Source organism: Paraburkholderia sp. LEh10 (assembly GCF_017814945.1).
GTDB lineage: Bacteria > Pseudomonadota > Gammaproteobacteria > Burkholderiales > Burkholderiaceae > Paraburkholderia.
In genome coordinates, this window is record NZ_JAGIPX010000007.1 from 1 (window position 1) to 55,571 (window position 55,571).

General features: G+C 63.8%; 57 protein-coding genes, 1 tRNA gene and 2 pseudogenes (1 of these 60 running past the window's edge). 31 read left to right on the top strand and 29 right to left on the bottom strand.

What is annotated here, in order from left to right; genetic code table 11:
* The 3 genes from J8I87_RS07630 to J8I87_RS07640 all read right to left on the bottom strand — a co-directional run.
* Positions 1-294: MFS transporter (locus tag J8I87_RS07630; protein WP_209930845.1), on the bottom strand; the 294-nt coding region annotated here is incomplete at its 3' end.
* A 436-nt stretch (positions 295-730) separates the two neighbouring features.
* Positions 731-1,450: a GntR family transcriptional regulator gene (locus J8I87_RS07635; RefSeq protein WP_209930846.1), complete on the bottom strand. Its 720-nt coding sequence runs from the start codon at positions 1,448-1,450 to the stop codon at positions 731-733.
* A 210-nt stretch (positions 1,451-1,660) separates the two neighbouring features.
* Positions 1,661-1,957: a hypothetical protein gene (locus J8I87_RS07640; protein WP_209930847.1), complete on the bottom strand. Its 297-nt coding sequence runs from the start codon at positions 1,955-1,957 to the stop codon at positions 1,661-1,663.
* A gap of 319 nt (positions 1,958-2,276) precedes the next feature.
* On the opposite strand from J8I87_RS07640, the gene J8I87_RS07645 reads away from it, so the two are divergent.
* The gene (locus tag J8I87_RS07645) at positions 2,277-3,623 is read left to right on the top strand and encodes a metallophosphoesterase (RefSeq protein WP_209930848.1); all 1,347 of its coding nucleotides are present in this window, start codon (positions 2,277-2,279) and stop codon (positions 3,621-3,623) included.
* 12 nt (positions 3,624-3,635) lie between these two features.
* On the opposite strand, the gene J8I87_RS07650 is transcribed toward J8I87_RS07645, so the two are convergent.
* Positions 3,636-3,989, bottom strand: a complete 354-nt coding sequence (locus J8I87_RS07650) for a DUF1428 domain-containing protein (protein ID WP_209930849.1) — start codon at positions 3,987-3,989, stop codon at positions 3,636-3,638.
* Between the two features lie 202 nt (positions 3,990-4,191).
* Between J8I87_RS07650 and J8I87_RS07655 the strand changes: the two genes are divergently transcribed.
* From J8I87_RS07655 to J8I87_RS07665, 3 genes are all read left to right on the top strand, one after another.
* Positions 4,192-4,578, top strand: a complete 387-nt coding sequence (locus J8I87_RS07655) for a DUF2946 domain-containing protein (protein WP_209930850.1) — start codon at positions 4,192-4,194, stop codon at positions 4,576-4,578.
* A 114-nt stretch (positions 4,579-4,692) separates the two neighbouring features.
* A complete protein-coding gene (locus tag J8I87_RS07660; protein WP_209930851.1) occupies positions 4,693-5,583 on the top strand; it encodes a hypothetical protein in 891 nt (296 codons plus the stop codon).
* 13 nt (positions 5,584-5,596) lie between these two features.
* Positions 5,597-5,974: a copper resistance protein CopC gene (locus J8I87_RS07665; protein ID WP_209930852.1), complete on the top strand. Its 378-nt coding sequence runs from the start codon at positions 5,597-5,599 to the stop codon at positions 5,972-5,974.
* Between the two features lie 24 nt (positions 5,975-5,998).
* On the opposite strand, the pseudogene J8I87_RS07670 reads toward J8I87_RS07665, so the two are convergent.
* Positions 5,999-6,290, bottom strand: a pseudogene (locus J8I87_RS07670) (GNAT family N-acetyltransferase); the annotation flags it as partial.
* 168 nt (positions 6,291-6,458) lie between these two features.
* Between J8I87_RS07670 and J8I87_RS07675 the strand changes: the two are divergent.
* The 6 genes from J8I87_RS07675 to J8I87_RS07700 all read left to right on the top strand — a co-directional run bounded on the left by J8I87_RS07675 (position 6,459) and on the right by J8I87_RS07700 (position 13,394).
* Complete coding sequence (locus J8I87_RS07675) at positions 6,459-7,922, top strand: mechanosensitive ion channel family protein (protein ID WP_209930853.1); 1,464 nt, start codon at positions 6,459-6,461, stop codon at positions 7,920-7,922.
* Positions 7,923-7,948: 26 nt separating this feature from the next.
* On the top strand, positions 7,949-8,404 hold the full coding sequence (locus J8I87_RS07680) for a RidA family protein (protein ID WP_209930854.1): 456 nt from the start codon (positions 7,949-7,951) through the stop codon (positions 8,402-8,404).
* A 118-nt stretch (positions 8,405-8,522) separates the two neighbouring features.
* Positions 8,523-9,239 carry an ABC transporter ATP-binding protein gene (locus tag J8I87_RS07685; RefSeq protein ID WP_209930855.1) on the top strand — a complete coding sequence of 239 codons (717 nt, stop codon included), beginning with the start codon at positions 8,523-8,525 and terminating at the stop codon, positions 9,237-9,239.
* Positions 9,232-11,808 carry an FtsX-like permease family protein gene (locus tag J8I87_RS07690; RefSeq protein ID WP_209930856.1) on the top strand — a complete coding sequence of 859 codons (2,577 nt, stop codon included), beginning with the start codon at positions 9,232-9,234 and terminating at the stop codon, positions 11,806-11,808. Before J8I87_RS07685 ends, J8I87_RS07690 begins: the two co-directional genes overlap by 8 nt.
* Positions 11,808-12,926 (top strand): carotenoid 1,2-hydratase, encoded by a 1,119-nt coding sequence (locus tag J8I87_RS07695; protein ID WP_209930857.1) that lies wholly within the window; start codon positions 11,808-11,810, stop codon positions 12,924-12,926. Before J8I87_RS07690 ends, J8I87_RS07695 begins: the two co-directional genes overlap by 1 nt.
* 156 nt (positions 12,927-13,082) lie before the next feature.
* Positions 13,083-13,394, top strand: a complete 312-nt coding sequence (locus J8I87_RS07700) for a DUF4148 domain-containing protein (RefSeq protein WP_209930858.1) — start codon at positions 13,083-13,085, stop codon at positions 13,392-13,394.
* 168 nt (positions 13,395-13,562) lie between these two features.
* On the opposite strand, the gene J8I87_RS07705 is transcribed toward J8I87_RS07700, so the two are convergent.
* Together J8I87_RS07705 and J8I87_RS07710 are read right to left on the bottom strand one after the other, a co-directional pair.
* On the bottom strand, positions 13,563-14,891 hold the full coding sequence (locus J8I87_RS07705) for a sorbosone dehydrogenase family protein (RefSeq protein ID WP_209930859.1): 1,329 nt from the start codon (positions 14,889-14,891) through the stop codon (positions 13,563-13,565).
* 592 nt (positions 14,892-15,483) lie between these two features.
* Positions 15,484-16,839, bottom strand: a complete 1,356-nt coding sequence (locus J8I87_RS07710) for a TAXI family TRAP transporter solute-binding subunit (RefSeq protein ID WP_209930860.1) — start codon at positions 16,837-16,839, stop codon at positions 15,484-15,486.
* Positions 16,840-17,051: 212 nt separating this feature from the next.
* Between J8I87_RS07710 and J8I87_RS07715 the strand changes: the two genes are divergently transcribed.
* Positions 17,052-17,128: transfer RNA gene (locus J8I87_RS07715), tRNA-Val, on the top strand.
* Positions 17,129-17,336: 208 nt separating this feature from the next.
* Here J8I87_RS07715 and cyoD read toward each other — a convergent pair.
* The 6 genes from cyoD to J8I87_RS07745 all read right to left on the bottom strand — a co-directional run bounded on the left by cyoD (position 17,337) and on the right by J8I87_RS07745 (position 22,117).
* Entirely contained in the window at positions 17,337-17,678 is a 342-nt protein-coding gene (gene cyoD / locus J8I87_RS07720; RefSeq protein ID WP_209930861.1) for a cytochrome o ubiquinol oxidase subunit IV, read from the bottom strand.
* Positions 17,679-18,293 carry a cytochrome o ubiquinol oxidase subunit III gene (gene cyoC, locus J8I87_RS07725; RefSeq protein ID WP_245253778.1) on the bottom strand — a complete coding sequence of 205 codons (615 nt, stop codon included), beginning with the start codon at positions 18,291-18,293 and terminating at the stop codon, positions 17,679-17,681.
* On the bottom strand, positions 18,293-20,305 hold the full coding sequence (gene cyoB / locus J8I87_RS07730) for a cytochrome o ubiquinol oxidase subunit I (protein ID WP_209930862.1): 2,013 nt from the start codon (positions 20,303-20,305) through the stop codon (positions 18,293-18,295). Before cyoB ends, cyoC begins: the two co-directional genes overlap by 1 nt.
* Before the next feature lie 3 nt (positions 20,306-20,308).
* Entirely contained in the window at positions 20,309-21,214 is a 906-nt protein-coding gene (gene cyoA, locus J8I87_RS07735; RefSeq protein ID WP_209930863.1) for a ubiquinol oxidase subunit II, read from the bottom strand.
* 284 nt (positions 21,215-21,498) lie between these two features.
* A complete protein-coding gene (locus tag J8I87_RS07740) occupies positions 21,499-21,702 on the bottom strand; it encodes a hypothetical protein (RefSeq protein ID WP_209930864.1) in 204 nt (67 codons plus the stop codon).
* 10 nt (positions 21,703-21,712) lie between these two features.
* Positions 21,713-22,117 carry a DUF3597 domain-containing protein gene (locus tag J8I87_RS07745; RefSeq protein ID WP_209930865.1) on the bottom strand — a complete coding sequence of 135 codons (405 nt, stop codon included), beginning with the start codon at positions 22,115-22,117 and terminating at the stop codon, positions 21,713-21,715.
* 349 nt (positions 22,118-22,466) lie between these two features.
* Here J8I87_RS07745 and J8I87_RS07750 point away from each other — a divergent pair, with 349 nt between their 5' ends.
* The 3 genes from J8I87_RS07750 to J8I87_RS07760 all read left to right on the top strand — a co-directional run bounded on the left by J8I87_RS07750 (position 22,467) and on the right by J8I87_RS07760 (position 24,131).
* Complete coding sequence (locus J8I87_RS07750; protein ID WP_209930866.1) at positions 22,467-22,967, top strand: OmpA family protein; 501 nt, start codon at positions 22,467-22,469, stop codon at positions 22,965-22,967.
* 298 nt (positions 22,968-23,265) lie between these two features.
* On the top strand, positions 23,266-23,691 hold the full coding sequence (locus J8I87_RS07755; RefSeq protein WP_409518728.1) for a septal ring lytic transglycosylase RlpA family protein: 426 nt from the start codon (positions 23,266-23,268) through the stop codon (positions 23,689-23,691).
* Positions 23,688-24,131: a hypothetical protein gene (locus tag J8I87_RS07760; RefSeq protein WP_209930867.1), complete on the top strand. Its 444-nt coding sequence runs from the start codon at positions 23,688-23,690 to the stop codon at positions 24,129-24,131. The genes J8I87_RS07755 and J8I87_RS07760 overlap by 4 nt, the downstream gene beginning before the upstream one ends.
* A gap of 4 nt (positions 24,132-24,135) precedes the next feature.
* On the opposite strand, the gene J8I87_RS07765 is transcribed toward J8I87_RS07760, so the two are convergent.
* Together J8I87_RS07765 and J8I87_RS07770 are read right to left on the bottom strand one after the other, a co-directional pair.
* Complete coding sequence (locus tag J8I87_RS07765) at positions 24,136-25,335, bottom strand: branched-chain amino acid ABC transporter substrate-binding protein (protein ID WP_209930868.1); 1,200 nt, start codon at positions 25,333-25,335, stop codon at positions 24,136-24,138.
* Positions 25,336-25,597: 262 nt separating this feature from the next.
* Entirely contained in the window at positions 25,598-25,810 is a 213-nt protein-coding gene (locus J8I87_RS07770; RefSeq protein WP_209931027.1) for a DUF3079 domain-containing protein, read from the bottom strand.
* Positions 25,811-25,895: 85 nt separating this feature from the next.
* On the opposite strand from J8I87_RS07770, the gene J8I87_RS07775 reads away from it, so the two are divergent.
* The gene (locus tag J8I87_RS07775; protein WP_209930869.1) at positions 25,896-26,348 is read left to right on the top strand and encodes a hypothetical protein; all 453 of its coding nucleotides are present in this window, start codon (positions 25,896-25,898) and stop codon (positions 26,346-26,348) included.
* A gap of 66 nt (positions 26,349-26,414) precedes the next feature.
* Here J8I87_RS07775 and ahpF read toward each other — a convergent pair whose 3' ends face one another.
* Positions 26,415-28,007 carry an alkyl hydroperoxide reductase subunit F gene (ahpF, locus tag J8I87_RS07780; protein WP_209930870.1) on the bottom strand — a complete coding sequence of 531 codons (1,593 nt, stop codon included), beginning with the start codon at positions 28,005-28,007 and terminating at the stop codon, positions 26,415-26,417.
* Positions 28,008-28,201: 194 nt separating this feature from the next.
* Positions 28,202-28,765: an alkyl hydroperoxide reductase subunit C gene (gene ahpC / locus J8I87_RS07785; protein ID WP_209930871.1), complete on the bottom strand. Its 564-nt coding sequence runs from the start codon at positions 28,763-28,765 to the stop codon at positions 28,202-28,204.
* Positions 28,766-28,993: 228 nt separating this feature from the next.
* Between ahpC and J8I87_RS07790 the strand changes: the two genes are divergently transcribed.
* The gene (locus tag J8I87_RS07790) at positions 28,994-31,366 is read left to right on the top strand and encodes a DNA polymerase II (RefSeq protein ID WP_209930872.1); all 2,373 of its coding nucleotides are present in this window, start codon (positions 28,994-28,996) and stop codon (positions 31,364-31,366) included.
* Here the strand turns inward: J8I87_RS07790 and J8I87_RS07795 are convergent.
* From J8I87_RS07795 to J8I87_RS07805, 3 genes are all read right to left on the bottom strand, one after another.
* Positions 31,363-32,400: a S1C family serine protease gene (locus tag J8I87_RS07795; protein ID WP_209930873.1), complete on the bottom strand. Its 1,038-nt coding sequence runs from the start codon at positions 32,398-32,400 to the stop codon at positions 31,363-31,365. The two genes, J8I87_RS07790 and J8I87_RS07795, sit on opposite strands and share 4 nt — an antisense overlap.
* A 104-nt stretch (positions 32,401-32,504) precedes the next feature.
* Positions 32,505-32,696 (bottom strand): hypothetical protein, encoded by a 192-nt coding sequence (locus tag J8I87_RS07800; protein ID WP_209931028.1) that lies wholly within the window; start codon positions 32,694-32,696, stop codon positions 32,505-32,507.
* 224 nt (positions 32,697-32,920) lie between these two features.
* Complete coding sequence (locus tag J8I87_RS07805; protein ID WP_209930874.1) at positions 32,921-33,112, bottom strand: hypothetical protein; 192 nt, start codon at positions 33,110-33,112, stop codon at positions 32,921-32,923.
* 381 nt (positions 33,113-33,493) lie between these two features.
* Between J8I87_RS07805 and J8I87_RS07810 the strand changes: the two genes are divergently transcribed.
* Positions 33,494-33,778, top strand: a complete 285-nt coding sequence (locus J8I87_RS07810; protein WP_209930875.1) for a hypothetical protein — start codon at positions 33,494-33,496, stop codon at positions 33,776-33,778.
* Positions 33,779-34,099: 321 nt separating this feature from the next.
* On the opposite strand, the gene J8I87_RS07815 is transcribed toward J8I87_RS07810, so the two are convergent.
* From J8I87_RS07815 to J8I87_RS07825, 3 genes are all read right to left on the bottom strand, one after another.
* Positions 34,100-35,659 (bottom strand): SulP family inorganic anion transporter, encoded by a 1,560-nt coding sequence (locus J8I87_RS07815; protein ID WP_209930876.1) that lies wholly within the window; start codon positions 35,657-35,659, stop codon positions 34,100-34,102.
* A gap of 92 nt (positions 35,660-35,751) precedes the next feature.
* A complete protein-coding gene (locus J8I87_RS07820; RefSeq protein WP_209930877.1) occupies positions 35,752-36,393 on the bottom strand; it encodes a carbonic anhydrase in 642 nt (213 codons plus the stop codon).
* 345 nt (positions 36,394-36,738) lie between these two features.
* Positions 36,739-37,116 (bottom strand): DUF427 domain-containing protein, encoded by a 378-nt coding sequence (locus J8I87_RS07825; protein WP_209930878.1) that lies wholly within the window; start codon positions 37,114-37,116, stop codon positions 36,739-36,741.
* A gap of 513 nt (positions 37,117-37,629) precedes the next feature.
* Here J8I87_RS07825 and J8I87_RS07830 point away from each other — a divergent pair.
* Positions 37,630-38,205 (top strand): DUF3331 domain-containing protein, encoded by a 576-nt coding sequence (locus J8I87_RS07830; RefSeq protein ID WP_209930879.1) that lies wholly within the window; start codon positions 37,630-37,632, stop codon positions 38,203-38,205.
* A 176-nt stretch (positions 38,206-38,381) separates the two neighbouring features.
* Here the strand turns inward: J8I87_RS07830 and J8I87_RS07835 are convergent, their stop codons facing one another.
* Entirely contained in the window at positions 38,382-39,491 is a 1,110-nt protein-coding gene (locus J8I87_RS07835; RefSeq protein ID WP_209930880.1) for an alkene reductase, read from the bottom strand.
* A gap of 282 nt (positions 39,492-39,773) precedes the next feature.
* On the opposite strand from J8I87_RS07835, the gene J8I87_RS07840 reads away from it, so the two are divergent.
* Positions 39,774-40,328 carry a YbaK/EbsC family protein gene (locus J8I87_RS07840; RefSeq protein ID WP_209930881.1) on the top strand — a complete coding sequence of 185 codons (555 nt, stop codon included), beginning with the start codon at positions 39,774-39,776 and terminating at the stop codon, positions 40,326-40,328.
* Between the two features lie 87 nt (positions 40,329-40,415).
* Here J8I87_RS07840 and wrbA read toward each other — a convergent pair whose 3' ends face one another.
* Entirely contained in the window at positions 40,416-41,015 is a 600-nt protein-coding gene (wrbA, locus tag J8I87_RS07845; RefSeq protein ID WP_209930882.1) for an NAD(P)H:quinone oxidoreductase, read from the bottom strand.
* Between the two features lie 354 nt (positions 41,016-41,369).
* On the opposite strand from wrbA, the gene J8I87_RS07850 reads away from it, so the two are divergent.
* The gene (locus tag J8I87_RS07850) at positions 41,370-41,936 is read left to right on the top strand and encodes a DUF4142 domain-containing protein (RefSeq protein WP_209930883.1); all 567 of its coding nucleotides are present in this window, start codon (positions 41,370-41,372) and stop codon (positions 41,934-41,936) included.
* Between the two features lie 123 nt (positions 41,937-42,059).
* Here J8I87_RS07850 and J8I87_RS07855 read toward each other — a convergent pair.
* Positions 42,060-42,696: pseudogene (locus J8I87_RS07855) on the bottom strand (MgtC/SapB family protein); the annotation flags it as partial.
* A 408-nt stretch (positions 42,697-43,104) separates the two neighbouring features.
* Here J8I87_RS07855 and J8I87_RS07860 point away from each other — a divergent pair.
* The 3 genes from J8I87_RS07860 to J8I87_RS07870 all read left to right on the top strand — a co-directional run bounded on the left by J8I87_RS07860 (position 43,105) and on the right by J8I87_RS07870 (position 44,362).
* Positions 43,105-43,446 (top strand): hypothetical protein, encoded by a 342-nt coding sequence (locus J8I87_RS07860; RefSeq protein WP_209931029.1) that lies wholly within the window; start codon positions 43,105-43,107, stop codon positions 43,444-43,446.
* Between the two features lie 14 nt (positions 43,447-43,460).
* Positions 43,461-43,826, top strand: coding sequence for a hypothetical protein (locus J8I87_RS07865; protein WP_209930884.1), 366 nt, complete (start codon positions 43,461-43,463; stop codon positions 43,824-43,826).
* Positions 43,827-43,909: 83 nt separating this feature from the next.
* Positions 43,910-44,362, top strand: coding sequence for a lytic transglycosylase domain-containing protein (locus tag J8I87_RS07870; RefSeq protein WP_409518730.1), 453 nt, complete (start codon positions 43,910-43,912; stop codon positions 44,360-44,362).
* A gap of 63 nt (positions 44,363-44,425) precedes the next feature.
* Here the strand turns inward: J8I87_RS07870 and J8I87_RS07875 are convergent, their stop codons facing one another.
* Positions 44,426-44,830 carry a helix-turn-helix domain-containing protein gene (locus tag J8I87_RS07875; protein ID WP_209930886.1) on the bottom strand — a complete coding sequence of 135 codons (405 nt, stop codon included), beginning with the start codon at positions 44,828-44,830 and terminating at the stop codon, positions 44,426-44,428.
* Positions 44,831-45,471: 641 nt separating this feature from the next.
* Here J8I87_RS07875 and J8I87_RS07880 point away from each other — a divergent pair.
* The 3 genes from J8I87_RS07880 (at position 45,472) to J8I87_RS07890 (ending at position 46,864) form a co-directional block, all read left to right on the top strand.
* Positions 45,472-45,864, top strand: a complete 393-nt coding sequence (locus J8I87_RS07880; protein WP_209930887.1) for a hypothetical protein — start codon at positions 45,472-45,474, stop codon at positions 45,862-45,864.
* Positions 45,865-45,929: 65 nt separating this feature from the next.
* On the top strand, positions 45,930-46,538 hold the full coding sequence (locus J8I87_RS07885) for a hypothetical protein (RefSeq protein ID WP_209930888.1): 609 nt from the start codon (positions 45,930-45,932) through the stop codon (positions 46,536-46,538).
* A gap of 98 nt (positions 46,539-46,636) precedes the next feature.
* The gene (locus tag J8I87_RS07890; RefSeq protein WP_209930889.1) at positions 46,637-46,864 is read left to right on the top strand and encodes a DUF2964 family protein; all 228 of its coding nucleotides are present in this window, start codon (positions 46,637-46,639) and stop codon (positions 46,862-46,864) included.
* Positions 46,865-46,879: 15 nt separating this feature from the next.
* Here the strand turns inward: J8I87_RS07890 and J8I87_RS07895 are convergent, their stop codons facing one another.
* Positions 46,880-47,980, bottom strand: a complete 1,101-nt coding sequence (locus J8I87_RS07895) for a diguanylate cyclase (protein WP_209930890.1) — start codon at positions 47,978-47,980, stop codon at positions 46,880-46,882.
* 145 nt (positions 47,981-48,125) lie between these two features.
* Positions 48,126-48,461 carry a YbjQ family protein gene (locus J8I87_RS07900; protein ID WP_209930891.1) on the bottom strand — a complete coding sequence of 112 codons (336 nt, stop codon included), beginning with the start codon at positions 48,459-48,461 and terminating at the stop codon, positions 48,126-48,128.
* Between the two features lie 443 nt (positions 48,462-48,904).
* On the opposite strand from J8I87_RS07900, the gene J8I87_RS07910 reads away from it, so the two are divergent.
* From J8I87_RS07910 to J8I87_RS07930, 5 genes are all read left to right on the top strand, one after another.
* Positions 48,905-49,774, top strand: coding sequence for a DUF4148 domain-containing protein (locus J8I87_RS07910; protein ID WP_209930892.1), 870 nt, complete (start codon positions 48,905-48,907; stop codon positions 49,772-49,774).
* A 307-nt stretch (positions 49,775-50,081) separates the two neighbouring features.
* Positions 50,082-51,236, top strand: coding sequence for an acyl-CoA dehydrogenase family protein (locus J8I87_RS07915; protein ID WP_209930893.1), 1,155 nt, complete (start codon positions 50,082-50,084; stop codon positions 51,234-51,236).
* Between the two features lie 405 nt (positions 51,237-51,641).
* Entirely contained in the window at positions 51,642-53,927 is a 2,286-nt protein-coding gene (locus tag J8I87_RS07920; protein ID WP_209930894.1) for a DUF3141 domain-containing protein, read from the top strand.
* 87 nt (positions 53,928-54,014) lie between these two features.
* A complete protein-coding gene (locus tag J8I87_RS07925; protein WP_209930895.1) occupies positions 54,015-54,968 on the top strand; it encodes a phosphate acetyltransferase in 954 nt (317 codons plus the stop codon).
* Between the two features lie 9 nt (positions 54,969-54,977).
* A protein-coding gene (locus J8I87_RS07930; RefSeq protein ID WP_209930896.1) for an acetate/propionate family kinase crosses the window boundary here: on the top strand, positions 54,978-55,571 show its 5' portion. 588 nt of this gene lie beyond the right edge of the window; only the first 594 of its 1,182 coding nucleotides appear in the window; the start codon lies at positions 54,978-54,980; its stop codon lies off the right edge, out of view.

Below are 55,571 nucleotides of genomic sequence, written 5' to 3' on the forward strand. Positions count from 1 at the left end.
CCACGCAAGGCCCGCGCAGATCGCGCCGCCCGCCACGACGGGACGCGGACCGAAGCGGTCGACGAGCCATCCTTCGATGGGCACGAGCCATGTCTCCGTGAGAATGAAGATCGAGAACGCAAGCTGAATCGATGCTTCGCCCCAGTGGTGCCGCGCGTTCATCGGCGCGACGAAGAGCGTCCATGCGTATTGAAGATTAGCGACCAGCGCCATGCACAGCATGCCGATGACCAGCTGACACCAACGGTTCGCCAAAAAACCGCTTCCCGTCGCCTGTCGGGTGATTCCATTCATGAGCATCGTCTCCGCTTCGTATATTTTCGATGCCGACAGCGTCATCAGGAACGCGCCGCCTGGCATCCGCCTTACTGGTTTTCTTCTACCCGGCGTTGGGTGACTTTCGACAGACCTGTGTAGTTAACCATTCAAACAGGTTGCGGTCTTTACATTTTTATTCCAACGGCCTGCGGATTTTCCCGAATGCAATGCACATCCAAGTGCGAATACACGCGTTAACCCTTAATCAAACTGCCTTCCGGGCGAACCCATGCTAAGGGCGCGCGCCGGATCGCGAATAATTAAAGTAATTTATCGAATGTATTCGCCATCGTTTATGGATGCGACAGCTTGGGACGCGCAGGCGGGCTTGCCGGTTGGCAATGAGGGAAGATGCGGACATCCGCGCTAAGGATGTCCGCTGTAGGGAATCAGTTGAACGCGCGCGGCGCGCTCAATCGAGAAAATCGCAATTGGCCTCGATGAACGCGGCGAGATCGAGCGAGTGCTGGCGCACGAGGCGCTCGGCGAGTTCCGTATCACGCTTTTCGAGCGCCTCGATGATCCGCAAATGATCGACGATCGAGCGCGACGCGCGGTCGCTCTGCGAAATCGTCATGCGGCGAATGGCGCGCACGTGGATGAAGATGTTCTTGATCGTGTCGAGAATGATCTGCGACTTCGACAACTCCACGATTGCCTGGTGGAATGCGATGTTCGCATCCGAGTACTCGGCGATATGCTCGGCGGGCGTCGAGTCGCGGAACTGATCGAACATGTGGCGCAGGTTCGCGATCTCCTCGTCGGTCGCATGCAACGTGGCGAGACGCGCGGCCATGCTTTCGAGCGCGGCCCACATCTGCACCATCTCGACGATTTCGCGCTTGCTCTTGCGCACGATGTAGATGCCGCGCCGCGGTATCGTGCGCACGAAGCCTTCCTGTTCGAGCAGCGTCATCGCCTCGCGCACGGGCGTGCGGCTCACGCCCAGCGATTCGCTCAACGCGCGGTCGTCGAGGCGAATCTCTTCGCGCGACGCGTAGATGTCGGCGTCGGCGATCGCCTGGCGCAGCATCGCGTACGCACGGTCCCGCAGGCTCGCGCTGGTCCCGATAGGTTGCAATGACAGGGTGAACGGCGTGGCCGCTGGCTGGCTGTCAAGTTCTGACGACATGCATCGCCTCTGATCCGGTCGGTGTGCTGTGAACACCGTAGGTTGGTTCGAGCGGCCCAATGCACCCTATGCGCCGCGCCCCTGTCCGCGCTGGCGTTGTGCTGACTTCATCGTCACGCGGACCATATTCAGTATATCAGCGTGTGAGATATTGGCGACGACCGCCGCATCTGGACTTGCGCCAGCCGCCGCTTTCCGCTCAAGCGGCGCCTATGGATTGAGAACCGTCGATGCCGCGCTCGTGACAGCCGCCGTCAGCGCTTCGGGCACCGCCACCGCCCGCGGCGCCTCATGTACCACGGTACCGCATCGCAACTGGCCGTTATCGTTGGATTCGAGCTCGGCGGCATTCAGGTTCGCGCACGCGGCCACGACGATCGTGCCGATGTCGTGGCGGTTGCGCTCCCGCGCGGCATGCTTCATTTCGCCCTGGAGCCAGCCGCTGAAACTGAAGACAGCAAATACAGCAACGGCTAAAAGTACTGATTCGATCTTGGTCAAGCGCATCTTCGTTATTGCTTTGCATAGGGACGGCCAGTCTCGTTATCGGCAGTTGCACGGAAAGCTTGAATCCGCGTGGCGAGAACTTGCGAAACGCAGCCGAAGATTTTCCATTTAGAAGCCGCCCGGGCATCGTCACGAAATGCGCGCTGTCTTTTGTGCAAATTGCGTTTGGCCAATCGTCTTGGTGTTATTCGAAGCGATCCCTGATGTTCGTTGGCGGCTTGCCGGCTGCTCCAATCCCGCAAACAACAACCGCGGCTTGCGCTCGTGATCGAAAACGCCTGAACGCGCGAGCCGCTTTCGCAGTCCTTTGGAGGGCGTCATGACTATTGAGCCTGAAAGCTTCCGCGACCAGTTCGTCTCGCTGTTTCAGTCCGCTGTCGATCAGGTCGTGCGCAACACGACGCCCTCTTCCGGCCTCGCGTCGCGGCCGGGCATGGACAATGCGCTCGTCAGCGCGGCGGCGGAGATCGCCTCGCTGAAGGCGAAAGGCGCGGCGTCAGTGCCCGACGCGCCGCCGGGAGCCATCGCCCAGGACGCGTGGACCTGCGCGAAGATGGGCCTCGAACTGATGGAAGCGCGCGCTCGCGGCGACACGGCCACCGCCGACAGCATCCAGAACGACATCCGCTACAACGTGTGCGACCCCGCCTGGTTCAAGGTGATCGAAAGCTATATGCAGTACTTCGGCCCGGACGGCTCGCGGGCGAAGATCCCTTATCGGCACGCGGCCGACATCGGCCCCGTGACGGTTCCGCTCAAGGCCGGCGCGACCGTCGCGCTGATCGCCGACTGGGGCACGGGCACCGACGTCGCCGTGAGCCTGCTGAAAGAGGCCGCGCTGCAAAACCCGGACGTCGTGATTCATCTCGGCGACATCTACTACTCGGGCACGCCGCAGGAATGCGATGCGAACTTCCGGAACATCGTCGACACGGTGCTCTCGCGCAATACGAAGGACGTACCCGTCTACACGTTGTCCGGCAATCACGATATGTACTCGGGCGGCGCGGGCTATTACGGACTGATCGACACGCTCAACGATCATGCACGCCGCCAGCCCGCCAGCTTCTTCTGTCTGCGCAACGACGACTGGCAGTTCATCGCGATGGACACGGGCCTGCATGACTACAATCCGTTCACCGTCAACGACGTCGTGACCTTCGTCGAAAAGGACGAAGAAGACTGGATCACCGAACGCATCGCCGAGTTCAGCGGCAAGACGATTCTGCTCTCGCATCACCAGTTGTTTTCCGCGCTGTCGCAGATCGGCCCGCTACAGGCCAACGGCAAGCTCACTGCGTACAACCCGCGCCTGCTCGCGAGCTTTCAGCGTTTCTCGCAGGCAGCGAAGCAACCGATCGCCGCGTGGTTCTGGGGGCATGAGCACAACCTGAGCGTCTACCAGCCGTACCTCGAACTGAAATGCGGCCGCTGCATCGGACACGGCGCAGTGCCCGTGCTCATCAACGGGCCGGAGAATGCGCCGGACCCGCGCATCGTCAATCCGCCCGCGCTACAAAACGTGTTGCTGGGCGCGGCGAACAAGGTCTATACGCACGGCTTTACGATCGTGCGTCTCGGACAGGGCGCGCAAAAAGGCGTCGCGTCGGCGCAGTACTACCAGAACACCGACGGCACTCAACCCATGTACACGGAGCCGCTCTGACGCTTCGGTCGCTCACACGTCGACGATCACCTGAAAGCCGCCGTAAATCAGCCGCTTGCCGTCGAACGGCATCGGCAGCGTGTCGGGTTGAAGACGCGAATCGGCCATGACTTTCTTCATGCCGTCGTCGCGCGCCGCGCGCGACGGCCACACCACCCACGAAAACACCACCACTTCGCCGGGCTCGCGCTTGACGGCCATCGGAAACGATGTGAGCTTGCCTTCCGGCACGTCGTCGCCCCAGCACTCGACTACGTTCGATGCGCCGTATTCCTTGAAGACCTCGGCCGCTATTTGCGCATGTCGTTGGTAGATGTCGCGATCATCCGCTTTTACGGCAACGACGAATCCGTCCACATAATTCATTGCGATCTCCCATACCCAGTCAGTTCCATGCAACCCAATTCAGACCCGGGCATAAAACCCTCCTCTACCCGGTTCTACACAGACGACGAACGACGCGACAGCGAATCGACAGGGTTGGCAAAGTTTTTTATGTTCGAGCACGCACCCGCGGCGCGCGATGCGTCGTGACATAATCTGCGCACCCTTCATCACACGTTTAACCATGTCGAGCCGGTTCCATCGGAAGATTGGCAGCATCCTCGGATTGCTCGCGATCCTGATGGCGACGCTCGCGCCCACGGTCTCGCAAGCCATTGCAGCGAGCCGGGGCGCTTACGATCCCGCCGCCGCGCTGTGCTCGACGCACACGGCCAGTCCCGCCGACCTTCGCGAAGACGACGCCAGCGACGCCCATACGCTTGCGTCGCACTGGCATGCATGCGGCTATTGCAGCCTGCTCGCCCACACGCCCGTGCTGCCCGTCGCGCCGCCCGCCTTCGCGGTGACCGTCGCCGCGATCGCGCACCGTGTCGAGACGCGCTTCGAAAGCGTCGCGCTCATCGCGCCGTTCAAGGCCGCGCAGCCGCGCGCGCCGCCCGTTCATCTCTGAGTCGAACTGCGTTCCGGCGGCCCCGCGCGCGGCGTCGCCTGTTTCGCGCTTGCCGCTGCGCGATGCGCAAGCGGCCCACGCGCGCTCGCGCGCCCGCACGCTCAGGATGAACTTATGCAACCCACACCCGCAAGACGCGGCACGCGGCGGCTCGCCCGCTGCGCCGCCGCAGCCCTCGCAGCCTTCCTTTTTCCAGCGCTTTCTCACGCGCATTCGATTGCGGGCGACCGCGTCTTTCCCGCGACGATGGCCATCGACGACCCCGGCGTCGGTGACGAACTCAATCTGCAATACGGCCATCAACGCGTGCCCGGCGACGATGGCGACCAGAGCGTCAACACGTTCAGCTTTGAATACGACAAGCTGATTACGCCGCGGCTCGCGGTATCGATCGAAGGTGCGTACGTCGGGCAGAACAACCCGACCGCGCATGGCTTCGACAACTTCGGCGTCGGGCTCAAATATCTGTTGTACGTGAACGAGGCGCACGAGTTCATGACGTCGGTGGGCGTCAACGCGGACCTGGGCGGCACGGGCAGTCACGCGATCGGCGAGAGCTTTTCGACCATCTCGCCGTCGATCTTCGCGGGAAAGGGCTTCGGCGATCTGCCCGACTCGCTCGCGTATCTGCGCCCTGTCGCGATCACGGCGGAAGTCGGCCCCTCCTTCACGACGGGCTCGGGCCAGCCGAATGCGTTCAACTACGGCTTCACGGTGCAATACAGCCTGCCCTATCTGCAACAGCACGTCCACGATGCCGGGCTGCCGCAGCCGTTCGCGAACCTGATTCCGATCGTGGAAATTCCGCTGTCGCGCAGCCAGGGGCAAACTACGGGCACGGTGAATCCCGGCTTCATCTGGATCAACCGCTATGGGCAACTCGGCATCGAAGCGCAGATTCCCGTCAATCGCGCGAGCGGCTCACGCGTCGGCGTGCTCGTGCAGGCGCACATCTTCTTCGACGACATCGCGCCCACGACGATCGGCAAGCCGCTTTTCCCATAACGAGAGCATCGCGATGAACACAATACGACGCATCACGACGGGCGCATTGACATTGGCGCTGTCATTGGCATTGACGGCGGCGCCGCTCGCCGCCCTCGCCCATGTGTTTCCGCAGAAGCAGGAGCCCGGCGCGGGCACGACAGTGGAAGCGCCCGCGAAAGTGACGATCACTTTCGACGGTCCGCTGGAGCCGGCCTTCAGTTCGTTGACGGTCACCAACGCATCGGGCACGCAGGTGAATACTGCAAAGTCAGGCATCGATGCGCATCAGCCGAACGTCGAATCCGTTGCGCTGCCCGCTTTGCCCGCGGGCAAGTACATCGTTCATTGGGTAGCCGTGGCGCCGGACGGTCATCGCACGCACGGCGACTATGCGTTCAACGTGAAGTGACACGCAGCGGCGCGCGTCGATGGCTCACGCGGCGCGCGCCGCACGCGCCCCGGCCGCGCGCGGCAGTTCCAGCCGGCGCGGCCACGCCGCCATCATGCGGACGGCAACGGGCGGCTTGCTGAGAATCGCGCTGTCGTAGCGCTTGCCGTCGAAACGATGGGTTATCGACGATGCGAAAGCCTTGCACACGATAGAACGCGACCCGATGCGCAGCGGGCTCGGGCGTATCGAGCGCGAGCTCGGCAAAGCCGCGCGTCGCGGCCCAATGCTCGGCGAGCGTCAGCAGCGACTTGTCGATGCCGCGCCGCTGCCAGCTGGACCGCTCTGATGCGTCGCAAGAAAAAATGTCGTAAAAGACGGCTCGATCATGTAGCGACCCCGGCATCGAACGGCGAGCCGCCCCGCGTTGCCCGAGAGCCGTGATACTGTCGCTACAACAGGTCTTTGCGTTTGCCTCTACGTCTCAACCTGCTACGGAGTTTGCGTGAAGAATCCGCTGATTACCGGCTTCGTGCTCGTCGCGTTCGATGTGCTGATCTGGCGTTGCGCGATACCCAAAAACGAAGTCGCGCGGCTGCTGGTGCGCCTGTGCATCTATGCGGCCTTCAGCGCGCTGCTGTTCAGTGCGGGGCTGAGCCCGTTTTCGCAGGCGCCGTTCGCCGATTCGACGGTGCTGCATGTGCTCGGCCAGGTGCTCGAGATCATCTGGTGGCTGATGGGCGCGCGCCTGCTCAGCCTCGCGCTCGACACGCTGCTGTTGCCGAAGACCTGGCGCCGTCAACGGCTCTTTCAGGATGTCTTCGGCGCGCTCGTCTTTCTGGCCGCGATCGTCGCCGCGCTCGCGTTCGTGCTCGAGTTGCCCGTGCGCGGACTCGTCGCGACATCGGGCGCGCTCGCCATCGTCCTCGGCCTCGCGATCCAGAGCACGCTCAGCGACGTCTTCGCCGGCATCGTGATCAACACAACGGAGCCGTATCACATCGGCAACTGGGTTTCCATCGACGGCGTCGAAGGCAAGGTGCTGGAGATGAACTGGCGCGCGACGCATCTGCTCACCTCGCAGGGCAACATCGTGATCGTGCCGAACGCGGTCGCGGCCAAGGCGAAGATCACGAACAGCAGCCGTCCGCCGTTGCTGCACGGCGTCACGGTCACGCTCGAAATCACCCCCGAAGCGCGTCCGGGTGTCGTGCTCGGCGCGCTTGAACGGGCGCTCGCCGGCGTGCGCGCCGTGATCGCCGACCCGGCGCCGTTTGCGCTCGTGAAGAGAACCACCGTCACGTCGATCCAGTACGAAGCCACCGCATACGTCGACGACATGAGCAAGAAGCTCGCGGTCACCAACGAACTCTACGATCTGTGTTACCGGCACCTCGCGGCAGCGGGCGTCGAGCTCAAGCCGCTCGGCGTCGGCTACGCGCCTGGCGCGCCGGCGCCACAGGCCGATCCGAAAGTCGGCCTGCTGCGGCGCGTCGAGCTGTTCGCCGCGCTGTCGTCCGACGAACTGCAGCAACTGGCCCCGCTGCTCTCGCGCCGCGAGTTCGAACGCGGTGAAACTGTGATCACGCCGGACACGGTCCCCGACCATCTGACCATCGTCGATTCGGGCGTACTGTCGGTCGTGGCGCAAGACGCGTCGGGCCCCGTCGAAGTGACGCGTCTCGGCCCCGGCGATTCGTTGGGCGAGATCGGCCTGCTGGCGGGGATGCCCGCGCGCGTGACGATTTCGGCGCTCACGCACGCCGCCGTCTACCAGTTGCAGAAGGACGATTTGACGCCGCTGCTCAAGGACAAGCCCGAGGTGGCGAAGCTGATGTGCCGGATGATGTCGCGCCGCGAGGACACGCTCGGCAAGCTCGGCACGCCGACACCCGTCGCGCAATCGGAGCAATCGATCTTTCAATGGCTGCTGGACGGCATGCGCAAGCTCCACGATCTGACCTTTTGAACCTCACGACAGATACAGCCTCCCTTATGAAGATCACTGAACGTCTTGCGCAACTCGGCATCGAGTTGCCCATGCCCATCGCGCCGCTCGGCACGTACCGCACCGTTTCCGTTTCGGGCAATCAGGTGTATGTGTCGGGACTCGCCGCGTTCGAAAACGGCCAGCCCATCGTCGGCTTGGTCGGCGACGACATCACGCTCGAACGCGCGCAACGCGCCGCGCGGCTGACGATGCTGCTGATTCTCGCGAGCGTCGATAAAGAGTGCGGACTCGATACCATCGAACGCTGCACACGTCTGACCGTCTATGTGCGCGCCGTCGCTTCGTTCACGCAGCATCCGCTAATCGCGAACGGCGCGAGCGACCTGCTGCGCGATCTGTTCGGCGCGGACAAGCTGCCGGCGCGCAGCGCGCTCGGCGTGCATACGCTGCCCAGAGGCATCCCCGTGGAGATCGACAGCATCTTCGAGCTGAAACGCTGAAGCGCTCAAAGCAGCCGTGCGCGGCTCGAACCGGGCCGCGCGGAACCCGCCTATACTGCGTCGATCGACGGGCGTTCGCTCCGAATGCCCCGCCTTCCTGCCGTGCAACCGGAGATCCATGCAGCCCACCGACAGCCGCGTCCTGCCCGCGCTCGAATGCCGCGCGTTGAGCAAGGCGTACGACGTGAAGCGCGTCGTGCTCGACCGCCTCGACTTCGCGCTCGGCGCCGGCGAATTCGTTGCCGTCATGGGCGACTCGGGCGTCGGCAAATCGACGCTGCTGAATCTGATCGCTGGCCTCGACCGCGCGGATAGCGGCGACGTGCTGATCGACGGCACGCCCATCTCGACGCTCGACGACGACGCCGCCACGCGCCTGCGTCGGCAGAAACTCGGTTTTGTGTTTCAGGCGTTTCATGTGCTGCCGCATCTGACGCTCGCGCAAAACGTCGCGCTGCCGCTGCTGCTCAACAACCTCGCGACAGCTCGCGTCGAAACGCTGCTCGCGGCCGTCGGGCTCGAAGGGCGCGGCAACGACCTGCCGCGCCAGCTATCGGGCGGCGAACTGCAGCGCGTCGCCATCGCACGCGCGCTGGTGCACCGTCCGACGCTGATTCTCGCCGACGAGCCGACAGGCAACCTCGATCCCGACACCGCGCATGAAGTTCTGATGCTGCTGCGCGACGAAACGAAGGCAAACGGCGCGGCAACGATCATGGTCACGCACTCGGAGGCAGCCGCAGCCGTCGCCGACCGCGTGCTCGTGCTGAGTGGCGGCAAGCTGCACGCAAGCGGCTTTGGCCCGCCGCACGCGCTGCGCTCTTCGCATGAATGACGCCGCGCTCGACGCAAACCCGCGCGGCGCGCGCGGCGGTCTGCGCGCGCTGACGCGCTGGCTGCTCGCGGCCGAATGGCGCAGCCACAAGGGCCGAGCGCTGATCGCGATCGCGACCATCGCGCTGGGCGTCGCGCTCGGCTACGCGGTGCAGCTGATCAACAGCGCGGCGTTCAATGAGTTCTCGGCGGCGGCGCGCAGTCTGTCGGGCGAAGCGGACTTGCAGGTGCGCGGCGCGCAGCCGACGTTCGACGAACGCGCGTATGCGCAGCTCGCGACGCAATCCGGTGTCGCGCTCGCGAGCCCCGTGCTCGAACTCGACGTGACCGTGCCGAACCGCAGCGCGCCGCTGAAAGTGCTCGGCATCGACGTGTTCCGCGCAAGCCGGATCGCGCCGGACCTGACGGGCGTGACGGACAGCGACCGCCCCTTCGATGCCCTCGCCGACGACGCGATCTTTCTCTCGCCCGCCGCCCGCGCCTGGCTCGGCGCGCGCGTGGGCGACACGGTGACGCTGCGTAGCGGGACGTCGGATGTGCGCTTGCGCGTCGCGGGCGGCATCGTGCGCGCCCGGCCGGGGCAGCGCATCGCGGTGATGGATATCGCCGCCGCGCAGTGGCGCTTCGGGCGCGTCGGCAAGCTGTCCCGCGTCGATCTCTTGCTTGCGCGCGGCGTCGATCGCGAGCGCTTCAGGCGCGCTTTGCAGGCACAGCTCGGCGGCCGCTTCGCCGTCGGCGAGACGCATGACATCGAAGCACGCACCGACCGGCTCTCGCGCGCGTACCGGATCAACATGAACGTGCTCGCGCTCGTCGCGCTATTCACGGGCGCGTTTCTCGTGTTCTCGACGCAGGCGCTCGGCGTCGTGCGCCGGCGCGCGCAGTTCGCGATGCTGCGCGTGCTCGGCCTCACGCGCGCGCAACTGCTGCGGCAAATCCTGCTCGAAGGCGCATTGCTCGGCACGCTCGGCGCGATCGCGGGCATCGCGCTCGGCTTCGCGCTTGCGTCCCTCGTGCTGCGCTTTTTCGGCAGCGATCTCGGCGGCGGCTATTTTCCGGGCGTTCAACCGACCGTCGGTTTCGAGCCCGTCGCCAGCGCGATGTTTCTGGCGCTCGGCATCGGCGTGTCGCTGCTCGGCAGCCTCGTGCCCGCGCTCGAAGCCGCGCGCGCCCACCCCGCGCCCGCGCTGAAGGCGGGCGGCGAGGAAGCCGCGCTCGGCAAGCTGTCGACGCCCTGGCCCGCGCTCGCATGCGTCGCGGCGGGCGCGGCGTTGACGCAAGCACCGCCCGTCTTCGATGTGCCCGTCGCCGGCTATCTCGCCGTCGCGCTGCTGCTGATCGGCGGCATTGCGCTGATGCCGCGCGTGACGTCGATGCTGTTTCGCTTCCTGTCCCGCGCGCGCGACAAACGGCGCGGCTCGCCCGTGAGCGCGCTCGCGCTGGCGCGGCTCGCGAACGCGCCGGGGCAGGCGTCGATTGCGATGGGCGGCGTGCTGTCGAGCTTTACGCTGATCGTCGCGATGGCGATCATGGTGGCGAGCTTTCGCGTGTCGGTGGAGGACTGGCTTGCGCATCTGCTGTCGGCCGATGTCTATGTGCGCGTCGCGCCCAACGGCGACACGGGCGGGCTGAACCTGCAGCAACAGGCGCTGATCGCAGCGGCGCCCGGCATCCGGCGTGCGGCGTTCGCGCGCACGTCGCAGCTGACGCTCAATCCGTCGCGGCCCCCCGTCGCGCTGCTCGCGCGCGAAATCGATGCCGCCGACCCGGGCGCCAATCTGCAGATCACCGGCTCGATACTGCCGCCCGCCGCGTTGCACGACGGCGAAACGCCCGTCTGGGCTTCCGAGGCGATGGTCGATCTGTACGGCTATCGCGTCGGCCAACGGCTCACGCTGCCCATCGGCGAGCGTCGCGCAACGTTCGTCGTCGCAGGCATCTGGCGCGACTATGTGCGGCAGACGGGCGCGCTGGAAATCCGTCTTGCCGACTATCGGCGTCTCACGGGCGACACCAGTGCGACCGATGCCGCGCTCACGCTCGATCACGGCATGAGCGCCACGCAAGCAATCGACGCGTTGCGCACGCTGCCCTTCGCGAGCGCGCTCGACTTCTCGCAACCCGGCGATATCCGCGCGCGCACGCTGACGATCTTCGACCGCAGTTTCGCCGTGACCTATCTGCTGGAGGCCGTCGCCATCGTGATCGGGCTGTTCGGCGTCGCGGCGACGTTCTCCGCGCAGACACTGTCGCGTTCGCGTGAATTCGGCATGCTTCGCCATGTCGGCGTGACGCGCGGGCAGATTCTCGCGCTGCTCGCGATGGAAGGCGGACTGCTGACGGCGCTCGGCATCGCGATGGGCTGCGTGCTCGGTTTTGTGATCAGCCTGATACTCGTGTTCGTCGTCAATCCGCAGTCGTTTCACTGGAGCATGTCGCTGCACGTGCCGTGGACACTGCTCTCGGTGCTGGCGCTCGTGATGCTGGCATCGTCGTGCACGACGGCCGTGGCGGCGGGCCGCCGGGCGGTATCCGTCGATGCCGTGCGCGCCGTCCGGGAGGACTGGTGATGCCGCTGATAACGGTCGCGCGGATTGCCCGTCTGCTCCTGCTCGCGCCGCTCGTGTGTTTTTCGCACGCGTTCGCCGCCGGGCCGCAGTTCGCGGCCGTGTCGCCGGACAAGCCGATCGTGTGGCCGCGCGACAGCGGTGCGCATCCCACGTTTCGCACCGAATGGTGGTACGCGACAGGCTGGCTGGATACACCCGACCACCAGCCGCTCGGCTTCCAGATCACGTTCTTCCGCTCGGCGACAGGTCATCCCGCGAACGACCCCAGCGCGTTCGCGCCGACGCAACTGATCATCGCGCACGCCGCGCTCAGCGATCCGGCGTTCGGCCACCTCATCCACGATCAGAAGATCGCGCGGCAAGGCTTCGGCCTCGCCTATGCGAAACCGGACAACACCGACGTGCGGCTCGATACATGGCGCATGGTCCGCGCACCGGACGGCCATTACGACGTCACCGCCGATGCCGCCGGCTTCGCGCTGCATCTGATCTTCACGCCGACGCAAGCGCCGCTCATACAAGGCGCCGATGGCTATTCGCGCAAAGGACCGCTGCCGGAACAGGCGAGCTACTACTACAGCGAGCCGCAGTTGCGCGTGACAGGCAGCGTCACGCGTCCGTCAGCCGAAGGCAAGAGCAGCGCGCCCACGCCCGTCACGGGCAGCGCCTGGCTCGATCACGAATGGTCGAGCACGCTGCTCGCCGCCGATGCCGTCGGCTGGGACTGGCTCGGCGCGAACCTGGCGGACGGCGCCGCGCTGATGGCGTTCAAGGTGCGCGGTACCGACGGGCGCGCTGTCTGGGCGCATGCCGCGCTGCGCGAAGCCGATGGCCGCGTCACGCAATACGGCGCCGCTGACGTCGATTTCGAGCCGACCCGCCGATGGCGCTCGCCGCGCACGAACACGGAATACCCGATCGCGGCCGTCGTCAGGACGGGCGACATGCGCTGGCAACTGACACCATTGCTCGACGATCAGGAACTCGATTCGCGTGAATCGGCGGGCGCGCTGTATTGGGAAGGCGCTGTTACCGTCAGCCGCGACGGGCGCCCAGCGGGACGCGGCTACCTCGAACTGACGGGCTACGGCAAGAAATTGACGCTAGAAACGCGCTAAGCCCCGCCCCTACCCGGCTTTCAGGGTTAACCCTGATTCTGGAAAAGTGACTTCCAGCCGATGGTCTTAATCTTAAGAGACTACTTACCTACACTACCTCCTACCGAATGCGAACAGGGCTGTTCGCAAAGTCAAAAGTAAAGTTGGAGGTTAATCATGAAATCGCTGATCAAGGCCGTTGCCATCGCTGCTGTTCTCGCTGTGCCCGCTGTGTCGTTCGCTCAGGCAAACCAGCCTGTGACGCGCGCTCAGGTCCGCGCTGAACTGGTTCAACTGGAAAAGGCCGGCTATCGTCCGGGCGCAAGCACGGAAGCGCATTACCCCGATGAACTGCTCGCCGCACAGGCACGCGTGAACGCGCAAAACGGCGCGGCGAGCGGCTACGGCGGTGTCGCGAATGGTGCGTCGCAAGCGGGTAGCCCGCGCGTGTCGGCTGCAGACTGGAACGCGATGTACGGCCGTCCGTAAGCGACGGCATAAGATCAACGACTGGGACGGGCGGCCCGTGATGGCTGTCGCCCGCCGTTCCGTCAGTGGGTCGAGATTGCTTGATCCTGCCCGCGGACATTTCGTATAGCGTCGTGTTTTTTAAGCTGTCTCGGGCAACGCATCATGTGTAACGGCGACAACCGCCGATTACTTCGTGCCCGCCGTCCCCGTCGCCGGCGCGATTCGCCACACTGCGTTGCCGACGTCGTCGGCCACCAGCAGCGCGCCGCGCGCATCGAGCGCGACGCCTACGGGCCGCCCGAACGCGTGGCCATCCGGCGACAGAAACCCGGTCAGGAAATCTTCCGGCCCGCCCGACGGCTGGCCGTTCTGAAACGGCACGAAGATCACCTTGTAGCCCGCAAACGGCTTCCTGTTCCACGAGCCATGCTGTCCGACGAACGCGCCGCCCCGATAGCGGTTCGGGAACAGCTTGCCGTCGTAGAACACCAGTCCGAGCGACGCCGTATGATTGCCGAGCGCGTAATCGGGCGCAATCGCGCGTCCGACCAGGCTCGCGTCCTGCGGCTTCACGCGCGCATCGACATGCTGTCCGTAGTAGCTGAACGGAAAGCCGTAGAACCCGCCGTCCTTCACCGACGTCATGTAGTCCGGCACGAGGTTGTTGCCCAACTCGTCGCGCTCGTTCACCGCCGTCCACAGCACGCCCGTATCCGGTTGCCACGACATCCCGTTCGGATTGCGCAGCCCCGTCGCGTATGCACGCATCGTGCCGCTCGCAATATCGAATTCGAGGATGCGCGCGCGGTCCGCTTCCGCTTCGATACCGTTCTCGCCCGCGTTGCTGTTCGAACCGACGGTGATGTATAAACGCCTGCCGTCGCGGCTCGCGAGGATGTTCTTCGTCCAGTGATGGTTGATCGGACCAGCGGGCAGATCGGCGACCTTCGCGCCCTGCGATGCGATGCGGGTTTCGCCCGTCACGTAGTCGAAGCGCAACAGCGCGTCGGTATCCGCGACGTACAGTTGATTGCCGATCAGCGCCATGCCGAACGGCGAATGCAGCCGCTCGATAAACACGCTCTGCGTTTCGGCGATGCCGTCGTTATCCGCGTCACGCAGCAGCACGATGCGGTCGGGGCTCGGCACGCCCGCGCCCGCCCGCTTCTGGAACTGCTTCGTGATCCAGCCGACGAGTCCGCGTCCCTTGTCGTGCGACTCGGGCGTGTTGCTCTCGGCCACCAGCACGTCGCCGTTCGGCAGCGTATAGAGCCAGCGTGGATGCTGCAGACCCGCTGCGAACGGCGTCACCGAAAAACCCGGCGGCGCAATCGGATGCATGCCGGCCGGGCGCGGTTCGACGGACGCGACGTGGATGGTCGGCACAAGTGACTGGTCGGGCGCTGGCAGCGTCGGCGACGGGCCGAAGCTCGCCTCCTCCGGCGCCGTCGATGCCGCGGCGCAGGCGGCGAGCGGCACGACAAGCATCGCGATCAGCACGGTGTGAACGCGCATGGCGCCTCCGGCGGGGCAATGAGATGCAGACGATACTTGGGCAGCAAGCGTCTTGCCCGGTGCGCACTATCCACAGATTTTGTTGAGAGGCTTGTGGAAAAGCTTGGGGCAGAACAGCTAAGTCGTTGACGCGGCTAGCATTGCTCGCGGCGGCGCGGCGCGCGTCAACGAAGCCGGGGGTGCGTGGGTTTTCGCGTCGTTGCTGCACGTCGAACGTATGAGTTATTGTCCACAGATTTTGTTGGCAAGCCTGTGAGTATCCTGGGCACGGCATGCGCAAGTCGTTGATGCGATTGCAATTGATCTCCGTGCGTGAGGTGCGGCCGTGTCGCGGCGTGGCGACTCGCGAGCGGCAATCAGGCACGCTTGTCCACAGATTTTGTTCGAAAGCCTGTGAGTATCCTGCGCAAGACTTCGGCAAGTCATTGACGCGATTCAGTTTGCCGACGGTGCACCCGCAATCGGGTCACGCGTGTGCCCGCCGTTATCCACAGTTTTTGTTCGTAACCCTGTGGACAACGCCAGCACTCGTCACGCATCTCCCTGACGCGGCACGACTTTCCCCGCCGGTCCAACCGCGCGCCAATTCGCGCTACTCATGCGCGTGCACGCGCTCACGCACGCCTTCGAGCCGCTCCCGCACGAACCGCACGTGCTCGCGCAGCACGTAGAAACCGTCGGCATAGGCGAGCGGCATCCGCAACGTGTTCAGCGAGGCTTCGATCTTGTCGAGCTCCATCAGCAATTTGCCGCGCTCCTCGGCGGACGCGACGCGCATCGCCTCGCGCTCGATGCGGATCAGCAAGCCGTAATAGCGGTAGATCCGCGAGCGCACGCGCCAGCTGAACAACGCCGGAATCAGCCGCAACGTCGGAAACAGCAGCACGGCGAGCGGCAGTAGCAGCAGCAGCAAACGGTCGATGACGGTCGCGAGCCAGAACGGGAGCGTGCGGTACAGGAAGCTCTTGCCGGACTTGTAGTAGCGGGTCGCGTCTTCGCTGATCCGGTATTCGTGCACCGTCGGATTCGGGAACTGCCCCGCCGTTTGCAGAAGACCCGCCATGCCGTGCACTTCCTGCGCTGCCTCGATCAGGAGATCGGAAATGGCGGGATGCAGATTCGAACGCGCGACCAGCTCGACGGTCGGGCTGATCAGATGCACCGTCTCGGGCGGGAGCCGGCGGCGCAGGTCGAGCACGCCTGGCGGCAGATCGAGTTCGTCGAGGTAGGGAAATCTGCGCGTATAGGCGCTCGCTTCCGCGAAGTTCATCACGGAAATGCCGGGAATGCCGAGCATGCGCAACATCATCGCGCGCGTGGTCGAGTCGCCGCTCAGTAGCGCTGCGTCGACCTGGTTGGAGACGAGCGCCGTCGCGGCATCGAGTCCATCGAGCGGCAACAGCGTCGTGTCGCCGCCCGGCATGATGCCGTTCGCTTCGAGCAGCGAGAGCGCCAGCATCCGGGTGCCGCTGCCCTCGCGGCCGATGGCGATACGCTTGCCGTCGAGGTCCGATAGCTGCGTCATGCCCCGGCCCCGGTAGAACACGATCATCGGCACATAAGAGACGCTGCCGAGCGACATCAGCGACGACGTATCCCGTCCGTCCGCCACGCCGCCCTGCACCAGCGCGAGATCGACCTTCTGTTTCGGGTCGAGCAGCCGCGCGAGATTCTGAACCGAGCCGTCCGACTCCAGCACGTTGAGCTTCACGCCGTTGCGCGCGAGGATCTTTCGATATTCCTGCGCATACAGCATGAACGAGCTGTCACGCGTCCCGGCGCTGATCGTGATGGAGCGCGGCGGCGCGGGATCGACGAGCCACACCACGAGCACGACGAGCACGGAGAAAAACACCAGGAATGGCAGCGACGTCCACGCCAGATCGCGCCACACGGTATGCGCGTGGGCGCGAAGGAACCGCGGAGTATGCGGACGAAAACCTTTCATGATTCGGGCTCGCCTCCGTTGTGCGCCATCGTCCATCGTAGCCGTCTCAGGCCCTTCTGGGGAGCGTCCCGGAAACAGGCTGCCGCGCGAGAATGCGGCCTTGCGCGCCGCATTCGTCGCACCCGCCGGCCCCGTAAAACTGCCGCCCATCACGAAATCGCGCCAGGCACTTGCGCGATCGAAACTGTGTCTCTATAATTCGCGCCTTCGCTAGGCTCGTAGCTCAGCTGGTTAGAGCACCACCTTGACATGGTGGGGGTCGTTGGTTCGAGTCCAATCGAGCCTACCAACGAATACATGAAGTACAAAAAAGCGGCAAGCATCGGATGCTTGCCGCTTTTTTGCGTTCCGGGTCCGCGCGACTGGTGCGTGCTTTCCGGCGCGACCCACCTAATTCGCGTCCAAACAAAAGAGCCGAGGAACGATTCAGTCCTTCGGCTCTTTTTACGACGGCAGCGCGCTCGATCGCGCGATGCCTCGATGCGCGTTCGCGCTGTTCAGCGCGACATCATGTTCATGCTGACGTTATGCATGACCCACACCGTACCGAACACCAGGAACATCGCGGCGAGAACGGTATACGCGAGCGCGAGCGTGTTCCAGCGCTGCCCGGAGGTCGACACGCTCATGTGCAGGAAGAACACCAGATGCACGACGATCTGCACGACGGCAAGCGCAGCCAGCGCGAACGGCGCCGACGCGGCGGGCAGCCAGCCCTGCATCACGATGCCGAATGCCGCCGCCGTCAGCACCACGGCCAGCACGAAGCCGACCACATATCCGCCGATACCGCCGTGTCCCGCTTCGGCGGGCAGCGCATGGGATTCCGAGTGAGCCATTTAGAGCACGCTCCCGAGATAGACAAAAGTGAACACGCAAATCCACACGACGTCGAGGAAGTGCCAGAAGAGGCTCAGGCACGTCAGACGCGTGATCTCGCGCTGCGTCAGTTGGGGTGCGCGAGCCACCTGCACGGCGAGCACGGCCATCCATATCAGTCCCGTCGCCACATGCAGCCCGTGTGTGCCGACCAGCACGAAAAACGACGAAAGGAACGCGCTGCGCGACGGCCCCGCGCCTTCCGCGATCAGATGGGAAAACTCGCTCAGTTCCAGCTTCAGGAACACGATACCGAGCACGAACGTGACCGCGAGCCACATCAGCACGGCACGCGTGTTTTGCCGGCGCGCGGCGACCATCGCGAAGCCATATGTGATGCTGCTCAGAAGCAGCGCGGCCGTTTCGACGGCAACACCTGGAATGTCGAACAGATCCTTGCCCGTCGGCCCGGCGTTGAACTGATGCGCCATCACGGCGAACACAGCGAACAGCGACGCGAACAGCACGCAGTCGGTCATCAGGTACAACCAGAAGCCGAACACCGAATGCGATTCGCCATGATGGCCGTGGCCGTCGACCTCGTCCAAAGTTGCGGCGTGGACTCTTTGAAGCATCACTCGACCTCCGCGAGCGCCGGCGACGCTTCCAGATGCTTCGGAAGCGGTGCGCGGCCTTTGTTTTCAATTCCCCGCACCACGTCGGCGGGAATGTAGTAACCCTCGTCGCGGCCGAAGCTACGGCCGATCACCGTCGCCGCAATCGCCACCATCGAAACGATCGCGAGCCACCAGATGTGCCACACGGCTGCAAAACCGAGTGCGAGGCTGAACAGGCCGATGAAAAAGCCTGCGCCCGTATTCGACGGCATGTGAATCTCGCGGTAGTCCGCGTGTACGCCGAGACCGCGGCCCGTTTCCTTCATGTGCGAGAACGCATCGAGTTCCTCGACGACGGGAATGGTCGCGAAGTTATAGACGGGGGGTGGCGACGAAATCGACCATTCGAGCGTGCGCCCGCCCCACGGATCGCCCGTCGTGTCGCGATACTCGGGCTCGTTGCGCTTGATGATGCTGACCACCACCTGCACGACCTGGAACACGACGCCCACCGCGATCAGCGCGACGCCACATGCCGCGACGATCATGTACGGCTGCCATGCCGGATTGTCGTAATGGTTCAGACGGCGCGTCGCGCCCATGAAGCCGAGCACGTAGAGCGGCATGAACGCGACATAGAAGCCGACGAACCAGCACCAGAATGCGCTCTTGCCGAGCTTGTCGTTCAACTTGAAGCCGAACGCCTTCGGGAACCAGTAGCTAAAGCCGGCCAGATAGCCGAACACCACGCCGCCGATAATCGCGTTGTGGAAATGCGCGATCAGGAACAGGCTGTTGTGCAGCACGAAGTCCGCGCCGGGAATCGCCATCATCACGCCCGTCATGCCGCCGATCGTGAACGTGACCATGAAGCCGAGCGTCCACAGCACGGGTGCCGTGAATTCGAGGCGTCCGCGATAGATCGTGAACAGCCAGTTGAAGATCTTCACGCCCGTCGGAATTGCGATGATCATCGTCGCGATGCCGAAGAACGCATTGACGTCAGCACCCGAGCCCATCGTGAAGAAGTGGTGCGCCCACACGAGGAACGCCAGCACCATGATCGCGCACGACGCGTATACCATCGTCTTGTAGCCGAACAGCGGCTTCTTCGCGAACGTCGAGATCACTTCCGAATAGATGCCGAACGCTGGCAGAACCAGGATGTAGACCTCAGGGTGTCCCCATGCCCAGATCAGGTTCAGATACAGCATCGCGTTGCCGCCGGCTTCGTTCGTAAAGAAGTGCATGTCCATGTAACGGTCGAGGCCGAGCAGCGCGAGCGCCACCGTCAGGATCGGGAACGTCGCCATGATCAGTACGTTCGAGCACAACGCCGTCCACGTAAACACGGGCATCTTCATCAGCGTCATGCCGGGCGCGCGCATCTTCACGATCGTGACGAAGAAGTTGATCGCCGTAATCAGCGTGCCGACGCCCGACAACTCCAGCGCCCAGATGTAGTAATCGACGCCCACGCCCGGACTGAACTGCAACTCGGACAGCGGCGGATACGCGAGCCAGCCCACCTGCGCGAACTCGCCGATCACGAGCGAAATGTTCATCAGGATCGCGCTGATCGCCGTCATCCAGAACGACAACGAGTTCAGGAACGGGAACGCGACGTCGCGCGCGCCGATTTGCAACGGCACGACAATGTTGAACAGACCCACCATCAATGCCATCGCCATGAAGAAAATCATGATGACGCCGTGCGCGGTGAAGATCTGGTCGTAGTGATGCGGCGGCAGATAGCCTGCCGCGCCGCCGCTCGCAAGCGCGAGCTGCAGTCGCATCATCACGGCGTCGGCGAAGCCGCGCAGCAGCATCAGCACGGCCACGACGATATACATCACGCCGATTCGCTTGTGATCGACCGATGTGAGCCATTCGGTCCAAAGCCACCGCCACTTGTGCGCGCGCGTCAGGAATACGGCGACGGCCAGAACGATCAGCCCCATCACGGCGCCCGCGCCCATGATGATCGGCTGGTCGAACGGAATCGCCTCTAATGTCAGGTTGCCGAACATGCGTTACTCCTTCGAAGCGTTCGTGATGCAGTTGGCGTCACGGAAATCGACGACATGACCGCTGTTGTATTTCGCAATGACGTTGCCAAAGAGCTTCGGATCGACCGAAGAGAAATAGCGCACGGGCTCTTTCTCGCTCGGCTTCGCGACCGAGTAGTAGCGGTCCATGTCGAGCCGGTCCTGCGACGCCTTGACCTTCTGCACCCAGCCGTCGAAGTCGACCTGGCTAACGGCGAGGGTGCGGAACTTCATGTCCGAAAAGCCCTTGCCGCTGAAGTTCGCTGACACGCCCGCGTAATCGCCCGGCTCGTCCGCGATCAGATGCACGCGCGTCTGCATGCCCGCCATTGCGTAGACCTGCGTACCCAGTTGCGGGATGAAGAACGAGTTCATCACCGAGTCCGACGTGATGTGGAAATTGACGGGCGTGCCAACAGGCATCGCCAACTGGTTCACCGACGCGATGCCGAGATCCGGGTAGATGAAAAGCCATTTCCAGTCGAGCGCCACGACCTCGACATCGATCGGCTTGACGTTCGATTCGAGCGGCCGGTAGGGATCGAGCTCGTGCGTGGTTTTCCACGTCAGGACGGCGAGAAACAGGATGATCAGCGCGGGTATCGTCCACACGACCACTTCGATCGCGGTGGAGTGCGCCCACTTCGGCGCGTAGGCCGCGTTCCTGTTCGACGCGCGGTAGCGCCACGCAAAGAACAGCGTCAACAGAATGACGGGAATGACGACGATCAGCATCGCCCAGGTCGCCGTTGCGATCAGCGACTTCTCGGCGACCCCGACGCTGCCTTTCGGGTCGAGCACCTCGAGTTGACATCCCGTAAGACACGCGGCGAGACCCAGGCCGACAGCGCCGAGGCAACCTCTCGATAGTAAAGTTCTTTTGACTGACATGTTTGCCCAATAATCGTTGAACCACGCTTTGCACGTGTGGGGTTTGCAAGGCAAAGTGCACAAGTCCTATGTGCTCCGCGATTCTAGGGACGCGCTGTGATCGCAGTCCTGATCTCCGTCAAGGACACGGCAGGAAGGATGGTGATAGGTGTGCGGCGGGATGTCACATGCCCGACTGCGGGGTCGACTGCTGGCGAGTTGTCGGCGGGTTACGGGCCAGTTGTCGGCCCGGTTCTGGGCCGCCCGAGTTCCGCAAACCCGGGCGGCAACGACGACTGCAACGACTATGCTTGCTGCCCTTCCTGCGTGTCGCCCGCGTCGTTCTGCTTCTTGCGGTCGATCAGTTCTTCGAGTGCTTCCGCGCCCTTGAACCCCGCCACGGCGGCCACGCCCTTCGCCAGCAGCGACGCGTTCGGGTCCGCCTTCTCCAGTGCCTCGACGGCAGCCGCCGCGCCCGCGATCTCGCCCAACGTATCCAGAATGCTCATCGTGGCTCCCTCAGTTCGTCAGATCGGCGGGCAGCTTGCCGCCGTTGGCTGCGAGCGCCGTCATCAGCTGCTTGTGCAGCCAGATGTTCATCGAAGCAGAATCGTTCATGTCGCCGCCGTACTTCAGTTCACCGGCGAGCTGCTTGCGGTGATCGAGGCTGCTGTCGACGTCGAGCAGCTTCATCAGGTCGACGATCGAGCGGCGCCAGTCCAGCTGTTGCGCGTTTGCGGCCGCGAGCTGATCCATGACTGCCGCGACATCGACGTCGACGAGTGCCGTCGAAACGGGCGCGCTCGCTTCGTTGGCGGGCGCGTCGGCGGCCGCCGGCGCGGGCGCGACGGGCTCGGCGGACAGCGTTTCGGCGGGCTTGGCCTTGCCGAAGATCTTGCTGACGATGGTTCCAAAGATGCTCATATTGCTGGTCCTTCCTTTCAGGTGAATTGAAAGATGCTGCACAGCGCGGTCACCATGCCGAACCTCCGGAAACAGGACGGCGCCGTTCCCGACTAACGCCGCCTGATATGAACCGTTGACCATCGTCTGTTCTGTGCCGCAAGTTTCACGCTTGTTTGCACTCCAGCGCATGGATACGACACCTTCCCGTCAAATTTTGCAAAATACGCATTCCTGATTAGCTTGTAACTTCTATTCGATAAAGAATCTTGGGCGGGAGCGCCTGTCTTCACTTTTCGTCTGGCACACGACGAATCGGCTGTCGCTCGTGAAAGACCATTCAAACCTCTCCTACCAAGACACCACAATCATGAAAAAACTGTTCACCGTCGCCGCCTGCGCCGTATCCCTGTCAATGCTCGCCGCCTGCTCAGGGCTCGATCGCCAGAAAGAAGAAGCGCTGAACCAGAAAGCGGGCATCGAGGTCACGCAAGTTAAGGACGGCGTGCAGGTCCGCCTGCCCGAGAAAGTTCTGTTCAACTTCAACGAATCGGGTCTGCGTTCCGACTCTGGTCCGGCTATCAGCCGCGTCGTCGTCGTGTTGAGCCGCACGCAAAAGCCAATGATCGTCGAAGGTCATACGGACAACGTGGGAACACGCGAATACAACCAGACATTGTCTGAGGCGCGCGCGAAATCGGTTGCAGATGAACTGGAACATCGCGGCATCAACGCATCACGGATCACGCTGAAGGGCTTCGCGTTCGATCGTCCTGTCGCGGACAACACCACGGCCGAAGGCCGTGCGCGCAATCGCCGCACCGAGATCGTCGTCAGGGGCGAATCGCTCGAAGCTGTGATGGGCAAGTAACGCAACATCGCGTTTCGGCAGACGCCGCGCGGAGTCGCCGGCGCCTGCTTTTCGTTCTTTATCGCAGGTGTGTTTCGCATTGGTTGGCGGATGCGTAAAGAACCGTCAAAAACGCTAGACGGCGAACGCCCGATGTCAACGCTAATTTTTCGAGACCGTTAGAACTCGCTCCTGTCCAGACTCGTCGCTTATCGTGCTATCCCTTCGTCATTTTGGAATACTGGGAATTTTCGCCCTGTTCACTGCCTGTGCGCAGATTCCGGCCGAACATCAGGCGTCGAATGTGGCGAGAGCCGTCGTGGAATCGCCGCAAGCATTCGCTGCCTCGAACGTTACGGCGGGCGACGCGAGCGCAACGCCCGCCGCAAGCATGTTCCGATCCGCCCGTAGAGCGCTGGAATCGGGCAACGCGTCATGGTACGCAGCAAAGTTCCAGGGACGCCGAACCGCGAGCGGAGAACACTTCGACGGCCGCGCGCTGACGGCCGCTCATCGCACCCTTCCGCTTGGCACTTACGTGCGCGTCACTTCGCTGGCGACCGCGAAGTCAGTCGTGGTTCGCATCAACGACCGCGGCCCGTTCGTGAAGAATCGCATCATCGATCTGTCTTACGCAGCAGCGCATACATTGGGATTGACGCGCGCGCCGTCGATGCGCGTACAGATCGAGCGGCTCGAAGCATCGACGGGTGGAAAGACAGAGACTGACGGACCGGAATCTTGATCCGCGCGACGTCGCATTTGCATGCGCGCTCGATGCGGCGTATCCGGCGCTGGCTGGACAGCCGCCGCTTCCGCCTCAGTGTCGTGATGGCGGGATGCACGCTCATTCCCTTCTCCGCTGACGCATTCGCGGCTCATAGCGACTTGAAGCCGCGCATTATCGTGCCCGTGCCGACCAGCGCCGTCATCGCGCTTCGGAAGCCTTCCGCAGAAGGCAGCACGAAGCCGAAAAGCCGGCCGGCGGCGCATAGGAACCGCCGCAAGAGCAAGAAGACGCGTCGTCCTGATATTTTCTATCGCTGGTCAGCCGAACAGTTGATGCTCGGCGGCGTCAACCCGTCTCAGATCGGCAAGGAAGCAAGCGGCGTCAACGGAAAGTCGGTCAATGGCAGCGCGGCTTCCAACAGACAGAAGCCGCACGGGCCGCGGGACAACTCGTAAACCTTCACGCCGACCGGTCGCCGAACCTCACGACATCGAGAAGCGTCTTCTTCTTATCCTGATAGTGATAGAGCGTGATCGCGCCTTCCTTCATGTCACCATGCGCATCGAATGCGACATGGCCGATGACGCCGTTGTAGTCCGTCGCGGGCATCGCTTCGAGTACCTTCGCAGCGTCCGTGGAGTGAGCCCGCTTCATCGCGTCGGCGACGACGTAGACGGCGTCGTAAGCGAACGGCGCATTGAACAGAATCGGGCCATTGAAGCGTGCTTCGAAGCGCTTCTCGAACTCCAGACCCTTCGGCATCCGCGCGATGGCCAAGCTCGCCTCAGAACAAATCAGATTGTTCACTGCGTCACCCGCCAACTCCGCTACTTTCTCGGTGCATGCCCCGTCGCCGCTCATCACCTTCGCATTCAATCCGAGCGCGGCCGCCTGGCGAATGAACGGACCGACGGTCGAATCCATTCCGCCGAACATCACCACGTCCGGATGTGCGCTCTTGATCGTGGTGAGAATGGCGCGGAAATCGGTGGCCTTGTCGGTCGTCGCCTCGCGCGCGACGATGTGGCCGCCGCCCGCCTGCACGGCTTTGGCGAATTCGTCGGCGAGACCTTTTCCGTACGCGGTCGCGTCGTCAACGACGGCAATAGACTTCGCGTTCAGCGACTTGAGGGCGTAGCCGCCCAACGCGGGTCCCTGCTGCGCGTCCGTCGCGACGACGCGATACGTGCTTTTGTAGCCTTGTTTCGTGTAGTCGGGGTTGGTCGACGACGGCGAAATCTCGACGATTCCGGCGTCATTGTAAATGCGGGAGGCGGGAATCGACACGCCCGAGTTCAGATGACCGATCACCGCCACCACATGCTCGTCGACGAACTTCTGTGCGATCTGCGTGCCCGCTTTGGGATCGGCGCCATCGTCCTCGCCGTCCAGTTCGAGGCGCACCTTGCGGCCGCCGATCTCAAGCCCCGCCTTGTTGATTTCTTCCACGGCGAGCCGCGCGCCGTTTTCGTTGTCCTTGCCGAGATGGGCGCTGCCGCCCGTCAGCGGACCCGCGTGACCGATCTTCACGACCTCTTCGGCTGCGTCGCCATTGGCTTGCGCGTCGGATTGCGATGGCTGTTCCTTCCTGTTGCAGCCCGTCAGCACGAGGCTTGTCAATGAAATGCTGACCAGCGTCAGTTTTGCCAGATTGTTCAACGGCGTTCTCCTCTTTGAATTCCCATTGGAATGCGGCTTACCACAGCGTTTTTTATATTTGCATTCCGAATTAATTATTAAAAACGTTAGCATAGGGAATCGCTCCGCACTGTAATTATTCGTCAATGCGCTTACCGGAAAGATGAGCCGCGAAGCCGACGCTCAACAGCCGAGGTGAGGTTCACCCGCGTTGCGCTCGCGTTGAACGGTATATGGCTTGACAGGCGAGTGATGACCCGCCCGATGGCGTCAGCAACGCAATCTATAGCGCGACGCCTGGTAGTGCTGCCCTTGCTTCGGGGACCTCGATTCCCCAGTCGCCCACTGTGTACCAGTCGTCGTCAAGCAACTCGACCGGGTGTTGAGTCCGGCCGGACCCATTGCCGCATCGCATGGAATCGGCGGTGCAGTAATGATCACATCCCCAGCAAATTCGCTCGGGGTGCTTCGGATGCAACGGAAATCTCTTCGCCATGTCGCGTTCAGTCATATAGGCCGGCCATCGCAGATGGGCCGCGTCAACTCCATCATGCTAGTCGCCGCATGCGAAACATGCCAATGTGACATTTTTCCACGGCTACCGGCGGCACGCTCTTATTGCCTATGCCTTGACACAGTTTGACGCCTGTCACCCACCATCCGATGGACAATCGGGTGCGCGCGGCCGGACCCCGCGTCCGGCACACAGCACGCGCAAGCATTCAACTCACCTATCAACGGAAGCCAAAACAATCATGAAAAAAATCTCTGTCGCCCTGCTCGTTTCTTTGTCGGCCCTGACGGGCATCGCATCGGCACAATCGTCCAGCAACGGCATCGTGATGACCCACGACGCTGAAGTCGCAGCGAAGATCGAACAGCACGCGCGCGACGTCCAGGCTCAACCCGCCGTCCGGCAGGACGCCGACGCCGCCGTCGAGAAGGCCGAACAGAAACCGGCCCGACTCCAGCATCACCACAGGAAGGCCGTCGCGAAGTCGAAGAAGGCATCGGCCGACGTCGCCAGCAAATAAACGCAGTACCAACGGCAACGGGCTAGCCGAAGCTAGCCCGTTTGTTTGCAGCGGCGCCCGAAGCGATCAGGCTTCGGCCAGTTCCGCCGCCTGCGCGTCTTCCACATCTTCGACGCTCGTGCGGATCAGGTGATCGAACGCGGCCAGCGATGCCTTCGCGCCCTCGCCCACGGCGATCACGATCTGCTTGAACGGCACCGTCGTGACGTCGCCGGCGGCGAACACGCCCGGCACCGACGTCGCGCCCTTCGCATCGACGACGATCTCGCCGTGCTTCGACAGCTCGACCGTGCCCTTCAGCCATTCGGTGTTCGGCACGAGGCCGATCTGCACGAACACGCCTTCGAGCTCGACGCGCTTCGACTCGCCCGACACGCGGTCCGTGTATGTCAACCCGTTGACTTTCTTGCCGTCGCCCGTGATTTCCGTCGTCTGCCCCTGCGTGATGACCGTCACGTTCGCGAGGCTGCGTAGCTTGCGTTGCAGCACTTCGTCGGCGCGCAGCGTCTCGCCGAATTCGATCAGCGTCACGTGATTCACGATACCGGCGAGATCGATCGCCGCCTCGACGCCCGAGTTACCGCCGCCGATCACGGCGACGCGCTTACCCTTGAAGAGGGGACCATCGCAGTGCGGGCAGTATGCGACGCCATGATTGCGGTACTCGCGCTCGCCCGGCACGTTGATCTCCCGCCAGCGCGCGCCCGTCGCCAGCACGATCGTCTTCGCCTTCAGCACCGCGCCGCTCGCGAGGCGCACTTCGTTGATCTTGCCGGGAATCAGCGCTTCGGCGCGCTGCACGTCCATCACGTCGACTTCGTAGCTCTTCACGTGCTGCTCGAGCGCCGTCGCGAACTTCGGCCCTTCCGTTTCCTGCACCGAGACGAAATTTTCGATCGCAAGCGTGTCGAGCACCTGGCCACCGAAGCGTTCCGCGACGACACCCGTCGCAATGCCCTTGCGCGCCGAGTAGATCGCAGCCGCCGCGCCAGCAGGCCCGCCGCCGACGATCAGCACGTCGAACACCGGCTTCTTCTCCAGTTCCTTCGCGGCGCGCGCGCCGGCGTTGGTGTCGAGCTTTGCGAGGATCTCCTTCACGCCGCTGCGGCCCTGGCCGAACACTTCGCCGTTCAGGAACATCGTCGGCACGGCCATGATCTGGCGCGCCTCGACTTCGTTCTGGAACAGCGCGCCGTCGATCGCGACGTGGCGAATGCGCGGATTGATCAGCGCCATGATGTTCAGCGCCTGCACGACTTCCGGGCAGTTCTGGCACGACAGCGAAAAGTACGTTTCGAACGCATAGTCGCCGTCAAGCTCGCGAATCTGCTGGATCACGGCATCGTCGAGCTTGATCGGATGGCCGCCCGTTTGCAGCAGCGCCAGCACCAGCGACGTGAATTCATGGCCCATCGGAATGCCCGCGAAGCGGATGCCGGCAGGCTTGCCCGGCTCGCCGATCGAAAACGACGGCTTGCGCTCGTCGTCGCCGCGGCGCTCGATCACGCTCACGCGATCCGACAGCGACGCAATGTCGTTCAGAAGCGCGAGCAGTTCCTGCGACTTCGCGGTGTCATCGAGCGAGGCGACGATCTCGATGGGACGGCTGACTTTCTCGAGGTAGGCTTTGAGTTGTGTTTTCAGATTCGCGTCGAGCATGGTGTTTCGGGTCCGTGGCGAGATGGGATTGACTGTTCGATTCGCGCGTTGCGTTCCAGCGAGCGTGGCGCGGTAAGGCAATTCGCAAGGCGCGGCCTTGCGGACTGCCTCACGCGGCGCCGCATGGTGCGGCGCCGCTCAAGGCAGGGTTACAGCAAGTAGCGTATGGCTTCCAGCGGGCCGGCGGCGGCGGCTTAGATCTTGCCGACGAGGTCCAGCGACGGGGTCAGCGTTTCAGCGCCCGGCGTCCACTTGGCGGGGCAGACTTCACCCGGATGCGCCGCGATGTATTGCGCGGCCTGCACTTTGCGCAGCAGCTCGCCTGCGTCACGGCCGATGCCGTTGTCGTGGATTTCGCACAGCTTGATCTCGCCTTCCGGGTTGATCACGAACGTGCCGCGCAGCGCCAGACCTTCTTCTTCGATCAGAACGTCGAAGTTGCGCGAGATCGCGAGCGTCGGGTCGGCGATCATCGGATACTTGATCTTCTCGATCGTGTCCGACGTATCGTGCCAGGCCTTGTGCGTGAAGTGCGTATCCGTCGACACGCTATAAATTTCAACGCCGATTTTCTTGAACTCTTCGTAGCGGTCCGCCAGATCGCCCAATTCAGTCGGGCACACGAACGTGAAGTCGGCCGGGTAGAACACGACGACGGACCACTTGCCCTTGAAGCTCTCGTCGGTGACGGTCACGAAATCGCCGTTGTGGTATGCGGTGGCCTTAAACGGTTTGACCTGGCTGTTAATGATCGGCATCTGATACGTCCTCTTCGGTTGAGTTGGGTTGGGTGCTGCGATGGATTGAAGTATGAAGAACGCGACGAATTAGGTAAATTTGATTATCTAGATCAAATCAATTTGCGTTTTCTATCGCTACGCGCAAACGCCCGCCGCACAAGGGAAAGCGCGCCGGGCGCCCCTCTTCCGGGACGGGTAGAATTGCTGCAAAAAATGTTTGCGTACGGTTTTCAGCAAGGGTTCAGCTTGAGCGAGCTTCAACAGGGGTTTCTTCTCACTCGCCATTGGCGTGATACGGCCGCCGGAACGGAGGTCGAGTTCTGGCTTGCGACGGGCGACGGCCCGCGCCATATCCGCCTGCGCCCACAGCCGAACGTCGCGTTCATCCCCGCCGCGCAGCGCGAGCGCGCGGAAGACGTGCTGCGCCGGGAGAAAAACGTCGAGCTGCGGCCGCTCGATCTGTACGACTTCCATCATCGGCGGGTGCTGGGTGTGTATTGCCCGCAGTACCGGCAGCTCACCGGCATCGAAAAGCGGCTGAGGCAAGGCGGCGTCGATGTCTACGAAGCTGACGTTTTTCCGCCCGAGCGGTACATGATGGAGCGCTTCATCACGGCGCCCGTGCTGTTCGGCGGCGACGCGAATCCCGACGGCAACGGCCCGCTGCTGAACGCCGACATGAAGCCCGCAAGCGGTTACCGGCCGACGCTCAAACTCGTATCGCTCGACATCGAAACCAGCGCGCACGCCGAGTTGTATTCGATTGCGCTCGAAGGATGCGGGCAGCGTCAGGTGTATATGCTCGGGCCCGAAAACGGCGACGCGTCCGGCGTCGACTTCGCGCTCGAATACTGCGACACCCGCGCGCAACTGATCGAGCGGCTGGTCGGCTGGCTGGACAAGCATGATCCCGATGCGATCATCGGCTGGAATCTCGTGCAGTTCGACCTGAAGGTGCTGCACGAGACAGCGGAAAAGCATGGCGTGCCGCTGCGCATCGGACGCGGCGGCGCCGTGATGGAATGGCGCGAGCATGGCCTCAAGCAGAATCACTTTTTTGCGGGCGCGGCAGGGCGACTGATCATCGACGGTATCGAGGCGCTGCGCTCCGCGACGTGGAGCTTCCCGTCGTTCAGCCTCGAATACGTGTCGCAGACGGTGCTGGGCGAGGGCAAGTCGATCGACAATCCGTATCAGCGGATGGATGAAATCCAGCGCCGCTTCGACGAAGACAAGCCCGCGCTCGCCCGCTACAACCTGAAGGACTGCGAGCTCGTCACGCGCATCTTTGCGAAGACGGAGCTGCTGCCGTTCCTGCTCGAACGCGCGACCGTCACGGGGCTGCCCGCCGACCGCAGCGGCGGATCGGTCGCTGCGTTCACGCATCTGTACATGCCGCGCATGCATCGGCTCGGCTACGTCGCGCCGAATCTCGGCGACGTCGCGGGCGCGGCGAGCCCGGGCGGCTTCGTGATGGATTCGCGGCCCGGCCTCTACGATTCCGTGCTCGTGCTCGACTACAAGAGCCTGTATCCGTCGATTATCCGCACGTTTCTGATCGATCCCGTCGGCCTGATCGACGGCGTGCGCGATCCCGACGACGCGCATTCCGTGCCGGGTTTTCTCGGCGCGCGCTTCTCTCGCGCGCGCCACTGTCTGCCTGCCATCGTCGCGCAGGTGTGGGAAGGACGCGAAGCGGCGAAGCGCGACAACAACAAGCCACTGTCGCAGGCGCTGAAGATCATCATGAACGCGTTCTACGGCGTGCTCGGCTCGACGGGCTGCCGGTTCTTCGATCCGCGCCTCGCGTCGTCGATCACGATGCGCGGCCACGAGATCATGCATCGCACGCGCGAGCTCATTGAAGCGAGCGGCTTCGAGGTGATCTACGGCGACACCGATTCGACCTTTGTGTGGCTCAGGCACGCGCATGACGAGGACGACGCGGCGCGCATCGGTCGCGAGCTCGTCGGCAAGATCAACGCGTGGTGGCGCGAGCATCTGCGCGAGCGTTTCGGTCTGGAGAGCGCGCTCGAATTGCAGTTCGAGCGGCATTACAGGCGCTTTTTCATGCCGACTGTGCGCGGCGCGGAGGAAGGCAGCAAGAAGCGTTATGCAGGCTTGACGGTGCTGTCCGATGGCAGCGAAGAGGTGGTCTACAAAGGGCTCGAAACGGTGCGCACGGACTGGACGCCGCTCGCACAACGCTTTCAGCAAGAACTATATTTGCGCATTTTCAAACAGCAGCCGTATCGCGACTATGTGCGCGATTACGTGCGGCGTACGCTCGCAGGCGAGTTCGACGAGCTGCTCGTGTACCGCAAGCGGCTGCGCCGGCCGCTGTCGGACTACGAGCGCAATGTGCCGCCGCACGTGCGCGCGGCGCGCACCGCCGATGAGTTCAACCGGCAGCGCGGCCGGCCGCTGCAGTATCAGAACGGCGGGTGGATCAGCTATGTGATGACGAGCGGCGGGCCCGAGCCGCTGGAGACGCTGCGCTCTGACATCGATTACGAGCATTACCTGACGCGCCAGCTTCAGCCTGTTGCTGATGCGATTTTGCCGTTGCTGCGCGATGACTTCGCGACGCTTGCGTCGGGGCAGCGGCAGTTGTTTTAAACGGTCTGCTCCACCGGCACCACCCGCAACTCAACCCGCTGCGTCCCGCGCAGCACGCTGACATTCACCGCACGATCGATCTTCGACTCATCCAGCGCGCGCTGCAGCGTATCGACGCCATCGACGATCTGCTCGTCGATCGCGACGATCGTATCGTCGGTGCGCAGCCCGCCCAACGCCGCCGGGCTGCCCTTGACGATCTCCATCACGCGCACGCCGCTGCGCAGGCCGCTCTCCGATTCGAGGTTGAAATAACGCTGCACGCGCCGCGGCAGCGCCATCGTCGTACCCGCGACGCCGATATATGCACGCCGCACCCGGCCATGCGCGAAGATCTGCATGATGACCCACTTGGCCGTATCGATCGCCGTCGCGAAGCTGATCGACTGCGCGCCTGGAATGATCGCCGTGTTCACGCCGATCACCTGCCCCGCCGAATTGATCAGCGGACCGCCCGAATTACCCGGGTTGAGCGCGGCATCTGTCTGGATCACGTCGTAGATCATGCGGCCCGAATTCGAACGCAGCGACCGGCCGAGTGCGGAGACAACACCCGCGGTGACCGTCTGCTCCAGGCCGAGCGGGTTGCCCACTGCAATTGCGATCTGGCCGACGCGCAGCTTGCCCGATTCACCGAGCGCGACGTGCGGCAGCGGCTCCGCCGAGCCGATGCGCAGCACCGCGAGGTCGCTGTGCGGATCGTCGCCGACCAGATCGGCGTCGAATTTCGTGCCGTCCGCAAGCTGCACGCGGATATGCGTTGCGCCGTGCACGACATGGCTGTTGGTCAGCAGATAGCCGTCGGGCGTGAAGATGAAACCCGAGCCGGTGCCCGCGCGCGCATGGCGCTGCGGCGCGCCCGGCATCCGGCGCTCGACGGTGATGAAGACGACGGCCGCGCGCACCCTTTCGAGCGCATCGATGACGGTGCGCGAATAGGTGTCGAGGAGTGCGTCGTCGTTGGACGATCCGGGGACAGCGGCGCCGGGCTGCGCGCCCGACAGATCGTCGACAAAACGGGGACGGCTTCCCATGAAATTGCTCCCGATAAGCGAGAGCCGCAGATGCAGGGCAGGCAAGCCGTTTTCAAGCGAGGCGGCTGGCGCGTCTGGCGGGCCGCCGACGGGTATGGTACGCGTCAGATGAGCTTCAGATTGCGGATGCGGCCCATGCGCGGCGAGCGTTCGAGGATCAGCTTCTCGATGACTTCGGGCAGCAGCGCCTTCGGAATGTTCGACGGAACATCCGACACCAGTTGCGACGGCACATTGACAATGAACTCGTCGGGAGCGGTGGCGAGGCTGTGTTCGTAGGTAACGCGGTAGTCCATGCCAGGTGTGAGAACGTAGGTGATGTTGCAAAGCCGTTGCGGCAGGAACGCACCGCATCGAAGCGCATTCCGTCCCATGATCGTACCTCAGTCGCGGCGCCCGCGCCGTGCCGACGCTTGCGCAACGTGCGCCGCCGAACGCTGCCCGCATGCGGCACCGACACGAAAATGCCGGACGATGCGCTGCCCGGCTCCTGATCCAGCGGCAACGGCGCCGGCTGCGATTATCGATGCCAGCCGCCGTGACCCCAGCAACAGCTATAGCCAACGCCCACGCTTACGGATGGTCCCGCGTAGTACCCGGGCGCGTAGCCATAAGCCGGGGCGTACCCATAACCATACGGCGGCGCGACCACGCAGCCTCCCAAACCCATCGTCGCCGTGACGACGGCTGCCAGCGTCAGAAGTTTTTTCATCGTCGTTCTCCTTCTCTTCTGCCATTTGAGCAGACGCTACAGAAAGTGTCCGTGAACACTTGTGACCGGGCATTACTGCTCAATACGCATGAGCAGCCGTCGATAGGCGCCGCTTGCCTCGCAAAAAAGGGTCCCGCGCAACCCAGGGCGTTCACGTGCTGACCGCGCGCTAACAGTTGCTTACTATTCGCCGGGGTCGGAAAGAAACGGCAGGTGTCTGCGGGCGCAGCGGCGCTTCGGGGAAGCAGACAACTCGCCCGCCGATTCGGCAGCAGGTTTCGATGTCAGCGGTATGAATCGGAAATCCGCCTCTGTTCGACCGATTGAAAAAAAGTCCCGAAGCGCACACTGCAGTCGTGCCAGTGCACTGAGGAGCTTGAAATGTCTTCCCGTTACGAAAGAAGCCGTCAGTTCGAACCCGGGGCGCCGGAAGTGTCCGAATGGAGCGATGCGCGGGGAATCCCCGAGGCGGATCTGATGCGCGGCCTGCAACTGGCGTCCGATACCGTGCTGCGCCTCGCCACCCAGACGCATGCCGCCGTGGCGCGCGGCGACGCGGCGAGCGCGGAACTGGCCCGCGCGTCGCTGGAAAAGCAGCTTGCGCTGACCACGCGCCTGATCGACGAGCTTCTGTTTGACGGCGAGGACAGCCACACCACGCATTGACGGGCCCCGTCGCGACGGGGCAGGCCGTACGCAAACGCAGCACCGACTGATTGGAATTGGAAATGAGCGCTTTGACCGTCTTTTTTTGCATCTGGGCCATGGTGGCCTTGTGCGCGGTTCTGTTCATCCGAGGCGCGAGTCCGCGCGTGGCGCGGCCCGTCAAGGCCCGACCGATGAGCCCTTCGCGCGCTTCGCGCTACTCGATCGCCGAGTGACGCGGTTCCCGGTCGTGCCAGGGCCGCCGCACTCCGTGCGGCGCGTCCCCTTTCCTCGCGCGGCGAGAGCCCGGCAGCCATCCTTCGCCCGCGCCGCTTTCCCCTGCTAGCCGGTCGCGCGCAGCGACGGCAGCAACGCCCGCCCTTCCTGCGCCGCCGGCTCAGGCCAGCGCAGACGCTCAACGGTGATCTGCCGCCGCGGCGCTTCCATCACGAACGCATCCAGCGTGTCGCGAATATCCCTGTCGATGAAATCCGCGCGCTCCGCGTCGATCAGCACGGTCGCGTTGTCCGGAATCTGCGCGAGACAATGTACGAGCATCGGCTTCGACAGAAATGTCGCGTCCTTACGCAGCACGAGCAGGAAGTGATCGTCGTGGCGTGTCAGCGTGAAGGTGCGCGACAGGTTCGCGCGCATTGCGAGCAGCGCGCTCGTCGCGATGCCGATGCCGATCCCGATCAGCAGATCCGTCGCAAGCACCCCCGCGATCGTCGCCGCGAACGGCACGAACCGATCGACGCCTTCGCGCGCCATCGCCGCGAACAACGCCGGTTTCGCGAGCTTGTAGCCCGTGTGAATCAGGATCGCCGCGAGACACGCGAGCGGAATCAGGTTCAGCACGGCCGTCAGCGCAAATACGCTCGCGAGCAGCAGAGCGCCGTGGATCACGGCCGACATGCGCGTCTGCGCGCCCGCATGCACGTTCGCCGAGCTGCGCACGATCACAGACGTCAGCGGCAGGCCGCCCAGCACGGCCGCCACGATATTGCCGACGCCCTGCGCCTTCAGCTCGCGATCGGGCGACGCGCGCCGGCGCCTGGGATCGATCTGCTCGACGGCTTCAAGGCTCAGCAGCGTTTCGAGGCTTGCGACCACCGCGAGCGTCAGCGCCACGCGCCACACGTCGGCGTCGACGAGCTGCGTGAAGTCGGGCATCGAGATCGCGCTTGCGAGCGCAGCGAACGAATCGAGCGACACCAGCGACACGCGATGCTCGACAGGCAGCGCCACGGCGGGCGCGAACATCTCGAGCGCGAGCGTCGCGCCGATCCCGAGCGTGACAGCGGCGAGCGGTCCCGGCAGCATGCGCACGATCGCGTAGCGCTTCGCGCGCGGCGTCTCCCACGCGAACAGCAGCACGACGGACACGACGGCCAGCAGCGTCGATACGAGTGAGATGTCGCCGAACGGCGTCGGCAACGTCGCGGCATGCGCGGCGTTTGCATCCGCGCCGCTCACGAGCCCCACGCCCAGCGGAAGCTGCTTGACGATCAGCATGATGCCGATCGAAGCCAGCATGCCCTTGATGACGGCGACGGGCACGAAGCTCGCGAGCCGCCCCGCGCGCAGCAGGCCGAAGCCGATCTGCAACGCGCCCGCGATCAGCACGGCGGCGAGAAACGCGGAGAAGCTGCCAAGCGATGCAATCGCCGACACGACGATCACGACGAGCCCCGCCGCGGGGCCGCTCACGCTCAGATGCGAGCCGCTCAGAAGCGCGACGACCAGCCCGCCGACGATACCGGACACGAGGCCCGCGAACGGCTCGACACCCGAAGCCGTGGCGATGCCGAGGCAAAGCGGCAGCGCGACCAGAAACACGACGACGCCGGCAAAGACGTCGCTGCGCAAAGCCGATAGACGGGAAACAGAAGGAGTGTGCATAGGATTCGCAAGGTCGAGTTGAGCCATGCCGGCCGGCGATGGACGCCGGCGGCGCATTGGTCAAAGCTTGAAAGGGATGATGGAAAGCGCTGCTAGGCCGCGTCGCGGATTGCGATGGTTGCGTGCGCCCCGGCGATCTGCCGGACTTCTTCCATGTCGGTGAGTTGCGTGAGCAAGCCTTCGCGCAGCCCGAAAATCCAGCCGTGCACCTGAGGCGGACGCGGCGCGCGGCGCACGATCGGCGATTCGCGCAGCAGCCGCACCTGCTCGATCACATTCAATTCGGCGAAGCGATCCACACGCTCATCGAAATCCGCGATCGCATGCAATTCGTCGCGATGACGCCCGGCCAGCTCGCGCAACCCGGCGATGCGGCGGTTCACAACAGGCAACGCATCGGACGGCGGCGACAGTGCCGCGCGCACGCCGCCGCAATGATGATGTCCGCAGATGATGATGTGCTCGACCTTCAGCGCATGCACCGCGTACTCGATCACGCTCGATGCGTTGCCGTCATCGGACGTATAGAGGTTCGCGATGTTGCGGTGAACGAACAGCTCGCCTGGCTGCGCGTTCGTGATGCGCTCGGCGGGCACGCGGCTATCGGAACAGCCGATCCACAGGATGCGCGGCTGCTGTCCACGCGCCAGTTCCGTAAAGAACTCAGGTTCGCGTGCCGACACCTCCTGCGACCACGCGAGATTCGACAGCAATAGACGTTTTGGATGATTCATCGATCGGGCTCCTGCCGGTTCTGAATTGAACGTCGTCCGTCCATCGCGGACAAACGCGATGGTGTTTACGAAAAGCTTACGGCAAGAAGGTTCCGAAAAAAAATCAATAAAAAATGATTTGATGCCGACTGCATCCGGTGCCCGAAAGCGTGCGTCAATGCGGCTTTCCGGATTTTTTATGTCGGTTGCGTGATGAGCCGCACCGTTTTGATGCGGCCTGGGACGCGCGCGTTTTCACGCGCTGCTTTGAAGGGATGTACATTTTTGTCGCGCTTGTCAAGCTTGGCGACAATGTCAAGCTTTGGCGGCAAACGAATGGATCGCGGATCAGCGATCCACCTTCTGTCATTGCGCGCCGACCTCGAAGGAATCCACGCGGTCGCGATAGAACGCAACATGCTCCTTGATCGATGCAACGGCATCGTATGGACTTTCGTACGTCCAGACCGCATTGGCAGAACGCTCGCCGCCGATGGGAATGCTGTAATAGCTGCATTCGCCTTTGTACGGGCAATACGTCGAATGATCAGTGCGTTCGAGCAGCGACATATCCACGTCCTTGCGCGGAATATAGAGCACTTCCGGATACGACGCTTCATAAAGTGAAAGTGCGTCCGTGCTGTCGGCGACCTTGCGCCCGGCCACGGTAACGGTAACGCGCGATCCGCTCTTTTCAATCGTGATGGGATGATCAGGGCCGGGAATCTTCACTGTCTTGTGCATGGCAGTCGTGTCCTTGCGATGTACAACAGGTTGGGCCAGGCGGCAAAGTACCGTCCGAGTATGGACACCCATGCCGCGTTGTCAAGGCAAGACCCTGCACCGTGTAGCGCCAATCCGCGTCTTTGCTGAAGATGCTGTGCATACGCATGCATGGCCGCGCCCGATGTGACAGGCATTTGCGCGGGATGACACACCTGCGCCGTTCCATTGTTTGAGTTATCTAAATTGAGTGTTCATTTCAGTGACATTTATCTGCTCATAGCTTGCCGTTAGCATGCAGCCCATGCGACCGGTCGTCAGTGCCGGCCGGCATACGCTTTCGCCACGCTGCCTGCAGCGTGAAGCCGCTCCCGTCGTTCGCCGTGATGGCGCAACGACGCGCGGCGCATGCGTTTTCGCCCGCGCGCAAATGGCCGCCGTTGTGGCCGCCGAGCGGCCATCAAAGCAGAACGTAAGGATTCTGCCTTGCTGAACGGACCGCTTCGTAGGGCCGTGCTTTAAAGAGGAGTCGACGTGAGCAGGATTGGAGCTGCAACTGGCACTACGGCCGAACCCAGACGCCGCGCCCATGCGAACCGGCGCGCCAGTGGCGAACCGGAACTGCGCCGCAAGGAAACGCTGTACGCCGACGTGCGTTCCGAATCCGCCGGCGGCGGGGGCGCTACGCCGGCCCTGCCTGCCGTGCGCGATCCGTGGACCACGACCATTTCGCGGCTAGGCAAGACACCGTCGCAGGACATCAAGACCTGCGACAACGGCCCTTGCGCCGCGCGGGCGGACCGTGGAAGCGCCACCGTCGAGCGCGCGCAGACGCAGGCGGCATCGGGCAAATATAGCGGGGCCGTGATCACGTTCGTCGAGCGCTTCGGCGCGAAGTCGATTTCTATCACATGGCGCGATTCCACGGCGGGGCGCTACACGGAGCAGTTGTGGGTGCGCCGCATCGCGCGATCACGCGGCGTGTGCGCGCTGACGGGAACGGTGATCGTGCGCGGCGATGCCGTCTATGGACCGTTCAGCCGCCCGTCGAGCCGCCCGCTCAACATGTCGCAGATGATTCTCGCGAAGCAGCTCGACGACCTCGAATAATCGAGCGGGACCATGCGCCCGCGTCGATTGCACCCGCATCTCTTTTCCACCGAAGCCGCGATGACTCGCTCGCGCGGCTAACGTCCGCGGACGAAGCAAACCGGCCCGCACGTCCAGCCATTCGCTGAACGTGCGGGCCATTGCGTCTACCGCGTTGCCGCCTTGATGGGCGTGACTTACGCGGCAACGGTTTCGTCGCTATAGAACCGATAGTCCGTATAACCCACTTCCGTGCCGCCAAAGAACGTCGGACGATCGTAAGCGTTCAGCGGCAGATTGCGGCGCAGGCGCTCCGGCAGATCCGGGTTCGCGATGAAGTCGCGGCCGAACGCGACGAGATCGGCATCGCCCGCCGCGATGATCGCCTGTGCGCTGTCGCGCGTGAAGCCGCCCGCGGCGATGATGGTGCCGCGATAGTGCTTGCGCAGGGCTTGCGTGGCGACGGGGCGCTGATCTTTCGATTCATCCTCGACATTGCCGAGCACGCGCGGCTCGATCAGATGCAGATACGCGAGATCCAGCTTGTCGAGTTCCGACGTCACGTAAGTGAAAAGACCCTGCGGATCGCTATCGGACATATCGCCGAACGAGCCGCGTGGGCCAAGGCGCACGGCGACCTTGCCGCTGCCCCACACGGAAATCACAGCACGCGTCGCGTCCATCAGAAAGCGCGCGCGGTTTTCGAATGAACCGCCATAGATGTCCGTACGCTTGTTGCTGCCGTCCTGAAGAAACTGATCGAACAGATAGCCGTTGGCAGCATGCAGTTCAACGCCGTCGAAACCCGCCAGCTTCCCGCGTTGCGCGGCGCCACGAAAGCTCTCCACGAGCGCTTCGATTTCGTGAATCTCCAGCGCGCGGTTCGGCGTGTTCGGCACCCAGCCGGCCTCCGTGTAGGCGACGCCGCCGTGCGGCACTTCCGACGGTCCCACGGGACGCCCGCCATCCGGCTGCAATTGCGCATTCGATTGGCGGCCCGCATGATAAAGCTGCAGAAAGATCTTGCCGCCCTTCGCATGCACGGCATCCGTGACGAGGCGCCAGCCTGGGACCTGGCTATCGTCGTACAGCCCCGGCGCGCCGAGATAGCCGTTGCCGTTGGCCGCGACGATCGTCGCCTCGCCGATCAGCAGTGCGCCGGGCGATGTGCGTTGCGCGTAGTACTCGGCCATCAGCGGCCCGGGGATCGCGCCTTTTTCGGCGCGCATGCGCGTGAGCGGCGCGAGCACGACGCGATGGGAAAATTCATAGGAACCGACTTTGACGCTTGTGAACAGGGTGGACATGCCTTCCTCGCGAGAGAATCGTTGAATTGCATTCGCGGGCACCATGCGCCGCGGCGTGAACCGCGCGCTTCGTTGCCTGCTGCCGGATGCAAATGTAGACGCTGCGCTCGCGAAGAAAAATGGGCTGCGCTTCCGAAGATTTCGGACACGCGAGTCCGCAATCGGATGCGATGCGGGTGCGCCGCCGCGCTGCTGCGTGTCGAATCGCGCGTCAGCGGCACGCGGCCGGCGATCGTACAATGTGTGCGCCTCGTCCTTGATCGCCCACCTTCAGACGCCACCATGCTTTCGCACGAACCGCTCCAGAAGCTCGACATCATCGCGACCGAACGACTCAGCGCCTGTCTTCCCGCGCAGGTCGCCGCATCCGTCGCGGGCCGCGACATCGTCGTGTTCTCCGTCACCGACGATGCGTCGGACACCACCGACTTCAGCGCCCGTTATGGCTTTCCGATGGAAGACTGCGCGAACACGATCGTGGTTCGCTACAAGAAAGATGGCGGCGAACATCTTGCCGCGCTGGTGACGCTGGGCTCGCTGCGCCTCGACGTCAACGGCGCGGTGAAAGCCGCACTCGGCGCAAAGCGCATTTCGTTCGCGCAGCGCGAGGTCGCGACGGAACAAAGTGCGATGGAGTTCGGCGGCATTACAGCGTTCGGCCTGCCTGCAAGCTGGCGCATTCTCGTCGACGCCGCCGTGATGGAACGTCGGCAAGTGGTGATGGGGGCGGGCATTCGCGAAGCAAAGCTGCTGCTCGCGCCTGCCGTGCTGAAACAGCTTGAGAATGTCGAAGTTGCGCAATTGACGCTGCCGCCCGCGCAATCCGAATCCGCGTGACAGACGTTTGATGCGTTGCCGCGCACTGAACGCCATAGCTCGCCTTCGTCCAGTGCGCCCTTTTCCATGTTGCCTCGTGCACGCGGCTCAACCAAACAGCTTCGCGGCCGTCTTCGCCACCAGTTCGCCCTGATGACGCGCGCCCTCAAGATCGATCGCACTCGGCTGGCGCGAGCCATCTCCCGCTGCGATGGTCGTTGCGCCATACGGCGCGCCGCCGACGATCTCCGTCATGCTCATCATCCCCTGATGGCTATACGGCAAGCCGACGATCACCATGCCGAGATGCATCAGGTTCGTGATGACCGAGAACAACGTCGTCTCCTGGCCGCCGTGCTGCGTCGCCGTCGATGCAAACGCGGCGCCGACCTTGCCGTGCAGCGCGCCGCGCATCCATAGCCCGCCTGTCTGATCGAGAAACGCGGCCATCTGCGACGAGATGCGCCCATAACGCGTGGGCGTGCCGACGGCGATGGCATCGTACTGCTCGAGATCCGCCACCGTTGCAACGGGCGCCTGCTGATCCAGCTTGAAGTTCGACTTCTTCGCGATCTCTTCGGGCACGGTCTCGGCCACGCGCTTGATATCGACTTGCGCGCCCGCGCCGCGCGCGCCTTCCGCGAAAGCTTCAGCCATCTTTTCGACGTGCCCATACGACGAGTAATACAAAACGAGAACCTTCGCCATGGCGATCTCCTGTCAGGAATGCGAAGCCGGCATGCTTCGCGTTGAGAAGCGGTGGCATCACGTTGCCGTGCCGGTCACGATACTCCCGACGCGCTTGTCATGTCTTGCGAAGGTCGCATGCGCCGCCCGCTCAGATCATCATGACGTCAGGATCAAAAACGCGACGCAAAAAAATCCATCACATGCATGAAGCCGTCACGCGATGTACGTCGACAGCGCGGCATGGCATGCGCGTCTGCGTCCGCGCCACAACCTTTACGCCCCGTTACACAAGCGACATCGTCGTTTCACCTGGTCGCGTGCCCGCCACCTAGAATGCCCTCGACTCATCGTCAGCTCACTGAAGGAGAACACATGATCCGTCTGTCTAGCGCTTTCATCGTCTGTGCATCCACGACCAGTCTGTTGCTGTTCACATCGGCGGTGAACGCGCAAACCACGCAACCGGCGCAGCAGGTGCAGTCGGCAGGTACCGTGCGCTTGCACGAGGCCGACCAGAACTTCGTCGACAACGGCACGCAAGCCGTCGCCACGCAACGCGACGCCGCGCGCATCGCGACATCGCGTTCGACGGACCGTGACGTGAAGGCTTTTGCGGAGAAGGCCGCCACCGACAACGGCAAGATCGCCGATGCACTGCGCGCTGCGAGCCCGCGTGGCGTCGATGTGCCGCACAACAACCCGGACACGGCGGCGCTCGACGGCATCAGGAACCTGCGCGGCGCGGAATTCGACAAGGCGTATATCGAACAGGTCGCGCTCGCCGGCGAGCAGAAGACGCTGTCCGCGTTCCAGGCCGAGATCGCATCGGGTCGCAACGAGCAGTTGAAGGACGCTGCGCGCAAGGCGCTGCCGAGCGTTCAGGCGCAGTACGCGGCAGCGCAGGAGCTTGCGAAGCGCAAGCATCTCACTACGCAGTGAGCCCGCTGAAGCGCCCGTGATGCGACACGGCGGATGAATCGCGCCGCGCCAGCATCGGCGCAGGTGCAGGCACCAAACGAAGCGCATCGCGATTGCCTCGCGATGCGCTTCGTCATTAGGCGTCGGCTCCTCTTCCTTCGCGGACCAGCTGATGCTCGACACGCCCTTTTCCATACTGATACGGCTCGCCATCAGTTCGAGCTTCGCCTGATCTTTCGGATGCGTGCGCAGCGTCGCGGTCACCTCCGCGGTCACCTTGATACGCGTCGGGTCGCCCCCGAAATCCTGACCGGTCAGACTCTGAAACGCCAAGGGCTGCGAGTACATTGAATTCGACAGAAGCATGCGAATGTGAATCTCGTCGCGTTCGCGGCACACCCACGGTCAATACATATTCGCGCACGAGGTCGGCGCTCGATACGGGCGTCGCGTTGATCGCGCGGCTCACTTCGCGCAGCAGCGTGTTGGACGCGAGCACGACGACCGTGCCCGCGAGCGCGGGGCCGTAGTGTCCGGCGCCGCACAGCACGCCGACGGCCGCCGAGCACCAGAGCGTCGCCGCCGTATTGATGCCCTGGATCGAGCCTTTGTCGCGCATGATCACGCCGCCGCCGAGGAAGCCGACACCTGACCCCACATGCGCCGCAATCTGCGTGGCGCCCGCGACGCCGTTGCCCGTCAGCATGCCGAGCGTGACGAACAGGCATGCGCCGCTCGCGACAAGCGTGATCGTGCGCAGTCCAGCCGTGCGCTGTCGCATCGTTGGTTGTCTGGAAGATTGATGCCGGGTGAGACCCCGGACGGGTTCGTGTCGGGCACGCCGCCGTATGGCGACGATATGCTGAAGCCGTTGTGTGTCACCGCTGTGTTACATGTTCACGGCCCTTTGCGCGATCGATATGAACGCAAAGGCCGTGCGATAGCGCATTGGCGGAACGAACGGGCGCGCCGAACCGCCGTGAAGAGTGGCACAACCTCACCGCTTTTGGCCCTTATAACGGTCAGAGTTTCCGGACGGCGCCCTTTCTTGAGTCAAGTTTCCCGATTTCGCAAACGTTTGCGGTTCCCATATCAAGTTCTCCACGTTCGTGCCGACAAACCGATACAGCGTCAACGACTTCAGGAGCAGTTCGTGAAGCAGCTTGCGTTTTGTTTGGTTTTCGCCGCGATGGCCGGTTGCGCGCAATTGCCTGCCAATACGGCGTCGCAGGCGGACAAGCCGCCCGTTTCGACGGACCTGATCAGTTTTACGATTCCGCCCGACGCGCTCGGCGCGCGCGATCCCCAGTTGTCGGCGGTGCTCGCCAAGGCGGGGGCGCTGGCCGCCTCGCAGAAGCAGCCGACGACCATCCTCGTGACGGCGCTCGGCCAGGACCTGCCGTATCTGAATCAGGCGATCTGGCGCGGCGTGCCGTCGCAGCATCCGGCGAAGCTCAGCCTCGAAAACCTCACGGCAGGCGCGAACCAGACCTACAGCGTATCGATCAGGCCGACGGCCGCGACGCCATGAAGAAAAGCCACGTCATGTTCCGCACCGCTCTCCTCGCGACTAGCCTCGTGCTCGCCGCACTCAGCCAGGCCGCGCACGCGGGCCAGCCGGCTGTTGCCGGCGCGCTGTCGGCAGGCAGTTCGGCCGTCGCGCCGGGCGCGTCCGCCGCGCCCGCCGCCGACAAGGTTTACCCGCCGCTGCCGACGCTCGCCATGCTGCCGCCCACCTCCGCCGACGACGACGAGCCGCTCGCGCCAAAGCCCGCCGCGAAGAAGCGCAAGACGCGCGCTCCCGTCGACGTGCGGCCGTCCACGCCTGCCGTCCGGCTCGTCGTGTCCGATGCGTCGCGCACCTATCTGCGGACGGTCGAAAAGCAGCTCGAACTCGCGCTGGCGAAATAGCCGTGATCCGCGCACACAACGGAGCGTCACTCGTGTCCAACCATCGACCCTGCGCCTCGTCCCGCTCGTCCCGGTCATCCCGCCTGCTCAGGTATGCGCTGGCCGCGCTCGCATTGTCGATATCGTCGTTGACGTGCGGCCTCGCCCATGCCGACGACTGTTTCGAGCAGGCTGCCGTCTATCAGGGCGTGAATCCTCTGATTCTGCGTGCGGTCGCGTGGCATGAGTCGAAAGGCGACCCTGGCGCCGTCAACCGTAACGCGAACGGCTCGATCGATGTCGGCCAGGCGCAGATCAACTCGGTGCATTTCAGCGATCTGAAGCGCCAGGGCATCCCACATCGCGCGTTGACGGATGCTTGCGTGAACATCTACGTCGCCGCCTGGCTCATCAAGCAGAAGATGGTGAAGTACGGCAACACATGGCGCGCCATCGGCGCGTATCACTCGGAATCGCCGAAAGAGCGCGATGCGTACGCGCGGAGCATCCAGAAGATCCTCGTTGCATGGGGTGAGCTGCTGCCCGCCACGCGTTGATGCGCGGCTGAGCGCGCCGTCACACGCCGACGCGCCCGCTCATTTGCGTGCTCATCTGCGCGCTCATTTGCGTGACTTCGTGAGCCGGTGTCCCAGACCAAGATTGGTCGCGATCTGCCATGTGTAGACGCGCGAATAGCTGACACCGAAACGCGCGCGTATCAATTCGCGCAGACGGTTGCTCGTCCATGCATCGGACGGAAAGCCGTGTACGCCCGCAGGCCCGCTCAACGCATCGGCGATCCATCGCAACGCGGCCTCGTCGAGCACCGACGAACGGCCGCCCACGCTCAGCCGCCTCAATGAATCGAGCCCGCCCTCGTTCACGAGCGTGCGGTACTTGCGCACGGTGTTCTCGGAGATATGCAGCTGTGCGGCGACGTCGCTGATCGACGCGCCTTCCATCAGCATCTTGCCCGCTGCGAGCCTGCGCATGACGGTCGGCAATTCTTCGTTGCGTGAAGCCATGAGCGACCTCGCTGACAGTCAGACACGAAAGTCTAGTTGCCGGATGACGGACCTTGCACAGGCATGACAAAGGACAAAAGCAACCAATATATGGTTGCCGCACGTTTGTGTGAGAGGTCACTAAAATTTCATGAAAATCAAAAAACCATTTACCGATTTTATTGCGCTTGATTTAACGCAAAAATCAGGCGAATCATTTCCGTCAACAATTAATAGAATCCCTCATATTCGGCAAAACCGTTTCGTCGTATCTTGAATTTACCGAAATCGTTTGCTAGCATGCTGTAACCATTACTTCCGTCCATTGCTGTCAAGCCTTACGGCCCGCACTTTGACACGTGCGCCTGCTGCGTATTCAAAGGGAGCGTTGTATGGCAATACGTCGACTCCACAACCGGCCATCCTGATCCGCGGTGCATTTGCACGCGGCGATCATATCTGTTATTCCTGTTTTATTTGCTGCTTTAAAAGCGGCATAGACGTTCTTTTCCATAGAGAAAATGCGCGGCTGGCAACCGGTTTAAATCCGGACCCGGCTGCACGGAACAGCCTGTCATTAATGGCATTAGCGATTACCAGCAAGCCAGCTGTCGCGCGGACTCGCATCCGCACGCGACAGCGCACCACGCGCGGAGGGCAAAATGGAAGCGGAACGGGTTGAGCGTATCGTCATGGCGTTGCGGCGCGCCGCGGAACATGAGCGGCTCCTCACCTATCAGCGCTTTCACGCGATGTTCGGCGCAAACGATCCGCTGACGGCGCGTTATGACGCGCTCGAACGGGCCATCGCCTCGCTCGGCGAAGTGTCGAGCATCGACTACGGCGTGCTGCTCGCGCTGAGCAACGGCCTGCCCGGCCCCGACTTCTTCCGCCGCTACCAGAAGCATCGCTATGCCGACTACGTCGCCGTGATGGGGCCGCCCATTCACCGGCAATCCATCAAGCGCAAGCGCTTGCTGGTCGAGACGGAGCGCCGCCGTGTCTACGACGACGCAAGACGCAAGGCGGCCAGTCACGTCGAGCAAACCGCCTGACAGAAGGCGCGCAACCAGTCCAATCGGCCACCGGACCATCCGTCCATCCAATCGAGGAGTCTCATATGCAACTTGCAGCTCGCCGTTCGATTCGCATCCTGGCCATCGCAGCCTCTTGCGCGACGCTGGCCATGCCCGCCGTCGACGCCTGCGCGCAGGACAACGCCGCATCTTCGCCCACGCCGAACGCGGTCGGTGCAGCCACCGCCATCGAGGTGACGGCGCACGTCACTCAGATCAATCCGGACAGAAACGAGGTGACGATACGCGGGCCGCGTGGCGGCACGACGATCGTCGAAGTCGATCCCGATGTCGGCGACGTGAAGAAGCTCAAGGTCGGCGACGAAGTGCACATCTCGTACAAGGGCGCGCTGCTGCTGTCGGCGGACAAGGTCGACTCGAAGGGCGTGCGCTCGCGCACGGAGACCCAATCGACCACGCCGTCACAAGGCGGCGCATCGACGCAAACGCAACACATCGAAGTGGTTGCGACCGTGCAGAAGATCGACCGCAAGAAGCGCGAGGTGACGCTGCGCGGACCGCAGCGCACCGTGGTCCTGCAAGTCGCGCCCGATGTGCCGCTCGACAAGCTCAAGGTCGGCGACAGCATTCGCGCGAACTACGTCTCCGCGACGGCTGTGCAGGTCACGCGCGGCGGCGCGCCGATCCAGTGACGGCTTGCCGCGCATGACGCCTTGACAGCCACGCCCGTCTCGCCATGCCGGCGGGACGGGTCCGCTTCGACAAACGACGCCCCCGCACAGTCACGCCGATGCCTATCGAACCCTGGAACTCGCCGAAGCGCCGCGCGCGCCGCAAGATGATCTGGAGCAAGGCGCATGTCGCGCTCGCGGCGATCGGCACGCTGTCGGCCGTCGCGGGCATCGCCGTCGCGATCAACGGCGGCCTCGAATTCAACCGCACCAAGGTGTTCGTCGGCGTAGGCATCATCGTCGTATCGACCATCGTTTATGTGTCGATGCTGTTCGTCGACGACTAGCAGGTCATCGTCGTGTCACGCGGCGAATGTCACCACGCGGTTGCGCCCGTCGCTCTTCGCCTTGTACATCGCGCGGTCCGCTTCATCGACGAGCGTGCGTCCGAGCTTGTCGAGATCGGCGTCGTGCTGCACCGAATGCGCGGACACGCCGATCGATACTGTCAACGCAATGCGCGCGCCGCCATCGTCGTAGAGTTCGAGCTGCGCGACCGCGTTGCGCATCCGCTCGGCCACCACCAGTGAATCCTTCAGATCGCCTTGCAGCAGCACGGCGAACTCCTCGCCGCCGTAACGCGCGATGGTGTCGCCAATCCGCGTCTGCTTGCGCAGACACGCGCCGACCATCGCAAGCGCGCGGTCGCCGACGGCATGGCCGTGCACGTCGTTGATCGGCTTGAAGCTGTCGATATCGATGAACAGACAACCGACCGGCAGCCGGTAGCGCGATGCGCGCGTGGTTTCCTCGCGCAGGCGCTCGTCGAAGTAGCGGCGATTGGGCAGTCCCGTGAGTGCGTCGGTTGCGCCGAGGCGTTCGAGCTGCTCGCGATGCGCGACGTTGTCGAGGCTCGCGGCGACGATCACCGCGAAGCGCTCCAGCATGTCCGTCGCCATGCCCGACGCGAAGCGACTCGGGTTGTCGCTCGCGAGGCACAGATAACCGCTTGGCTGTCCGTTCGCGGCGAGCGGCAGCAGCGCGACGCTGCCCGGCCGCTCGTCGTCGCCGAACAGCGCGTCGGCGGCCTCGTCGCGCATCGACACGGGTGTGCCGAGCCACGGGCGGCCTCTCGCGCACAGACTCGCCGCGGCATCACCGATCTCGCGCGACGTCTGCAGGCGCGACGTCTTCGGCGACGATGCGGCGCGCCCGCCCGCCGCGTGACGCACGGCCATTTCGTGCAGCAGGGGGAGCGTGTCGTTGAGCCACAGCGTCACGCGGTCCAGCCCGAACTCGCGCGGCAGATAGTCGAGCAGAACATGGCAGAGCGACTGGAAATCCTGCGCGCGGATCAGTTGCAGTTCGACATCCTGGAAGCGGCGCAACGTGCGTTCATTGCGTTGCACCGTATCGACGAGAGCGCGAAGGCGGACGGACTGGGGCGTATGGGTTGTGCTCATCTGGGCCGTTGACTGAGGCCCATCATGGGGCCCGAACTCTGGTTATCGGCCCATCGTGCATTTGCTTGAGGCCCGCGGTTGCAACGGGTGAAACCCGTGCTTGTGACGCGCCTGGTTGCGCCGACCCGCCGCCCGCCGCCCGCCGTCACGCGTTGCGGCGCACCCGCACGGCCGTGCCGTAGCACAGCACTTCCGTGACGCCCGGGCCGATTTCGGTCGCGTCGTAACGCATGCCGATCACCGCGTTCGCGCCGAGCGACGCGGCTTCGGCGAGCATGCGCTCATAGGCGTCCAGCCGCGCGCGCTCGCACAGCGACGTGTACAGCGAGATATTGCCGCCGAAGATCGTCTGCAGTCCCGCACCGATTGCGCCCACCACCGAGCGCGAGCGCACGATGATGCCGCGCGCGATGCCGAGCGAGCCGTCGACGGTGTAGCCGGGTAAATCGAAGGTCGTGGAGACCATGTTTCGTTCGATCATGTGGTTCCCTTCCTTTATGGAGTCGTTACGATTCTGGACCCGCCGCCGCGGACGGCCTGGATCAACGCCCCGCCGCCCACAACAGCGACAGCGCTGACGAGAGCATCAACCGTCGACCACCAGCCTGAATGTGCGGGACTCATGCGCACGACGATGCGGGCATCAGCATCATCGACGAGTCCGTGCCGATCACGCCGCTCAACGTGCCTGCCGTCAGACCGACGGCCAGTGCCAACAGATAGCCCACGCGTGTCCCTGAGAAATGCGTTGGCGCCATGCTACTAAAAAATGGCGGTTCGTCCCGCGCCAGCTTGGCGAATTTCCGCTTGACCGTCGCGGCGCATCCATTTGCTGCTAAAACTCGTATTGGACATACAGGCGTCGCGCGCGGTGTTTCGTCTGCCGATTATCGACGTGCGCCATGTGGTCCGAAAGGAAACGTCATGATGAGCGAATCCAACCGGTTGCTGGTTGCAGGCGGTGTGCTGATCGGCGCGCTGGCGCTGGGTGCGCTCGAGCTGCGGTTCGGCAATCGCGAGTCGGCCGCGAAAGAAACGGACGGCCGGTTCGACTCGGCACTTTCGTCCGCCGCTCGTCCCGTGACACGCGAAGCGCCTCTCGACGACTCGCCCAATGCGGGCATCGCGCGCGTCCTGCAGGCGGTGCACGACAGCCTGCAGCGCGGCGACCTGGCGTCGGCGCGGGTGCTGCTCGATGCCGTGCTGGCCGTGCGCAAGGACGAACCGCAGGCGCTGCTGCTGCAACAGGAACTCGCCGCGCGTGAAGCGCCGATGGCGGCGAGCTACGGCTCGCAAGCGCCGTCGAAAATCCAGGCTCGAACGCATGCGCGCATGCACGCTTCGGCAAGGACGGCGCATGTGCATGCGATGGCGTCGCTGCAAGCATCGGCGGCAACGCGCGACGACACGCAAGCAACCGCGGCGCCCGCCGCGATTCAGCCGCAGGACACGACAGCCGCTGAAAGCACGCCGGGCGAGCACGCAGCCAGCACGGCTCACGTGCATCCGGATGTCGCGGCACAGGTCGCCATGACAAGCGTGACGCAAGCCACGCAAGCGGCTGACGAGCCAGCCGGTCGCCCCGTGCCGCCGCCCGCGGCAGCCTCGGCGGCGCAAGCGGTCGCGCTGCCCACACTCTCGTCAGGCGCAGCCCCGAAGACGCGCGCCGAAGTGCGCGACGAGTTGAGGCGCGCACGGACGAACGGATCGATGGCGCGTTTTGGCAATCCCGATCCGTATGGTCCCGGCGGTTCGCCAAGCTACAACGCGCAGCCGTCGATGCGGGCCTGGTGAGCGGGCCTGGTGAGATCGACGGCCCATGCTGGGCGAACCAGCGTTGATGCCATCGAATGGTTTACCCAACCGGCTTTGTAATATAAAACCGTGCGTTCGACCGCGGCGGCCCTGCCTTCGTGCTGAGCGTCGACAAGCTGGAGAACAACCTCGGGCCGCGTCTCGCGCGGCCTTCGTCGAACGAGTGGAAGCCGCCATCGGGCGGCCAAAATGAACCGGCGCGGCGCATCGCGCGCATAAACGGCGTCCGCTATGGACACCGGCGCTTGCGCGCGACGCGAACCGCGCCCTTGCATACAGGTACACGATGATTCGCGATCAGGAAACACTGTCCATTCTTCTCGATTCGCTTGCGCGCTTCGTGCGCGAGCGTCTCGTGCCCGCTGAAAACGAAGTCGCCGAAACGGATGAAATCCCCGCCGACATCGTCAGCGAGATGCGCGAGCTGGGTCTGTTCGGCCTGACGATTCCCGAGGAATACGGCGGCCTTGGCCTCACGATGGAAGAAGAAGTGCTCGCCGCGTTCGAGATCGCGAAGACGTCGCCCGCGTTCCGCTCGCTGGTCGGCACCAACAACGGCATCGGTTCGCAAGGGCTGATCGTCGACGGCACCGACGAGCAGAAGCGCCACTATCTGCCGAAGCTTGCATCGGGCGAACTGATTGCGTCGTTTGCACTGACGGAGCCGGGCTCTGGTTCCGACGCGGCATCGCTGCGCACGACGGCCGTGCGCGAGCGCGATCATTACGTGATCAATGGCACCAAGCGCTTCATTACGAACGCGCCCGAAGCGGGCATCTACACGGTGATGGCGCGCACGAATCCCGACATCAAGGGCGCGGGCGGCATTTCGGCGTTCATCGTCGAGAAAGGCACGCCAGGCCTGTCGCTCGGCAAGATCGACAAGAAGATGGGCCAGCAAGGCGCGCATACCTGCGACGTGATCTTCGAGAACTGCCGCGTGAGCGCAGCGAATCTGATCGGCGGCAAAGAAGGCGTCGGCTTCAAGACGGCGATGAAGGTGCTCGACAAGGGGCGCCTGCATATCTCGGCAATCTGCGTCGGCGTGGCCGAGCGCATGCTCGACGACGCGCTGCGCTATGCAATGGAGCGCAAGCAGTTCGGCCAGCCGATCGCCGGGTTCCAGCTGATTCAGGCGATGCTCGCCGACAGCCGCGCGGAAATCTACGCCGCGCGCTCGATGGTGCTCGATGCCGCGCGCCGCCGCGACGACGGGCAGGACGTATCGACGGAAGCGTCGTGCTGCAAGCTGTTCGCGTCGGAGATGTGCGGACGCGTCGCGGATCGCGCGGTGCAGATTCACGGCGGCGCGGGCTATGTGTCCGAGTATGCCGTCGAACGTTTCTATCGCGACGTTCGACTGTTTCGCATCTACGAGGGCACGACGCAGATCCAGCAACTGGTGATCGCGCGCAACATGATCCGCGACGCGAGCCGCTGAACCTTTCTATGGCGCACGGCATGCGCTGCCGTGCGTATCACAGCAGGCGGGCGCACCTGATCCCAGATGTATCGCTTCAGCGTGTTTTCGCTTTTCAGATTGCCAGAAAAATCTTCCCGTCCTACACTGAGCTGATGACGCGTCGCAGCAACGATTACCGCACGTTCAGGTTCATGCGTCGCGTGCGGCTGTTTGCGACATTCACGTCCGCGTCATGCTACTGCCATTTTTATCGCTGATCTTGATCGAAGCAGCGCCTCGATGAGGCGCGTTGAAGTCTCGCCCTGGTTTCAGGCCGCGTGACGAATGCGACGATGCGAACGCATCCGGTACGTGCGTGACGAGCGCACGCGTCGAACGTCGCATGGCACTGCGGCGCCGACCTTTTGAGGGAGCGCAAGCGACATGAATCAGTCTCTACCGACGTCCGTTTCGGCCAGCTTTTCGATTCCGCCGACGCCGTTCGCATCTTTGCCCGGCAACCTGCTTTCGCAAGGCTATGCATACGCCGTCGACGCATGGCAACGCGGCGTGCTGTTCGCCGACGTGATGCGCCAGCGCGGCAATCAGTATCAGTCGCATCTTCAGGAGCGCGTGCCCAATGTGCTCGATTTCGGCACGGATCTCATCGTCGACGGAAGGCAGTTGCCGCGCCCCGTCAACTATGGGCTCGTGCGCATCGCGCCGCCCGACGACCTGAAGCCCGACCGCGATCTCGCTGACGGACCCGACCCCGGCCGCCTGCGTCCGTTCGTGGTCGTGGACCCGCGCGCGGGACATGGACCCGGCATCGGCGGCTTCAAGCGCGACAGCGAGATCGGCGCGGCGCTGCGCGCCGGACATCCGTGCTATTTCGTCGGCTTCTTGCCCGACCCCATACCGGGACAAACCGTCGAGGACGTGATGCACGCGGAAGCCGCGTTCCTCGAAAAAGTGATCGAACTGCACCCTGACAGCCCCGGCAAGCCCGCCGTGATCGGCAATTGCCAGGCAGGCTGGCAAGTGCTGATGACGGCCGCGATGCGCCCCGAGCTGTTCGGGCCGATCATCGTCGCGGGCGCGCCCGTGTCGTACTGGCAAGGCTGGCGCGGCAAGAATCCGATGCGCTATTCGGGCGGCATGCTCGGCGGCTCGTGGCTGACGGCGCTCACGGGCGATCTCGGCGACGGCCGCTTCGACGGCGCGTGGCTCGTGCAGAACTTCGAGAACCTGAATCCCGCGAACACGATCTGGTCCAAGCAGTACAACCTGTACGCGAACATCGACTCGGAAGGGGCGCGTTATCTCGGCTTCGAGAAGTACTGGGGCGGCCACGTATTCCTGAACGCGGGCGAAATGCAGTACATCGTCGACAACCTGTTCGTCGGCAACCGGCTCGTCAGCGGCGAGATCGTGACAGCGGACGGCGTGCGGCTCGACCTGCGCAATATCCGCTCGCCGATCGTCGTGTTCTGCTCGTATGGCGACAACATCACGCCGCCGCCGCAAGCGCTCGGCTGGATCACCGACCTCTATCGCGACGACGCCGATCTGCGCGGCCACGATCAGACCATCGTCTACGCGACGCACGACAGCATCGGCCATCTCGGCATCTTCGTGTCGAGCAGCACGGGGAAAAAGGAACATCGCGAATTCGTCAGCAATATCGATCTGATCGACCTGCTGCCGTCCGGCGTCTACGAAGCGCACATGGGCCCGAAGACGGAAGCGACCGAGCACGCGGATCTGATCCAGGGAGAACACGTGCTGTCGATCTCGCGGCGAACGGTCGCCGACGTGCGCGAAATCGTGCAGCCCGACCCCGAAAGCGACCGGCGTTTCGCAACGGCTGCGTATGTGTCGCGCTTCAATCTGGGGCTGTACCGCAGCTTCGTGCAGCCTTGGGTGCGCGCATGCGCGACGCCGTGGACAGCCAATTTCGCGAGCAAGCTGCATCCGCTGCGCGTCACGTACGAATCGTGGTCGGACCGCAATCCGTTCGCATCGACGGTCGCGCAGGCCGCGCAAAGCGTCGAAGCGGCGCGCGCGCCCGTCGCCGCCGACAATCCGTTCTGGCAGATGCAGACGGTCATGTCGAATGCGATCGTGGCGTCGCTCGATTTCTATCGGGACATGCGCGACGCGGCCGTCGAGCAGATCTTCGAAACCGTCTACGGCGCGCCGTGGCTGCAGGCATTCGCGGGCCTGCCGCCGCGAGCCGACAGCGCAGCGAACGCCGCGCTGACGGAACCGGGCGACACCGAAGAGCGCGAGGCATCGATCGTCGCGGAGCACGCACGGCTGCGCAACGACATGACGGAAGGCGGCCTCGTCGAAGCCAGCGTGCGCGCGCTGCTCTACGTGCGGCGCACGCATGGCGAAGCGGACGAGCGCCGCTTCAACCTCGCGCGCGAAATGCTCAGCAAGCTGTCGGATCAAGGCATTCTTGCGTTCAAGCATGTCGTGCGCGAGCAGGCCGCGCTGCTGCGCCTCGACACGGAAGCCGCGATCGACGCGTTGCCCGGCCTGCTCGCCGATACTCCGGCCGACAACATCCGCAACGCTGCGCGCGACATCGACAAGCTCAGCACGACATTGCCCCTCGACGATCAGGAGCGCACCGATCTCGCCCGCGTGCTGACGATTTTCGAATCGGCGTCGAAGAAGAAGACCGCGCGGCGCACGGAGGCGGCGCGCCAGCAGGTCGAATGACAGATTGCATTCGCGTGCGCAAGCGGACGGCACAGTCCGCCGCGCATGACAGGCATCCCGATCCGCTCAACGACGAGGGCACATCAAATGGAACAACAGTCGGAACAGAAGCGCGATAAATACGAGCGGCTGGTCGCCATCGCGGCCAGGCTGTCGCCGACGCCGACGGCCGTCGCACATCCTTGCGATCACGATTCGCTGTCGGCCGTCGTCGAAGCCGCGCGTCTCAAGCTGATTGCGCCGATACTCGTCGGGCCGCGCGCGAAGATCGAAGCCGCCGCGCAGGAAGGCCAACTCGACCTGCGCGATTTGCCCATCGTCGATGCGCCGCACAGCCATGCGGCCGCCGAGTGCGCGGTGCAACTCGTGCACGAAGGCAAGGCGGAGGCGCTGATGAAAGGCTCGCTCCACACGGACGAACTGATGGGCGCCGTCGTCTCGCGCGCCACAGGGCTGCGCACCGAGCGGCGCGTGAGCCACTGCTTCATCATGGACGTGCCGGGCCGCAGCGATTACCTCATCATCACCGACGCAGCCGTCAACATCTCGCCAACGCTCGACGAAAAGCGCGACATCGTGCAGAACGCGATCGACCTCGCGCATGCGCTGCATTTTCCGGAGGCGCGCGTCGCCATTCTTTCGGCGATGGAGACCGTCAACTCGAAAGTGCCGTCGACGCTCGAAGCCGCCGCGCTTTGCAAGATGGCCGACCGCGGGCAGATCACGGGCGGCATTCTCGACGGCCCGCTCGCGCTCGACAACGCGATCAGCGAAGAGGCCGCGAAGATCAAGGGCATCGTCTCGCCCGTCGCGGGCCGCGCGAACGTACTCGTCGTACCGGATCTCGAAGCGGGCAACATGCTCGCGAAGAGCCTGACTTTTCTCGCGGGCGCTGACGCGGCGGGCATCGTGCTCGGCGCGAAGGTGCCCATCATCCTCACGAGCCGCGCCGATTCGGTGATCACGCGGCTCGCTTCGTGCGCGGTGGCGTCGATGGTCGCGCTCGCGCGGCGCGCGCAGCCCGCCGCCGCCATTGTCTGAGGGGCCGGCATGGACGTCATCCTCGTCATCAACGCGGGTTCATCGAGCATCAAGTTTCATGCGTTCGCCGTGAACGGCACGACGCTCGATCCCATCGCGGGCGGCAAGCTCGAAGAGATCTACACGAATCCGCGCTTCACGGCGAAGCGGCAAAACGGCGAAGTGATCGAAGACAAACGCTGGCCGGAAGGCGAACGGCTCGGGCATGACAACGCGATCGCGTTTCTGCTCGACTGGCTGCGCAGCCACGGCCAGGGCCGCGCGACGCTGCGCGCCGTCGGCCATCGCGTCGTGCATGGCGGCGAACGGTACTCCGCGCCCGTGCGCGTCGATGCGCACGTACTGGAAGAACTCGAAGCGCTCGTGCCCCTCGCGCCGTTGCATCAGCCGCACAATCTCGCGGTGATCCGCTCGATCATGGCGCGCAATGCGCAGGTGCCGCAGATCGCGTGCTTCGATACCGCGTTCCATCACACGCAGCCCGCCGTCGCGACCCGCTTCGCGCTGCCCCCCGACATCACGAGCCGTGGCGTGCGGCGTTACGGGTTTCACGGGCTGTCGTACGAATATATCGCCAGCGTGTTGCCGCAAGTCGACGAACGC

Excerpts from the sequence above, each read along its gene's own strand:
- J8I87_RS07635 (WP_209930846.1), bottom strand. The coding sequence starts at position 1,450 with ATGTCGTCAGAACTTGACAGCCAGCCAGCGGCCACGCCGTTCACCCTG.
- J8I87_RS07640 (WP_209930847.1), bottom strand. The coding sequence starts at position 1,957 with ATGCGCTTGACCAAGATCGAATCAGTACTTTTAGCCGTTGCTGTATTT.
- J8I87_RS07645 (WP_209930848.1), top strand. The coding sequence starts at position 2,277 with ATGACTATTGAGCCTGAAAGCTTCCGCGACCAGTTCGTCTCGCTGTTT.
- J8I87_RS07650 (WP_209930849.1), bottom strand. The coding sequence starts at position 3,989 with ATGAATTATGTGGACGGATTCGTCGTTGCCGTAAAAGCGGATGATCGC.
- J8I87_RS07655 (WP_209930850.1), top strand. The coding sequence starts at position 4,192 with ATGTCGAGCCGGTTCCATCGGAAGATTGGCAGCATCCTCGGATTGCTC.
- J8I87_RS07660 (WP_209930851.1), top strand. The coding sequence starts at position 4,693 with ATGCAACCCACACCCGCAAGACGCGGCACGCGGCGGCTCGCCCGCTGC.
- J8I87_RS07665 (WP_209930852.1), top strand. The coding sequence starts at position 5,597 with ATGAACACAATACGACGCATCACGACGGGCGCATTGACATTGGCGCTG.
- J8I87_RS07680 (WP_209930854.1), top strand. The coding sequence starts at position 7,949 with ATGAAGATCACTGAACGTCTTGCGCAACTCGGCATCGAGTTGCCCATG.
- J8I87_RS07685 (WP_209930855.1), top strand. The coding sequence starts at position 8,523 with ATGCAGCCCACCGACAGCCGCGTCCTGCCCGCGCTCGAATGCCGCGCG.
- J8I87_RS07690 (WP_209930856.1), top strand. The coding sequence starts at position 9,232 with ATGAATGACGCCGCGCTCGACGCAAACCCGCGCGGCGCGCGCGGCGGT.
- J8I87_RS07695 (WP_209930857.1), top strand. The coding sequence starts at position 11,808 with ATGCCGCTGATAACGGTCGCGCGGATTGCCCGTCTGCTCCTGCTCGCG.
- J8I87_RS07700 (WP_209930858.1), top strand. The coding sequence starts at position 13,083 with ATGAAATCGCTGATCAAGGCCGTTGCCATCGCTGCTGTTCTCGCTGTG.
- J8I87_RS07705 (WP_209930859.1), bottom strand. The coding sequence starts at position 14,891 with ATGCGCGTTCACACCGTGCTGATCGCGATGCTTGTCGTGCCGCTCGCC.
- J8I87_RS07710 (WP_209930860.1), bottom strand. The coding sequence starts at position 16,839 with ATGAAAGGTTTTCGTCCGCATACTCCGCGGTTCCTTCGCGCCCACGCG.
- cyoD (WP_209930861.1), bottom strand. The coding sequence starts at position 17,678 with ATGGCTCACTCGGAATCCCATGCGCTGCCCGCCGAAGCGGGACACGGC.
- cyoC (WP_245253778.1), bottom strand. The coding sequence starts at position 18,293 with ATGCTTCAAAGAGTCCACGCCGCAACTTTGGACGAGGTCGACGGCCAC.
- cyoB (WP_209930862.1), bottom strand. The coding sequence starts at position 20,305 with ATGTTCGGCAACCTGACATTAGAGGCGATTCCGTTCGACCAGCCGATC.
- cyoA (WP_209930863.1), bottom strand. The coding sequence starts at position 21,214 with ATGTCAGTCAAAAGAACTTTACTATCGAGAGGTTGCCTCGGCGCTGTC.
- J8I87_RS07740 (WP_209930864.1), bottom strand. The coding sequence starts at position 21,702 with ATGAGCATTCTGGATACGTTGGGCGAGATCGCGGGCGCGGCGGCTGCC.
- J8I87_RS07745 (WP_209930865.1), bottom strand. The coding sequence starts at position 22,117 with ATGAGCATCTTTGGAACCATCGTCAGCAAGATCTTCGGCAAGGCCAAG.
- J8I87_RS07750 (WP_209930866.1), top strand. The coding sequence starts at position 22,467 with ATGAAAAAACTGTTCACCGTCGCCGCCTGCGCCGTATCCCTGTCAATG.
- J8I87_RS07770 (WP_209931027.1), bottom strand. The coding sequence starts at position 25,810 with ATGGCGAAGAGATTTCCGTTGCATCCGAAGCACCCCGAGCGAATTTGC.
- ahpF (WP_209930870.1), bottom strand. The coding sequence starts at position 28,007 with ATGCTCGACGCGAATCTGAAAACACAACTCAAAGCCTACCTCGAGAAA.
- ahpC (WP_209930871.1), bottom strand. The coding sequence starts at position 28,765 with ATGCCGATCATTAACAGCCAGGTCAAACCGTTTAAGGCCACCGCATAC.
- J8I87_RS07795 (WP_209930873.1), bottom strand. The coding sequence starts at position 32,400 with ATGGGAAGCCGTCCCCGTTTTGTCGACGATCTGTCGGGCGCGCAGCCC.
- J8I87_RS07800 (WP_209931028.1), bottom strand. The coding sequence starts at position 32,696 with ATGGACTACCGCGTTACCTACGAACACAGCCTCGCCACCGCTCCCGAC.
- J8I87_RS07805 (WP_209930874.1), bottom strand. The coding sequence starts at position 33,112 with ATGAAAAAACTTCTGACGCTGGCAGCCGTCGTCACGGCGACGATGGGT.
- J8I87_RS07810 (WP_209930875.1), top strand. The coding sequence starts at position 33,494 with ATGTCTTCCCGTTACGAAAGAAGCCGTCAGTTCGAACCCGGGGCGCCG.
- J8I87_RS07815 (WP_209930876.1), bottom strand. The coding sequence starts at position 35,659 with ATGCACACTCCTTCTGTTTCCCGTCTATCGGCTTTGCGCAGCGACGTC.
- J8I87_RS07820 (WP_209930877.1), bottom strand. The coding sequence starts at position 36,393 with ATGAATCATCCAAAACGTCTATTGCTGTCGAATCTCGCGTGGTCGCAG.
- J8I87_RS07825 (WP_209930878.1), bottom strand. The coding sequence starts at position 37,116 with ATGCACAAGACAGTGAAGATTCCCGGCCCTGATCATCCCATCACGATT.
- J8I87_RS07835 (WP_209930880.1), bottom strand. The coding sequence starts at position 39,491 with ATGTCCACCCTGTTCACAAGCGTCAAAGTCGGTTCCTATGAATTTTCC.
- J8I87_RS07840 (WP_209930881.1), top strand. The coding sequence starts at position 39,774 with ATGCTTTCGCACGAACCGCTCCAGAAGCTCGACATCATCGCGACCGAA.
- wrbA (WP_209930882.1), bottom strand. The coding sequence starts at position 41,015 with ATGGCGAAGGTTCTCGTTTTGTATTACTCGTCGTATGGGCACGTCGAA.
- J8I87_RS07850 (WP_209930883.1), top strand. The coding sequence starts at position 41,370 with ATGATCCGTCTGTCTAGCGCTTTCATCGTCTGTGCATCCACGACCAGT.
- J8I87_RS07860 (WP_209931029.1), top strand. The coding sequence starts at position 43,105 with ATGGCCGGTTGCGCGCAATTGCCTGCCAATACGGCGTCGCAGGCGGAC.
- J8I87_RS07865 (WP_209930884.1), top strand. The coding sequence starts at position 43,461 with ATGTTCCGCACCGCTCTCCTCGCGACTAGCCTCGTGCTCGCCGCACTC.
- J8I87_RS07875 (WP_209930886.1), bottom strand. The coding sequence starts at position 44,830 with ATGGCTTCACGCAACGAAGAATTGCCGACCGTCATGCGCAGGCTCGCA.
- J8I87_RS07880 (WP_209930887.1), top strand. The coding sequence starts at position 45,472 with ATGGAAGCGGAACGGGTTGAGCGTATCGTCATGGCGTTGCGGCGCGCC.
- J8I87_RS07885 (WP_209930888.1), top strand. The coding sequence starts at position 45,930 with ATGCAACTTGCAGCTCGCCGTTCGATTCGCATCCTGGCCATCGCAGCC.
- J8I87_RS07890 (WP_209930889.1), top strand. The coding sequence starts at position 46,637 with ATGCCTATCGAACCCTGGAACTCGCCGAAGCGCCGCGCGCGCCGCAAG.
- J8I87_RS07895 (WP_209930890.1), bottom strand. The coding sequence starts at position 47,980 with ATGAGCACAACCCATACGCCCCAGTCCGTCCGCCTTCGCGCTCTCGTC.
- J8I87_RS07900 (WP_209930891.1), bottom strand. The coding sequence starts at position 48,461 with ATGATCGAACGAAACATGGTCTCCACGACCTTCGATTTACCCGGCTAC.
- J8I87_RS07910 (WP_209930892.1), top strand. The coding sequence starts at position 48,905 with ATGATGAGCGAATCCAACCGGTTGCTGGTTGCAGGCGGTGTGCTGATC.
- J8I87_RS07915 (WP_209930893.1), top strand. The coding sequence starts at position 50,082 with ATGATTCGCGATCAGGAAACACTGTCCATTCTTCTCGATTCGCTTGCG.
- J8I87_RS07920 (WP_209930894.1), top strand. The coding sequence starts at position 51,642 with ATGAATCAGTCTCTACCGACGTCCGTTTCGGCCAGCTTTTCGATTCCG.
- J8I87_RS07925 (WP_209930895.1), top strand. The coding sequence starts at position 54,015 with ATGGAACAACAGTCGGAACAGAAGCGCGATAAATACGAGCGGCTGGTC.